Annotated in this window: 51 protein-coding genes; 29 read left to right on the top strand and 22 right to left on the bottom strand. The window is 59.3% G+C overall.

Annotated features, from left to right (window positions below):
• The first annotated feature begins 31 nt into the window (after nt 1-31).
• Nucleotides 32-763 carry a sulfite exporter TauE/SafE family protein gene (locus tag HLUCCO03_RS06885; RefSeq protein WP_027830548.1) on the top strand — a complete coding sequence of 244 codons (732 nt, stop codon included), beginning with the start codon at nt 32-34 and terminating at the stop codon, nt 761-763.
• Between the two features lie 8 nt (nt 764-771).
• Here the strand turns inward: HLUCCO03_RS06885 and HLUCCO03_RS06880 are convergent, their stop codons facing one another.
• A complete protein-coding gene (locus HLUCCO03_RS06880) occupies nt 772-1,452 on the bottom strand; it encodes a hypothetical protein (protein WP_027830547.1) in 681 nt (226 codons plus the stop codon).
• A 227-nt stretch (nt 1,453-1,679) separates the two neighbouring features.
• On the opposite strand from HLUCCO03_RS06880, the gene HLUCCO03_RS06875 reads away from it, so the two are divergent.
• A complete protein-coding gene (locus tag HLUCCO03_RS06875) occupies nt 1,680-3,017 on the top strand; it encodes an HD-GYP domain-containing protein (RefSeq protein WP_027830546.1) in 1,338 nt (445 codons plus the stop codon).
• Here HLUCCO03_RS06875 and HLUCCO03_RS06870 read toward each other — a convergent pair.
• On the bottom strand, nt 2,982-3,410 hold the full coding sequence (locus HLUCCO03_RS06870) for a hotdog fold thioesterase (protein ID WP_027830545.1): 429 nt from the start codon (nt 3,408-3,410) through the stop codon (nt 2,982-2,984). The two genes, HLUCCO03_RS06875 and HLUCCO03_RS06870, sit on opposite strands and share 36 nt — an antisense overlap.
• A gap of 221 nt (nt 3,411-3,631) precedes the next feature.
• Between HLUCCO03_RS06870 and HLUCCO03_RS06865 the strand changes: the two genes are divergently transcribed.
• The gene (locus tag HLUCCO03_RS06865; RefSeq protein WP_155939865.1) at nt 3,632-3,784 is read left to right on the top strand and encodes a hypothetical protein; all 153 of its coding nucleotides are present in this window, start codon (nt 3,632-3,634) and stop codon (nt 3,782-3,784) included.
• A gap of 45 nt (nt 3,785-3,829) precedes the next feature.
• Here the strand turns inward: HLUCCO03_RS06865 and zigA are convergent, their stop codons facing one another.
• Nucleotides 3,830-5,032, bottom strand: a complete 1,203-nt coding sequence (gene zigA, locus HLUCCO03_RS06860) for a zinc metallochaperone GTPase ZigA (protein ID WP_027830544.1) — start codon at nt 5,030-5,032, stop codon at nt 3,830-3,832.
• Nucleotides 5,033-5,170: 138 nt separating this feature from the next.
• Between zigA and HLUCCO03_RS06855 the strand changes: the two genes are divergently transcribed.
• The 5 genes from HLUCCO03_RS06855 to HLUCCO03_RS06835 are packed head-to-tail and all read left to right on the top strand — an operon-like array spanning nt 5,171 to nt 10,024.
• The gene (locus tag HLUCCO03_RS06855; protein WP_036197174.1) at nt 5,171-5,803 is read left to right on the top strand and encodes a DUF1826 domain-containing protein; all 633 of its coding nucleotides are present in this window, start codon (nt 5,171-5,173) and stop codon (nt 5,801-5,803) included.
• Nucleotides 5,804-5,853: 50 nt separating this feature from the next.
• Entirely contained in the window at nt 5,854-7,176 is a 1,323-nt protein-coding gene (locus HLUCCO03_RS06850) for a hypothetical protein (protein WP_292016645.1), read from the top strand.
• A 41-nt stretch (nt 7,177-7,217) separates the two neighbouring features.
• Nucleotides 7,218-8,333 (top strand): hypothetical protein, encoded by a 1,116-nt coding sequence (locus HLUCCO03_RS06845; RefSeq protein WP_027830541.1) that lies wholly within the window; start codon nt 7,218-7,220, stop codon nt 8,331-8,333.
• On the top strand, nt 8,323-9,252 hold the full coding sequence (locus HLUCCO03_RS06840) for a zinc ABC transporter substrate-binding protein (protein ID WP_027830540.1): 930 nt from the start codon (nt 8,323-8,325) through the stop codon (nt 9,250-9,252). Before HLUCCO03_RS06845 ends, HLUCCO03_RS06840 begins: the two co-directional genes overlap by 11 nt.
• Nucleotides 9,245-10,024: a metal ABC transporter permease gene (locus HLUCCO03_RS06835; protein ID WP_051603747.1), complete on the top strand. Its 780-nt coding sequence runs from the start codon at nt 9,245-9,247 to the stop codon at nt 10,022-10,024. Before HLUCCO03_RS06840 ends, HLUCCO03_RS06835 begins: the two co-directional genes overlap by 8 nt.
• On the opposite strand, the gene HLUCCO03_RS06830 is transcribed toward HLUCCO03_RS06835, so the two are convergent.
• The 3 genes from HLUCCO03_RS06830 to HLUCCO03_RS06820 are packed head-to-tail and all read right to left on the bottom strand — an operon-like array spanning nt 9,996 to nt 12,920.
• Nucleotides 9,996-10,796, bottom strand: coding sequence for an ABC transporter substrate-binding protein (locus HLUCCO03_RS06830; RefSeq protein ID WP_027830539.1), 801 nt, complete (start codon nt 10,794-10,796; stop codon nt 9,996-9,998). The genes HLUCCO03_RS06835 and HLUCCO03_RS06830 overlap by 29 nt on opposite strands.
• A gap of 4 nt (nt 10,797-10,800) precedes the next feature.
• Nucleotides 10,801-12,183 (bottom strand): ribonuclease J, encoded by a 1,383-nt coding sequence (locus tag HLUCCO03_RS06825; RefSeq protein ID WP_027830538.1) that lies wholly within the window; start codon nt 12,181-12,183, stop codon nt 10,801-10,803.
• The gene (locus HLUCCO03_RS06820; RefSeq protein WP_027830537.1) at nt 12,180-12,920 is read right to left on the bottom strand and encodes an ABC transporter substrate-binding protein; all 741 of its coding nucleotides are present in this window, start codon (nt 12,918-12,920) and stop codon (nt 12,180-12,182) included. Before HLUCCO03_RS06820 ends, HLUCCO03_RS06825 begins: the two co-directional genes overlap by 4 nt.
• Nucleotides 12,921-13,163: 243 nt before the next feature.
• Here HLUCCO03_RS06820 and HLUCCO03_RS06815 point away from each other — a divergent pair, with 243 nt between their 5' ends.
• The gene (locus HLUCCO03_RS06815) at nt 13,164-13,847 is read left to right on the top strand and encodes a type 1 glutamine amidotransferase domain-containing protein (RefSeq protein WP_027830536.1); all 684 of its coding nucleotides are present in this window, start codon (nt 13,164-13,166) and stop codon (nt 13,845-13,847) included.
• 13 nt (nt 13,848-13,860) lie between these two features.
• Here the strand turns inward: HLUCCO03_RS06815 and HLUCCO03_RS06810 are convergent, their stop codons facing one another.
• Both HLUCCO03_RS06810 and HLUCCO03_RS06805 read right to left on the bottom strand, forming a co-directional pair.
• Nucleotides 13,861-14,307, bottom strand: a complete 447-nt coding sequence (locus HLUCCO03_RS06810) for a thioesterase family protein (RefSeq protein WP_027830535.1) — start codon at nt 14,305-14,307, stop codon at nt 13,861-13,863.
• A gap of 47 nt (nt 14,308-14,354) precedes the next feature.
• On the bottom strand, nt 14,355-15,467 hold the full coding sequence (locus tag HLUCCO03_RS06805) for an S-(hydroxymethyl)glutathione dehydrogenase/class III alcohol dehydrogenase (protein WP_027830534.1): 1,113 nt from the start codon (nt 15,465-15,467) through the stop codon (nt 14,355-14,357).
• A gap of 92 nt (nt 15,468-15,559) precedes the next feature.
• Here HLUCCO03_RS06805 and HLUCCO03_RS06800 point away from each other — a divergent pair, with 92 nt between their 5' ends.
• The 6 genes from HLUCCO03_RS06800 (at nt 15,560) to HLUCCO03_RS06775 (ending at nt 20,363) form a co-directional block, all read left to right on the top strand.
• Complete coding sequence (locus HLUCCO03_RS06800) at nt 15,560-16,147, top strand: TetR/AcrR family transcriptional regulator (RefSeq protein ID WP_027830533.1); 588 nt, start codon at nt 15,560-15,562, stop codon at nt 16,145-16,147.
• Between the two features lie 68 nt (nt 16,148-16,215).
• Nucleotides 16,216-17,343 (top strand): alkene reductase, encoded by a 1,128-nt coding sequence (locus tag HLUCCO03_RS06795; RefSeq protein WP_027830532.1) that lies wholly within the window; start codon nt 16,216-16,218, stop codon nt 17,341-17,343.
• Nucleotides 17,344-17,375: 32 nt separating this feature from the next.
• Nucleotides 17,376-18,125: an SDR family oxidoreductase gene (locus HLUCCO03_RS06790; protein ID WP_027830531.1), complete on the top strand. Its 750-nt coding sequence runs from the start codon at nt 17,376-17,378 to the stop codon at nt 18,123-18,125.
• A 151-nt stretch (nt 18,126-18,276) separates the two neighbouring features.
• Nucleotides 18,277-19,599 carry a DASH family cryptochrome gene (locus tag HLUCCO03_RS06785; RefSeq protein ID WP_027830530.1) on the top strand — a complete coding sequence of 441 codons (1,323 nt, stop codon included), beginning with the start codon at nt 18,277-18,279 and terminating at the stop codon, nt 19,597-19,599.
• Nucleotides 19,600-19,635: 36 nt separating this feature from the next.
• Nucleotides 19,636-20,115, top strand: a complete 480-nt coding sequence (locus HLUCCO03_RS06780; protein WP_027830529.1) for a DUF6231 family protein — start codon at nt 19,636-19,638, stop codon at nt 20,113-20,115.
• Nucleotides 20,109-20,363 carry a TIGR03643 family protein gene (locus HLUCCO03_RS06775; protein ID WP_036197170.1) on the top strand — a complete coding sequence of 85 codons (255 nt, stop codon included), beginning with the start codon at nt 20,109-20,111 and terminating at the stop codon, nt 20,361-20,363. Before HLUCCO03_RS06780 ends, HLUCCO03_RS06775 begins: the two co-directional genes overlap by 7 nt.
• A 1-nt stretch (nt 20,364) precedes the next feature.
• Here HLUCCO03_RS06775 and HLUCCO03_RS06770 read toward each other — a convergent pair whose 3' ends face one another.
• Entirely contained in the window at nt 20,365-21,120 is a 756-nt protein-coding gene (locus tag HLUCCO03_RS06770) for a fructosamine kinase family protein (RefSeq protein ID WP_292016644.1), read from the bottom strand.
• A gap of 106 nt (nt 21,121-21,226) precedes the next feature.
• Here HLUCCO03_RS06770 and HLUCCO03_RS06765 point away from each other — a divergent pair, with 106 nt between their 5' ends.
• The 5 genes from HLUCCO03_RS06765 to HLUCCO03_RS06745 all read left to right on the top strand — a co-directional run bounded on the left by HLUCCO03_RS06765 (nt 21,227) and on the right by HLUCCO03_RS06745 (nt 25,985).
• Complete coding sequence (locus tag HLUCCO03_RS06765; protein ID WP_027830526.1) at nt 21,227-21,652, top strand: YkvA family protein; 426 nt, start codon at nt 21,227-21,229, stop codon at nt 21,650-21,652.
• Nucleotides 21,653-22,018: 366 nt separating this feature from the next.
• A complete protein-coding gene (locus HLUCCO03_RS06760; RefSeq protein WP_155939863.1) occupies nt 22,019-23,452 on the top strand; it encodes a circularly permuted type 2 ATP-grasp protein in 1,434 nt (477 codons plus the stop codon).
• Nucleotides 23,446-24,378, top strand: a complete 933-nt coding sequence (locus tag HLUCCO03_RS06755) for an alpha-E domain-containing protein (protein ID WP_027830524.1) — start codon at nt 23,446-23,448, stop codon at nt 24,376-24,378. Before HLUCCO03_RS06760 ends, HLUCCO03_RS06755 begins: the two co-directional genes overlap by 7 nt.
• Nucleotides 24,379-24,380: 2 nt before the next feature.
• Nucleotides 24,381-25,166 (top strand): transglutaminase family protein, encoded by a 786-nt coding sequence (locus tag HLUCCO03_RS06750; protein WP_027830523.1) that lies wholly within the window; start codon nt 24,381-24,383, stop codon nt 25,164-25,166.
• Nucleotides 25,167-25,259: 93 nt separating this feature from the next.
• Nucleotides 25,260-25,985: a proteasome-type protease gene (locus HLUCCO03_RS06745; RefSeq protein WP_027830522.1), complete on the top strand. Its 726-nt coding sequence runs from the start codon at nt 25,260-25,262 to the stop codon at nt 25,983-25,985.
• Nucleotides 25,986-25,990: 5 nt separating this feature from the next.
• On the opposite strand, the gene HLUCCO03_RS06740 is transcribed toward HLUCCO03_RS06745, so the two are convergent.
• The 5 genes from HLUCCO03_RS06740 to HLUCCO03_RS06720 are packed head-to-tail and all read right to left on the bottom strand — an operon-like array spanning nt 25,991 to nt 34,413.
• Entirely contained in the window at nt 25,991-27,088 is a 1,098-nt protein-coding gene (locus HLUCCO03_RS06740) for a lipocalin-like domain-containing protein (RefSeq protein WP_027830521.1), read from the bottom strand.
• Nucleotides 27,085-29,355, bottom strand: a complete 2,271-nt coding sequence (locus HLUCCO03_RS06735) for an ABC transporter permease (protein ID WP_027830520.1) — start codon at nt 29,353-29,355, stop codon at nt 27,085-27,087. The genes HLUCCO03_RS06740 and HLUCCO03_RS06735 overlap by 4 nt, the downstream gene beginning before the upstream one ends.
• Before the next feature lie 5 nt (nt 29,356-29,360).
• The gene (locus HLUCCO03_RS06730) at nt 29,361-30,029 is read right to left on the bottom strand and encodes an ABC transporter ATP-binding protein (protein ID WP_027830519.1); all 669 of its coding nucleotides are present in this window, start codon (nt 30,027-30,029) and stop codon (nt 29,361-29,363) included.
• Entirely contained in the window at nt 30,029-33,175 is a 3,147-nt protein-coding gene (locus tag HLUCCO03_RS06725; protein ID WP_036197167.1) for an efflux RND transporter permease subunit, read from the bottom strand. The genes HLUCCO03_RS06730 and HLUCCO03_RS06725 overlap by 1 nt, the downstream gene beginning before the upstream one ends.
• Nucleotides 33,172-34,413: an HlyD family efflux transporter periplasmic adaptor subunit gene (locus HLUCCO03_RS06720; RefSeq protein WP_027830518.1), complete on the bottom strand. Its 1,242-nt coding sequence runs from the start codon at nt 34,411-34,413 to the stop codon at nt 33,172-33,174. The genes HLUCCO03_RS06725 and HLUCCO03_RS06720 overlap by 4 nt, the downstream gene beginning before the upstream one ends.
• Before the next feature lie 265 nt (nt 34,414-34,678).
• On the opposite strand from HLUCCO03_RS06720, the gene HLUCCO03_RS06715 reads away from it, so the two are divergent.
• Entirely contained in the window at nt 34,679-35,737 is a 1,059-nt protein-coding gene (locus HLUCCO03_RS06715; protein ID WP_027830517.1) for a GGDEF domain-containing protein, read from the top strand.
• Here the strand turns inward: HLUCCO03_RS06715 and HLUCCO03_RS06710 are convergent, their stop codons facing one another.
• From HLUCCO03_RS06710 to HLUCCO03_RS06700, 3 genes are all read right to left on the bottom strand, one after another.
• A complete protein-coding gene (locus HLUCCO03_RS06710; protein ID WP_027830516.1) occupies nt 35,738-38,968 on the bottom strand; it encodes an efflux RND transporter permease subunit in 3,231 nt (1,076 codons plus the stop codon).
• Entirely contained in the window at nt 38,965-40,014 is a 1,050-nt protein-coding gene (locus tag HLUCCO03_RS06705; protein ID WP_027830515.1) for an efflux RND transporter periplasmic adaptor subunit, read from the bottom strand. The genes HLUCCO03_RS06710 and HLUCCO03_RS06705 overlap by 4 nt, the downstream gene beginning before the upstream one ends.
• A gap of 176 nt (nt 40,015-40,190) precedes the next feature.
• The gene (locus tag HLUCCO03_RS06700) at nt 40,191-42,218 is read right to left on the bottom strand and encodes a TonB-dependent receptor (protein ID WP_027830514.1); all 2,028 of its coding nucleotides are present in this window, start codon (nt 42,216-42,218) and stop codon (nt 40,191-40,193) included.
• A gap of 228 nt (nt 42,219-42,446) precedes the next feature.
• On the opposite strand from HLUCCO03_RS06700, the gene gdhA reads away from it, so the two are divergent.
• From gdhA to HLUCCO03_RS06675, 5 genes are all read left to right on the top strand, one after another.
• Entirely contained in the window at nt 42,447-43,796 is a 1,350-nt protein-coding gene (gene gdhA / locus HLUCCO03_RS06695; RefSeq protein WP_027830513.1) for an NADP-specific glutamate dehydrogenase, read from the top strand.
• 7 nt (nt 43,797-43,803) lie between these two features.
• Nucleotides 43,804-46,380 carry a PEP/pyruvate-binding domain-containing protein gene (locus tag HLUCCO03_RS06690; RefSeq protein WP_027830512.1) on the top strand — a complete coding sequence of 859 codons (2,577 nt, stop codon included), beginning with the start codon at nt 43,804-43,806 and terminating at the stop codon, nt 46,378-46,380.
• Between the two features lie 64 nt (nt 46,381-46,444).
• Nucleotides 46,445-47,716: a sensor histidine kinase KdpD gene (locus HLUCCO03_RS06685; protein ID WP_027830511.1), complete on the top strand. Its 1,272-nt coding sequence runs from the start codon at nt 46,445-46,447 to the stop codon at nt 47,714-47,716.
• Nucleotides 47,713-48,246 carry a response regulator gene (locus HLUCCO03_RS06680; RefSeq protein WP_027830510.1) on the top strand — a complete coding sequence of 178 codons (534 nt, stop codon included), beginning with the start codon at nt 47,713-47,715 and terminating at the stop codon, nt 48,244-48,246. The genes HLUCCO03_RS06685 and HLUCCO03_RS06680 overlap by 4 nt, the downstream gene beginning before the upstream one ends.
• A 255-nt stretch (nt 48,247-48,501) precedes the next feature.
• Nucleotides 48,502-50,271, top strand: coding sequence for an EAL domain-containing protein (locus HLUCCO03_RS06675; protein ID WP_292016643.1), 1,770 nt, complete (start codon nt 48,502-48,504; stop codon nt 50,269-50,271).
• On the opposite strand, the gene HLUCCO03_RS06670 is transcribed toward HLUCCO03_RS06675, so the two are convergent.
• The 4 genes from HLUCCO03_RS06670 to HLUCCO03_RS06655 form a co-directional block, all read right to left on the bottom strand.
• Complete coding sequence (locus HLUCCO03_RS06670) at nt 50,262-50,921, bottom strand: energy-coupling factor ABC transporter permease (RefSeq protein WP_027830509.1); 660 nt, start codon at nt 50,919-50,921, stop codon at nt 50,262-50,264. The two genes, HLUCCO03_RS06675 and HLUCCO03_RS06670, sit on opposite strands and share 10 nt — an antisense overlap.
• On the bottom strand, nt 50,845-52,671 hold the full coding sequence (locus tag HLUCCO03_RS06665; protein WP_292016642.1) for a SulP family inorganic anion transporter: 1,827 nt from the start codon (nt 52,669-52,671) through the stop codon (nt 50,845-50,847). Before HLUCCO03_RS06665 ends, HLUCCO03_RS06670 begins: the two co-directional genes overlap by 77 nt.
• Before the next feature lie 8 nt (nt 52,672-52,679).
• Complete coding sequence (locus tag HLUCCO03_RS06660) at nt 52,680-53,546, bottom strand: MBL fold metallo-hydrolase (protein WP_027830508.1); 867 nt, start codon at nt 53,544-53,546, stop codon at nt 52,680-52,682.
• A 76-nt stretch (nt 53,547-53,622) separates the two neighbouring features.
• Nucleotides 53,623-55,134 (bottom strand): diguanylate cyclase, encoded by a 1,512-nt coding sequence (locus HLUCCO03_RS06655; protein WP_027830507.1) that lies wholly within the window; start codon nt 55,132-55,134, stop codon nt 53,623-53,625.
• A 230-nt stretch (nt 55,135-55,364) separates the two neighbouring features.
• Here HLUCCO03_RS06655 and HLUCCO03_RS06650 point away from each other — a divergent pair, with 230 nt between their 5' ends.
• On the top strand, nt 55,365-56,672 hold the full coding sequence (locus HLUCCO03_RS06650; RefSeq protein WP_027830506.1) for an MFS transporter: 1,308 nt from the start codon (nt 55,365-55,367) through the stop codon (nt 56,670-56,672).
• Between the two features lie 64 nt (nt 56,673-56,736).
• Here the strand turns inward: HLUCCO03_RS06650 and HLUCCO03_RS06645 are convergent, their stop codons facing one another.
• Nucleotides 56,737-56,922 (bottom strand): hypothetical protein, encoded by a 186-nt coding sequence (locus tag HLUCCO03_RS06645; protein ID WP_292016641.1) that lies wholly within the window; start codon nt 56,920-56,922, stop codon nt 56,737-56,739.
• A gap of 242 nt (nt 56,923-57,164) precedes the next feature.
• On the opposite strand from HLUCCO03_RS06645, the gene HLUCCO03_RS06640 reads away from it, so the two are divergent.
• Together HLUCCO03_RS06640 and HLUCCO03_RS06635 are read left to right on the top strand one after the other, a co-directional pair.
• Nucleotides 57,165-57,476, top strand: a complete 312-nt coding sequence (locus tag HLUCCO03_RS06640) for a BrnT family toxin (RefSeq protein ID WP_027830505.1) — start codon at nt 57,165-57,167, stop codon at nt 57,474-57,476.
• Nucleotides 57,451-57,671 (top strand): BrnA antitoxin family protein (locus HLUCCO03_RS06635; RefSeq protein WP_292016640.1); only part of this gene is annotated, 221 nt, incomplete at its 3' end. The genes HLUCCO03_RS06640 and HLUCCO03_RS06635, both read left to right, overlap by 26 nt.

The following is a 57,671-nucleotide window of genomic DNA, read 5'->3' as shown; positions in this document are numbered from 1 at the left end:
ACAGTCTTCCACCTGTTAAGGTAGCTTGCTTGTGACGGACCTTTCTCTGCTACAGATCGTTCTTGCCAACCTGGCCCTATTGGCCGGTGCCTGTTTGCAGGGCATGGCTGGTTACGGCATCGGCGTTCTTGCAGCGCCTTTGCTGTTCCTGATCAGCCCGATTCTGGTGCCTGCTCCCCTGGTTCTCAATGCCGTGGTACTGACCGTTTTCATGCTACTGCGCAACCGGGGTGCATTGCAGATTCGCGAGGTACGTTTTGCCATTGGCGGTGGTGTTGCGGGCACGATCCTGGCAGGCATCACGCTGCTGCTGATTTCGCCCAAAGGATTTGAGCTTGTGTTCGGCATCCTGATCCTGACGGGCGTATTGCTGAGTGTCGCCGGTTTACGTCCGGCGCTGAATGCCCGCAACAGCATTCTGGCGGGGGCTGCCTCCACGTATATGGGCACCATCATCGCCGTGGGCGGCCCGCCGATTGCGTTGATCTACCAGAACCAGAAGGGGCCGCTGGTGCGGGCCAATATGTCGGCATTCTTTCTGGTGGCAAGTTTCTTCAGCATCGCTGCCCTGGTGGCATCGGGCTATCTTGGGCTACGGGAACTGAAGTTGTTTGCGGTGACCTTCCCGGGCGTGCTGATCGGTTTCTGGCTGTCCGGAAAACTGGTCAACCGTATGCCATTCGAAGGCCTCAGGCCGTTCATCCTTGGCATCGCTGCCATCGCCGGTGTTGCTGCACTTGTGCGCGGACTGATGTCACTGTAGTCCGCCACTTACTCTGCCCACAGACGCGCCCGGAACCCGCTCTGTCTCCACAGTATCGCCACCCAGATGGCGTGCGTGTTGATCAGCAGTGCCAGTATCCACTCGAAGGCATCATCCATCTGGCTGTAAATATCTGGTACTACAGCGGTAAGGATGACCGACAATATGCCCACAGCCAGCGCCAGCTCACACAGCCATAACAGGTGCTTGCCGCTTCTGTGCCAGCGCGGATGCCCCCTCAGTGCCGAGCTTATCAACAACTGCGCGATGTACGTGAGCGAAAAGTAGAGCACCACACCGATACGCCGGGTCAGGTTGAAGCCGTCCCCCTCGTGGCCCAGAGCCAGCGTGTACGCAGCCAGCGATGTACAGGCGACAAAGCCAAGCCAGGGAATCCAGTGGCGCCCGCGGCTGTTGGCGCCCAGTTGCAGCAGCCACCGGCTGTTAAGAAACCAGAACAGAATGCCCAGAATCGCTGCGGGCAGCATGGTGCCCTTGAAGATGAAGTAGGCGGTGCCGTAGCGGCCGGTGCGGCTGATGCTGGTGCAACTGTCCCAGTAGGGCACGCACCAGGAGATATAACCCTCCAGTATCGACACCGCGAAAGTTACATGAATGGTGACCAGCGGAGTCAATGCAGCTGCCATGGCCAGCCACCACAATGGTACGCCGATTCTCGCATTCCTCATGGCGTCATTCCCGATACGCTGGAAGTCAAAGCTCGTCCCGGACAATCCTGACTGCGTGTCAGGCTCAAAATATCAACGCGCCACTTCTGGTTACAGCATTTGACAAAATTTTTAAAAGCACGCGATACATTGAACCCGTATTCACTCATACTTTAGTCGTGGTGATCAAAGTCTGACCAGGGATGAAACCGGTCAGCTAGCACTTTCCGGTTTGAAGAGTACGCAGTATGCCAACTGCCCGTCAGGATATTATAGAAACGGAAGTCCCTGTATCCCAGCTACAAATCGGGATGCATGTGGTTCGTCTGGACCGGCCCTGGGAAGAAACCGACTTCCTCCTGCAGGGGTTTGTTCTCCAGACCGAAGACGACGTCCTCGCGGTTCAGCAACAATGTGATACCGTATTTATCGAAGGCCGGGTGCATGTTGCCCCGGAGTCCTTCGCGCGATCACCTGCCAGCAAACCCAAAGCAACCGGTAGACCGGGTTCGGCTGGCACCTTCCAGAACGCATCATCCGTTCCGAAACGCAAAGTTACCTACATCAACAAGGTGGATACCAGCCGTGAAATGGCGGCGGCGCGGATGAGCTATAGCGATGCCAAAGCTACTGCCAGGAATATCATGTCCAGCCTGCGGCTCGGTCGCACCCTGGAAATGAACCAGATACATCAGGTAGTGGATAACTGCGTTGACAGCGTACTGCGAAATGACAACGCCCTGCTTCTGCTGACCAAGATCAAGAACAAGGACGAGTACACCGCCGAACATTGCATCAATGTCTCAATCCTGTCGGCTGCCTTTGCCAAGCATCTGGGGCTACTGGAGGGAGAAATTCGCAATGTCGCCCTGTGCGGCCTGCTTCATGATGTCGGCAAGATGCGCATCGACGACGAGATCCTGAACAAACCCGGTGCCCTCACTCCCGACGAGTTCGCGGTGATGAAAAACCACACCACTTTCGGACGCGATGTGTTGGCGGCGCTTCCCAGGCTCGCCCATTCAGCGGTGGACGTGGCTTATTCACACCACGAGCGAATGGACGGCAAGGGCTACCCCCGGGGCCTGGCCGGGCATCAGATCCCGTTGTTTGCCAAGATAGTGGGACTGGTGGACACCTACGACGCCATTACCAGCTCACGGGTCTACGACAGAGGCCGGGCCTCGATGGAGGCGTTGCAGATAATCCACCGCAACAAAGGCTCCCAGTTCGATGCCGAGCTGGCGGTGGAGTTTATCCGCATGGTTGGTGTCTATCCACCCGGGTCCATCGTTGAAATGACCAACGGGGAGGTGGGTATTGTGGTGGACACCCACAGTGCCAGCAAACTCAGGCCCAGGGTGCTGATGGTGCGGGATGCCAACAAGAATCCGCTGGCCACGTTCCGCGAAATGGACCTTCTGAAAAACATTCCGGACAGCGCCGGGCAACCTTACAAGATTGCCCGGGAGGTGCCGGATGAAAGCTACGGTATTGTGATGAAGGAGTTCATCGAGCAGGGCATACTCAATCGTAAGGCCCCGGAGGTATCAGCCCCGGTCGATGACGGCCATGGTCAGCCTTGAGATACAGGTCAGCTTGCCTTCCTCGTTCTCCAGCCGTATCTCCCAGACCTGTGTTGTGCCACCGATGTGAACCGGGCGAGCCGTCCCGTACACCCAGCCTTTGGTAACAGAGCGAATGTGGTTGGCATTGATATCCAGCCCCACCGCCACCTGGCTTTCCTTACGCAGGCAATAATTGGCGGCCATGCTGCCGAGTGTTTCCGCCAGCACTACCGACGAGCCACCATGGAGAATGCCAAACGGCTGTACCGTGCGCTCGTCCACCGGAATCCTGCCGATCACGTAGTCGTCTCCAATTTCCACGTACTCGATACCCATGGTTGCGACAGCCGTGTTCTTGCTGGCTTCCGCCATTTGCTCAAGGGTGGGAATGCTTCGGGTCCAGATTGCCATCTACTGCTACCTCCTGATATTGGGGGCCGCGATCAGACGCAAGCCCGGTTTCACAGAGTTTATACAGATAGGTAGCGAACGACCATAGGAACCATCGACCACACAACAAAATTGTAATGGTAATCGTTTGCATTTGGGGCATGGCCTGCTAATCTACAAAAAACGCCGTGACTTTCCGTCTCGCGTCCGGAGCCTGCAACAGGCAAAGAGGAGAAGGTGTGATGAACAGAACAGCAACCCAATTGGCCGGCAACGCCACCAGCATCTTTCAGGCCTGGCTGGATTTAAAACGGCAGACCGGCCGTGATGGCCGAACGACTGCCGCCAGGGATGACTCAGCATCCGGCAATGGCCAGCGGCAAAGTGGTACCTGATACTGGCCGCGCTGACGCAGGCATTATTCGCTGCCAGGTGTAACTTTAGTTCCAGGCCGGAAAGGGATCATTGAGAGACTGCCAGAACGCCTTCCCGGCCAGCAGTTGCTCTTCATCCAGAAGGCAGGCATCGAGCTGACGGGTGATGGCTTGCTGGTCAAGGTCCTGACCAATGAACACAAGCTCCTGGCGCATGTCTCCAAACGGTTCCTCCCAGCTATCCATAATGGCCTTGCGATAGTCAGGGTCTGTTGGCCAGTTTTTCTCGGGAACCGCTTTCCAGAACATGCCCGCAAACCCGTGCCGGGCAATCCCTCCTGCCTGGCTCCAATGGCCCGCGAATTCCGGTCGTGACGCCAGCCAGAAGTAGCCTTTGGAGCGAATCAGTTTGCCGCCGGTTTGCGGGTTGTGCAAAAACTCGTAAAACTTCGCAGGATGAAAAGGACGACGGGCGCGGTAGACGAAACTGCTGATGCCATACTCCTCGGTCTCGGGAATGTGTTCACCCCGCATTTCTCTCAGCCATCCCGGAGCCTGTTGGGCCTTTTCGAAGTTGAACAGGCCCGTCCCAAGCACTGTCTCAAGAGGCACTTCACCGTTGCGGATCGGAAGGATTTGCGCCTCTGTGTTGAGACTTCGCAACACTCCCCTGAGACGGTCCAGATCCTCCCGGCTGGCAAGGTCTGTCTTGCTGACCAGTATCACATCACTGAACTCCACCTGATCAACAAGCAGGTCAGACACACTTCTTTCATCTTCTTCTCCAAGACTTTCCCCGGTTTCCTGCAGGGACTGGGCCTCATCATAATCCGTGAGGAAATTCATCGCGTCCACAACGGTTACCATTGTGTCCAGGCTGGCCACATCAGAGAGGCTTGTGCCGTCTTCATCTGAGAAGGTAAAGGTTTCCGCAACCGGCAACGGCTCAGAAATTCCGGTGGATTCGATAACCAGGAAATCGAACCGTCCTTCCTGGGCCAGGCGCCGAACTTCAAGGAGCAGGTCCTCTCGCAGGGTGCAGCAGATGCAGCCATTGCTCATTTCCACCAGCTTTTCTTCTGCACGGTTCAATTCAACCTCTTTCTGAACCTGGGCGGCATCGATATTCACTTCGCTCATGTCGTTGACAATCACCGCCACTCGGCGACCTTCCCGGTTGTTCAGGATATGGTTCAATACCGTCGTTTTTCCTGCCCCCAGGAAACCGGATAGCACAGTAACCGGTAAGCGTTTGTTTTCTTTGCTCATTCAAGTCTCTCCCTGAAGGTTCGTCTTCAGTTAATGGAAATTCGGGGTTCACTTTTAATATGTTATAACATAACATTAATATCGAAATCGATGAGCTGATTTTTCTCCACCCACACTCCGGCAGATCAGGAAACGGACATGACCATTCGGCCAGCCGCACTCGAAAAATCAATCTCCATTATGGGCAGCCGGGCTGAATGCCTGACTGAAATCTTTCGGGACGAGGTCAACCTGGCGGTGTGGAACCGGGTTTTACAGCCCCGGGTTTCAGAATTTGCCGCAGCGCTGACGGGCTGCGCGGGGCAACTGGACCGGTTTGTCAGCCTCTCAGAGGGAGATAGCGTTGCATTGGCGCTTCCGAACTGGGCCCTGAAAATGGACGGAGCAGACGCTTGGGTGGCGGATGCAGACGAACTTGTAGACATGTTTCGGGTTCTGTTCGAACCCGGCGCCGTTGGTCTTAGACTGCATGTTCTTCAGGGAACCATGTGCCCGCGCTTTCACGTTGACCGTGTACCGGTGCGACTGCTCTGCACCTACCAGGGGGTTGGTACCGAATGGCTGCCGGAAGAAAAGGTTATCCGCCCCAAAAGCTCTGGCCCCCTGCCGGACCAGCCGGTAGGAGCCAGTGACTCAGAGCGCCTGCCGACCGGCGCTATCGGACTGCTGAAAGGCGAGGCCTGGGTAGGTAACGAGGGGCGGGGGCTTGTGCACAGGTCACCAGAACCGGGCGAGCAGCCGAGGTTGGTTCTGGCACTGGACTGGCTCTGATTTCTGCCAGAATCGTTACGTTATAACATTAAATAAATGGAGTTTAGACAATGAAAATTAGAAACCATCCAACCACTGGTCATAAAGCGTTTCCGGCTCACCGGTCTGCTTTGGCGATAGCGCTGTCCGCCCTGGTGATCGCGGGATGTGGCGGCAGCAGTAGCCCGGATGACGACAATGCCCATGACCACACAGACATAGATAGTGCCGGTCGCCTGGCGCTTTTCGATACCGGTGCCGGCGCAATCCGGATTCTGGATCTTGAAGAAGGAGAAACGCTGGCAAGCTTCGACATGGCCGGGGAAGAACCCAGGCTGAACAGCAGCCCGGACAGTCGCTATGCCGTCGCCATCCAGCGGGGTGACGATCTGGTTTCCTTCATTGATGGTGGCCTGTATACCGAAGACCACGGCGACCACATGCACGACTATGCAGAAACGCCCACTATGCTCAGCCTGTCGCTGAACGACAACCGCCCTACTCACTACTCGCTGGGGAAAGAGCGCGGCATCGTTTTCTTCGATGGCTCGGATGCCGCCAGCTCGAAAGTGACGCTGTTCACCGACGAATCCCTCGGCGAAGGCACCACGGAAGCTTCCCTCGATCTCGACAACAACATGCATGGGGTTGCCAAGCTCGCCAATGGCAAACTGTTTGTCACCTACCGCGATGCGTCGGCCACTGATACCACTCTGCCCGACCAGATCGAGCGCTACGGTTTCGCCAACGACACCTTCGAATTCGAGGAACGCTACAACGAAACCTGCTCCCGGCTCCACGGCGCAGCCGCCAATTCCCATGTCGTGGCCTTCGGCTGCAGCGACGGGGTGCTGGCAATTGATCTGCACGGTGACAGCTACCCCGCCACCAAGCTCGGCAATCCGGAATCACTGGAGGATGACAGCCGGATCGGAACCCTGGCCGGCCACCCCGATGTTGAAGAGCTTGTGGGCATTGCCGGTGATCAACTTTTCGTGATCGATGCTGAAGCCGCTGCGGACAACTACAGCGAACTGGTACTTGATGACGGCGTAGGCCTCATCACACAGGGCTTCGATGCCCACGGCGAGGTGTTTTATGTCATGGGTGACGACGGCAAGCTCCGTCTTTTCCAGCCCGAGAACGAATGGGCACTGGTCGCAACCATTGACGTTGCCGATCCGTTTGAAGACGGAGACGACTCTCCGGCCATCGCTCCGTCAGCGGCTGAGGATCGCCTCTTCGTGATGAACCCCAATAACAAGTCCATCACTGAAATCGATACCCACGATGGTGATGTTATTCACACGATGGACCTGGATTTCACCGCGTCCGGACTTGTATGGCTGGGACTGCCCGACAGTGACCACTCCCACGACGAGCATGATCACTAAACCCCGATCCACGAGACCATTTCACGCAGTCAGAGGATTATATGAAACCGTTAAACACTTGTGCCGGCGCTCTCGCGCTGGCCACCTTTCCGTTCACCGCAATCCAGGCCAACGAACTGAACCCGGATGTCAGCGTGATTCTTGATGGCTATTACAAACAGAACCATACGGCCCTGTCGCACCGCGACGAAGGCTTCGGGCTGGGCCATACCGAGCTGTCCCTGTCCTCACCCATCGACGACCTGTTTGAGGGCCGGCTGACCGCTGTGCTGGAAGACCACGACGGCGAAACCGAGTTGGAGCTGGAGGAAGCTTTCCTGCAGACCACCGGCATGCCTTATAACCTCAGCGTTCGCGGCGGCCGCTTTCTGTCCCAGGTGGGCTATCTGAACAGCCGTCACCTGCACGAGGACGATTTTGTCGAGCGGCCCGCCGCTTACCGGGCACTGCTTGGCAGCCATTATTTCGACGATGGGCTGCGACTGAACCTGCTGGTGCCCACCCCATTCTTCTGGCAGATCGGTGCCGAAGCCTTTGACGGCGGCAGACTGTCCGAAGGGGAGGAAGATATTGGCGTGTACACCGTCAATACGCGGTTCGGGGGCGATATCGGCGGTTCCCAGAGTTGGCAGGCGGGCTTCTCGTATCTGAATAACCGCCAGATCCATGGAGACCACGGTGATGATGACCATGAGCATGACGACCACGATCACGGCGGACACGCCCATGGCGCCGAGTACACCGGGGAAAACCTCTACATCACCGATTTGGTCTGGAAATGGGCGCCCGGCGGCAATAACCGCCAGCAGCAGCTCACACTCAGTGGTGAGTACCTGTACGTCGACGACCTCAACGAACATGCAGCCTCGGATGACGTTCACGAGGGCTGGTATGCGTCAGCGGTCTACCAGTTCGCCCCCCAATGGTCAGCCGGTGCCCGCTACGGACAGGTGGAGCTCAAAGAAGCCCATGGCGACCACTTCCACGATCAGGAGCTGAAAGAAACGGATGTGATGCTGGCCTGGTCCCACTCCCACTTCTCAACGGTGCGGCTGCAGTACACCCACCAGGATGCACATGGGTTCGAGGAAGCCGACAACACGGTGATGCTGCAATACGTGATGAGTTTCGGAGCGCACGGTGCCCATGGCTTTTAAACGACTCGTTACCGGCGTGGTGCTGGGGTTAGCCATGGTGCCGGCCCAGGCTGCTCTCAACGTCTTTGCCTGTGAACCGGAATGGGCGGACCTGGTTCTGGCCCTGGTTCCGGATGCAGACGTTCATACCGCAACCTCCGCCGGGCAGGACCCCCACTACATCGAAGCCAGGCCGAGCCTGATCTCCGCCATGCGGCGTGCGGATCTGGCGGTATGCACGGGCGCGTCCCTGGAAGCGGGGTGGTTGCCGGCGCTGATCAGCCGCGCTTCCAACAGTGTCATCCGGCCCGGCAAGCCCGGTTTGTTCTTTGCCGCGGAACAGGTAACCCTGCACCAGCCCCAAGATCATGTGGACCGCAGCATGGGGGATGTGCACCCGGAGGGCGACCCCCATATTCATCTTGACCCGGACCGGGTGCCTGTCATCGTCGATGCCCTGGCTGACCGGATCATCGAACTGGCGCCGGACCAGGAGAACGCGGTCCGCCTGCGCCAGCGGCAATGGCAGGTACGCTGGAACCTGGAAAAGGCACAATGGCGGGATGCCGCAGAGAAACTGGAAGGTACACAGGTAGCGGTCCAACACGCCACCTTCGGGTACCTGCTGCGCTGGCTCGGGGTGGAGACAGCTATCGACCTGGAACCGAAGCCGGGGTTGCCGCCCAGTGCCTCCCACTTGAGCAAGGTGCTTTCCGACCCGGCCCTGGAACGTGCAGAACTGGTGCTGATCGCCAGCTATCAGGACCGGCGCCCCGCGCAATGGCTGTCTAAAAAAACCGGGCTGCCGGTTGAAGTCGTGCCGGGCACAGTCACAGGTGAGGCCGGGAGCGACAGTCTTTCAGCACTGGTCAGCCAACTCATTGACCGGCTCCTGCAATACAGGGAAGAGCACGCGCCGGAGACCGCCCATCATGACTAGCTGGCTCTGGCTTTTGACCCCATTGATGGCCAGCCTGCTGATGGCCCTGTGCCTGGTGCCGCTGGGCCATCGGGTTCTGGAACGGGGCGTGGTGTTTGCAGACCTGGCCATTGCCCAGTGGGCGGCACTGGGCTCCCTGGCCGGCCAGTCCCTGATGCCCAACCACACCATAGCCGGCATGCCGGTCAGCGGGCTTTTGTCCGCCCTGCTGGCGGTGGCTATGGTGCATTTGATTCTGAAACTGGTTCCCGACTATCGGGAAGCAATGATCGGAACGCTCTACGTGCTGGGTGCCAGCCTGGCGACACTGGTGGTCAGCCAGGACCCCCACGGCGCCCAGCAGCTTGCGAAAACCCTCAACGGGGATCTGCTCTGGGTTACCACCATCTCGCTGTTGCCACTGGCGGCCATCACTCTGGCAGTATTGCTTTGGCACAACACCGGCTCCGAACGGTTCCGTTCAAGACTGTTTCTTCCGTTGTTCGCCGTGGCAGTGACCTTGACTGTGGATTTGGCGGGGGTCTATGTGGTGTTTGCAACCCTGATCGCGGCACCGCTGATGCTGTGCTGCCTGAGAGGGTACAGCCAGCTGATGGCCTCGGCCTTATGCTTTGCGGGGCACAGTGTGGGGCTCTGGTTGTCAGCCAGCCATGACATACCCGCCGGGCCGGCAGTTGTAGTGTCGGTGCTGGGCAGTTGCCTGTTGGCATTACTGGTATTCAGAAAGCCCGCCAGGCGGGACACTAGTCCTGCCCGGTATAAACACGGGTAAATTCCTGCGTCAACTGATCGGGCCGACCGGCATCCACCAGTTTCGACAGGCTCGCGGCAATACGTTCCCGCAACTCAACGGTGTTGCATGGCGACTGTTTGGCAAAGGTGAAAAACAACCCCTCCCGGCTGATCGGCGTCTCCAGTGCCACAAAATCATCGGCAAGACCCAGCTTTTCCAGCTTCACCTGCCCCTGCAATAATTCGTAAAGAACATAATTAACGCGGTCAGCCAGTGCCATCTGGAAGGATTGTTCAATGGTTCGTACGCCTTCGATGCGCAGATTCTCCTCAGCATAACGGTCAAAATTCTGACCGAAACTGTTGTTGATCAGAGTGCTGCCGCGTTTTTCCAGCAAATCCGGCCAGTGGCGATAGACAAATTCACCACCCCTGGGTACCCAGACAACCGTTGGGAGATGAGTGATCGGAGGAAGCAGGTAATCCATGTAACGAATGCGTTCAGAGGTATAAAACGCACCTGCTACCATGTCGATTTCTCCCAGGCTGGCCACATGCTGAACCCGGGCCCAGGAGCCGAGATCTCTGACTACAACCTCCAGGCCCATGGGTTCCACGATTTCCCGTAAAAGGGCCGGTAAAGCGCCGATGAGATAGCCATCATCCGCTGATTCCCGCCACAGCAAGGGCGGGTATTCCGGGTTGCCACTCACGGTAAGCGTCTTGCAGTTGAGCTCCGGAGAGGCACTTGCGGGAGCCAGCGCGAACATGGTCACGACCAATGCACAAACGTTGTAGAAAGCTTTCAACATCGGTTTACTCGACTCTGACAAGCGCCTGTTTCTCCCACCCCAGGCGCCCGGTTTCCGTAATCTGGCGACGAATCCCCGGCACCGGACGGATCATGAACAGGTCACCATTTCGGCCCACCATGGCCCTGGGCACTCCATTTGCCTTCGCAATCCCGGCGTGAGTTTCCATATGTGTCGCCTCGCCATGGACCGGAATGGCAATGGCAGGCCTTACCCACTGATACATTAACTCCAATTCTTCCTGAGCGGGATGACCTGAAGCATGAATCGGTAAATTGGCATCCTCGGCAGTAATCACCGACACACCCATGGCTCGCAGCCTGGCGATCAGTGCCTCGATCGCCTCTTCATTGCCCGGAATGGCGCGGGCGCTGAAGATTACCCGATCCCCGGCCTCCAGTTCAAAATCCGGATGATTACCGGCGGCGAGTCTGCGCAAGGCAGTGCGTGGTTCGCCCTGGCTGCCCGTGGCCACGGCCAGCATCTCCTCGCGTGGCAGATAGCCAAAATGGGAGGCATTGATCAGCGAATCGGCGGTATCCCAGAGCCCGGACGCCTTGGCGGCATTGCTCATATTGATGAGCGAACGGCCAATCAGGCCCATATAGCGGCCGGTTGCCCGGGCGACCATGGCCAGGGTATGCAGGCGGGCGATATTGCTGCCAAAGCAGGTGACAACCACCCGGCCGGTTGCCGGTTTGATGGCTTCCAGCAGGCCATTGTAGAGCGCCGATTCCGAGGTTGAGTGGCCTTCCACGGTGGCATTGGTGGAGTCGCACACCATGGCATCCACGCCCTCTTTTGCCAGATCGGTAAAGGTGTTTCTGGAATAGCCGTGGCCGACCAGCGGGTGGTCATCCAGCTTCCAGTCCCCGCTGTGGAAGATATTCCCCGCCGAAGTGCGGATCATCAGGGCATTGGGGTCGGGAATGGAGTGGGTCAGGGCCAGCCATTCCACCTCGAAGGACCCGATCGCCCTGCGATCACCCACGTTTACAACATGAATGGGGACACGATGCAGCAGATCGAATTCCGCGAGCTTTCTGCGCAGGATTTCGGCGGTGAAACGGCTGGTATAGATCGGGCATTGCAGCAATGGCCAGAGGTAGGGCACGGCACCAATGTGATCTTCATGGGCGTGGGTGATGATCAGCCCTGCCAACTGATCGCGACGATCGGCGATAAAGGCAGGATCGGCCATCTGTACCGGCGGCTCACCCCGGTGGTGTACCGTACCGTCGGCAGCGATCCTGCCGGGCCTGGGGAAGGTAACGCCGCAATCCACCATCAGCCAGCGGCCGTCATGGCCATAAAGATTCAGGTTCATCCCGATTTCGCCGGTGCCTCCCAGCGGGAGGAACCACAGGTCATTCTCATCCGGTGTCATCGTTCAGCGTGATCCTGATAGCCCCTTACCAGCTTTTCATACGTGCCTTCCTGACGAATCTGTTCAAAAGCCTGGTTAATCTCGTCCTGGTGGGAAAACATCGGTGATGTTCTTGAAATCGCAATGTAGGAATGCTCGCCAGGAATCTGATAGGGTGAAATGGATACTTCTGAGCCCAACTGGTTCACGGTATGTTTACCCACCAGTTCCGGTGCAACCACCACGTCAACGCGATCCTTTTCCAGCATTCGCATCAGGTTTTCATATCGCGCAATCGGCTCTTTGTCGAGCTTGTCGTCAGCATCAAATTCCTCGAAGTAACTGGCACCCTCCAGAACACCAATTGTCTTGCCGTACAGGTCCTCGTATTCTTCGATCCGGTTTTCGTCACGGTAGTAGAAAAACAGTTTACGCTCTGGCGGGAACACCGGCGCCACAAACGCCATGACCCGCTCCCGCTCCTCGGTTTTCAGGGGGCCAAGCATCACGTCGACCGTGCCCTCCTCCATCATGAGCAATATCCGGCGAAACGGAGCTTCCACATAGCGAATATCCCAATTTATGCGCCGGGCTATCTCGTCAAATATGTCCACGTAGAGACCTGCAGGGCCTTCATCGGTGGTCACCCTGTATGGTGGAGCATGGTTAATACCCACAGTGACCGAGCGACGCTCCTCTGCAGAGGCAGCAAAGGCCAGAAACAGTATCGCTGAGAAACAGACAACAATAAGACGCACTGGGGGGCTAACCTTCCATGAGATGATTATCGAGGCCTGGAACCGGAACCCGGGTTCAGCCTTTGCGGCATGATCCCTGAAAGTGTAGTTCATAAACAGTAAGCAGAATCCACAAATCTGCCGTGAGTGGGTTGGCGTAGATGATTCGCATAAAGTGGTTGATTTACCGCGTGGCCGTCACAACAGATTACCTGTAGAGCAGTTGGTCACCCATTCATTTAAAAACCAGGAAGGACAGCCTCAATGAAAGTACTGATGGTTCTTACTTCACACGACCAGATGGGAGACACCGGTCACAAGACCGGGTTCTGGCTGGAAGAATTCACTGCGCCCTATTATGTTTTCCGGGATGCCGGCGCCGACATTACCATCGCCTCCCCGAAAGGCGGTCAGCCCCCGGTAGACCCGAACAGCGAAGCCGAAGACGCCCTGACAGAAACCACCCGCCGGTTCCAGCAGGACGCCCACGCCAAGGAGTCACTGGCCAGCACCAAGAAGCTGGGCGACGTGGATATGACCGAGTACGACGCCATTTTCTACCCCGGTGGTCACGGCCCGCTCTGGGATCTGGTCAACAACGAGAAAAGTATCTCGCTGATCAAGACCGCCTACGAGCAGGACAAGGTTATCGGTGCCGTCTGCCATGCACCGGCCGTATTCAAGAATGTGGAAGTGAAACCGGGGCAGAATATCGTAGGTGGCCGCAAGGTGACCGGCTTCAGCAACAGTGAAGAAGAAGCCGTAGGTCTGAGCGGCATTGTGCCCTTCCTGCTGGAAGACATGCTCAAGGAAAACACGGCTACCTACACGAAAGGGGACGATTGGGGGCCCCATATCGTGGTGGACGGCAAACTGATCACCGGCCAGAACCCGGCCTCCTCCGAAGGCACCGCCAAGGCCGTGGTACAGGCCCTTCAGGAGGACTGAACCGAACCAGCCGTTATTCCCCGGCGTGGCTGATCAGCACGCCGGGTGCTCCCACCTCCAGTTTTTCCCGAATAGTATTCGGAACAGGCGTTTTTGCCATCTTTGACGGCTGAATCAGCACATAGGTAATGTCCGCCTCGGCAACCAGGGCCTCGTCGCCATAACGATAGAACTCCAGGTGCACGGTGAACGAGGTGTTGCCAATCCGCCCTGCCTTTATTCTGGCTTCCAGCACATCATCAAAACGCGCCGGCGCGCGATAGTTCATCGTCAGGCTGACCACCTGGATGTCAAGATCCTCATCCAGCAGGTTCTGGTAGTCCCCGAACAGGGCGCGGATGTACTCATTGACGGCAATATCCACATAGTCGGCGTAGCGGGCGTTGAACACCACACTCTGGGCGTCGCATTCGCTGTAGCGGACGCGGAAGCGGAATCGGAAAGGGTTATCGGCAGTCATCAACTTCTCCCGGGCCCTGGATCACTGATACAGGGCCATGTGCCACATCAGAAATGAATAACCGTCCGGATACTCTTACCCTCATGCATCAACTCAAACGCCTCATTGATGTCTTCAAGGGGCATGTTGTGGGTAATGAACACATCCAGCGGAATGTCCCCCGTCTTGGCTTTTTCCACGTAGCCTGGCAGTTCCGTGCGGCCTTTAACGCCGCCGAAGGCAGACCCCTTCCAGACCCGGCCGGTGACCAGCTGGAATGGGCGGGTGCGAATTTCCTCGCCGGCGCCGGCAACGCCGATGATGATGGATTCGCCCCAGCCCTTGTGGCAGCACTCCAGGGCTGAACGCATCACGTCCACGTTGCCGATGCACTCGAAGGAGTAGTCCACGCCGCCGTCGGTCATTTCAATGATGACTTCCTGGATTGGCTTGTCGTAGTCCTTGGGATTCATCACGTCGGTAGCGCCCAGCTGTTTTGCGATATCGAACTTGCCGGGGTTGATGTCGATGGCAATAATGCGGCTGGCCTTGGCCATGGTGGCGCCGATGATGGCGGCCAGGCCGATTCCGCCGAGGCCGAAGATGGCCACCGTTGCGCCCTCTTCCACCTTGGCGGTGTTCAGTACCGCACCAATGCCGGTGGTAACGCCACAACCCAGCAGGCACACTTTGTCCAGCGGCGCTTCCTTGGGGATCTTGGCCAGGGACACCTCCGGCAGCACGGTGTACTCGGAGAAGGTCGAGCAGCCCATGTAGTGATAGATGGGTTCGCCCTTGTAGGAAAACCGGGAGGTGCCGTCCGGCATCACACCCTTGCCCTGGGTTTCACGAACGGAACTGCACAGGTTGGTCTTGCCGGACGTGCAGAACTTGCACTTGCCACACTCGGCTGTGTAGAGAGGGATCACGTGGTCGCCGACTTCCACGGACGTCACGCCTTCGCCGACGGCTTCAACAATGCCACCGCCCTCATGGCCCAGGATGGCCGGGAAGTTGCCTTCAGAGTCAGCACCTGAAAGGGTGTAGGCATCGGTATGGCATACGCCAGTGGCAACGATGCGCACCAGCACTTCCCCTTTCTGGGGTGGGGCAACATCTACTTCCACAATTTCCAGCGGTTTATTGGGGGCAAATGCCACCGCAGCTCGGGATTTGATCACTGGCAGACTCCTTGAAATGTTGTCGGGATTTGAAAGCATCTCGGGTTTCACGTGTTTGACGCATTGTAGACGACCGGTCTAATATAACAACCATGCCATCAAAAGACACACGCGACCATATCATTCAGACCGGCGCCGAACTCATCGGCCAGAAAGGCTTTGGTGCCACCGGCATCAACGCGGTTCTGACCGCTGCAGGCGTACCCAAGGGCTCGTTCTACCATTACTTTAGCAGCAAGAACGATTTTGGCCTTGCCGTGATTGATAGCTTCGCGAGAGAGTACGATGCCAAGCTCGAACGGATTCTCACAGATCCCACGCGCTCGTGTGTCGACCGGCTGTATGCCTATTTCGACACCGGCTTCGAAAGTATCACCAGCTGTGAATACACCAGCGGTTGCCTGATCGGCAATCTCGGTCAGGAACTGTCCGGGCAGAACGAAACCTTCAGAACGCGACTCAACAATGTGTTTTCCGGCTGGGAGAAGCGTTTCGAGCGTTGCATCGCCCAGGGCCAGGAAGCCGGTGAGATTGACCGGACGGTTGTGCCCTCTGATGTGGCCAGCTTCCTGCTGTCAGGCTGGGAAGGCGCCATTCTGCGCGCCAAGGTACTCAAGTCCACCGAACCCATGGAACGTTTTGTCCGGGTTTTCTTCTCCCAGTGCCTCGGCATCCACTGAATTTTTTTTAAACTCGTGATTAGTAGACTGGTCTAATTAAAACCTGTTAACTCCAGAGGAAATGACTGATGAACAACCCAGATGATGCACTGTTTCAACCTTACGAACTCGGCCCACTGACCTTGCCCAACCGGGTACTCATGTCGCCACTGACCCGTGCCCGCTCCGCACAGCCCGGCGATGTGCCCAATGATATGAACGTAACCTATTACCAGCAGCGTGCCGGGGCTGGCCTGATCATCAGTGAGGCCACCCAGGTATCGCCGCAGGGTAAGGGCTACGCCTTTACCCCCGGCATTCATTCCCCGGAGCAGATTGAAGGCTGGCGCAAGATCACAAGCGCGGTACACATGGCCGGTGGACGCATCCATATGCAACTCTGGCATGTTGGCCGCATCTCCCACACCGAACTTCAGCCCGATGGCCAGAAGCCCGTAGCGCCCTCTGCCATCAAACCGGAAGGAGCAAAAACCTTCATCAGCGCTGACTCTGGCATGGTGGATATTCCGGAGCCGCGGGCTCTGGAGGCCAGCGAGATGGAAGACATCGTAGAGCAGTTCCGCCGGGGCGCCCGGAATGCCAAAGAGGCCGGATTCGACGGCGTCGAAGTCCACGCTGCCAACGGTTATCTGCTGGACCAGTTCCTCAAGAGCGGCAGCAACCACCGCACCGACGACTTCGGTGGTTCCCTTGAAAACCGCATGCGCCTGCCACTGATGGTGATGGAAGCGGTGATTGATGTCTGGGGCAAGGACCGGGTTGGCGTCCGCATCAGCCCGACCGGAAGCTTCAACGCCATGGTCGACGAGAATCCGGTTGAAACCTTTGGCGAATTCGCCAGGAAACTCAACGACCTTGGCATCGCCTACGTCGAAGTGGTGGAGGATTCCTTCCAGGGCAACCACGCCGATGGCCGCCCGGAAGAGGTTATCGACGCCATTCAGGCCGGTTTCAAAGGCACCTACATTGCCAACGGCGCCTACACCGCAGAGGAAGCCCGCAAACGCATCAGCCGCGGCCGTTGTGACCTGGTGACCTTCGGTCGCCCGTTCATCGCCAATCCGGACCTGCCGGAGCGCTTCCGCCAGCATGCAGAACTGAACAAGTGGGACGACAGCACCTTTTACGGTGGCGACGAACGTGGCTACACCGATTACCCAACGCTGAAAGAGCTTGAGCCTGAAACCAGCGCCTAGTTCAAAAAATGGAACCAATCAGGAGTATGTCTATGAGCAACACAGACGACGCAATCAACCAGAAAGTGGTCATTATCACCGGCGCCAGCAGTGGTCTCGGCGAGGCCACCGCACGCCGCCTGGCAGACAGGGGCGCCCGGCTCGTACTGGCGGCCCGCCGCGAGGACCGCCTGAAAGCCCTGACGGAAGACCTGAAATCCAGGGGTGCCGAAGTGGTATGGAAGACCACGGACGTCACCGACCGCAAACAGGTAGAAGCCCTGGCAGCCCTGGCGAAAGACACCTTCGGCCGGATTGATGTGCTGATCAACAACGCCGGCCTGATGCCTCTGGCACCGCTGGATGCACTGAAAGTCGACGAATGGGACCAGATGGTGGACGTCAATATCAAAGGCGTCATGTACGGCATCGCGGCTGTGCTGCCCACCATGCGCGAACAGCACAGCGGTCACGTGATCAACCTGTCATCCGTCGCTGGCCACAAACTGTTCCCGGGCGCAGCGGTGTATTGCGCAACCAAATACGCCGTAAAAGCGCTTTCAGAGGGCTTACGTATGGAGGCCGGTGATGAGATCCGCAGCACCAACATCTCCCCGGGGGCGGTGGCTACCGAGCTCACCAACACCATCACGGACCCGGACGCCAAGCAGGCAGCGGACGAACTGTACAAGGTGGCGATTGATTCAGACGCCGTGGCTCGTGCCATTGTCTATGCCATTGAACAGCCGTCCGACGTCGACATCAACGAAATCATTCTGCGTCCGACAGCGCAGGAGCTGTAAGCTTTTCACGATGCCGTGAACCCACCGAAGCACCGCTGGTCGACACGATCAGCGGTGCTTTCGTTTAATGGCACGGATCTTCGCGAAAACTATTCTGACTAACGGTCGTATCAAGAAACTAGAGCGTTAACTTTTGACAGGAAACAAGACTGTGCAAACCCTCTACTGGTTTACCCGCGATCTCCGGCTCCACGACAATGCCGCTTTGCTGGCCGCCTCCCGGTCAGACATGCTGCTGTGCGTGTATGTGGTGAATCCAAAATGGTTTGCGCCCGGCCCCTTCCAATGCAAGACCATGGGTGAGCATCGCTGGCGTTTTCTGTGGCAAAGCCTCATGACTCTGGAACGAAGCCTCAGAGCGCTCGGGCAGAGACTGCATATTGCCTATGGTGAGCCCGAAGATGTTATCCCCGAACTGGTGCATGACCATCAGATAGGACGGGTCATTCGTTCCCGCCTGCCCGGAACCCGGGAAGCCGGCCAGTGGCAGGCGATCAAGGACAAGCTTCCGAAAACGATATGCCAGCAATTCGAGACCCTGAGCCTGTTTACTGAAGGCTCGCTGCCGATGAAACTGGCAGAACTTCCCGACACCTTTTCCCAGTTCCGCAAACTGGTTGAGAAAGCCGACGACAGCCGGTCAGAACAACTGCGCATTCGCACCCTGACGGCCCTTCCGCCAGCCCCGGGTTTTCCTGAAGACAATCGTGGTGACTGCCCGGCCATTGCGGAGCCCCGTCATCCCGTGGGATTCACCGGAGGCGAATCCGCAGGACTGGAACGACTCAACCAGTTTCTGTTCGTTGATCACAGCATCGACACCTATATTGACACCCGCAACGAGCTGGATGAACCCGAGGGTTCCTCCCGTCTCTCGCCCTGGCTGGCCAATGGGTCCCTGTCCGCCCGTGAAGTGGCCGAGACCATTGCCCGGTATGAAAGCCAGCACGTAAAAAACGAGTCCACCTACTGGCTCTGGTTCGAGTTGTTGTGGCGGGAGTACTTTTACTGGTACGCCAACAAGCATGGCTCAAAACTGTTTCGCCGGGACGGCGTGCGGCAGAAAAAACGGTCGGTTTCCTTCTACCCCCATCGTTTCAAGGCCTGGTGCGCCGGCAGCACCGAGTACCCGCTTGTGAATGCCGCCATGAATCAGTTGCGGGAGACCGGCTATATCAGCAACCGCAGCCGCCAGATTGTCGCCAGTTGCCTGGTTAATGAATTGGAACTGGACTGGCGCTACGGCGCTGCCTGGTTTGAAGAACAACTGGTGGACTACGATGTTGCCAGCAACTACGGCAACTGGCAGTACCTGGCCGGCGTCGGCGCCGACCCCAAGGGGCCGCGACACTTCAACCTGGAAAAGCAGGCGCGACAGTTCGATCCGGACGGCGAGTTCGTGCGGCGCTGGCAGGGCCACTCCAGCCAACCGGTGGGCCTGCATCTGGTTGATGCGGCCGACTGGCCGGTGTGATACTGCACTTTTAACCCCAAACGGATATGCCGAATCATGACCTCTACCCGACAGGCCCTGGCCCGGATCGTCGATACCTGCCAACCGAAAACCCTGGTGGTTTGTGGTGAAGCGGCCGGCCAGGTGGGCCGTCACTGGTGTCACCATCATGGCGAATCAGCAATGACAACGCTGGACAGCAACCGCCCGAACGAAGCCTTCCCGCTCTCCCGGACCCAGGATCTGGCGCTGGTGACTGACACACTGGAACACCTGAGCCATGAACAGGGTGAGGTGCTGCTGGGACAGCTTCGCAACTATGGCACCCATCAGATAGCGGTGGTGGTGTCAGGCAACCCCGAGTGGGCTTTCACCGACTTTATCGGGCTGGGTTTTCGACGCCAGGCGGAATTGGGGGATGGCGACAATCCTCTCACGCTTTACACCTACAATATCGATAGCTATAACCACAAGCGCGCCTGGAACAATCCCGACAACTGGGCCAACCCGGAAATGTGGGACAAAGCCAGATGGTGAGCTTCAGTGAATCCGATCTTTCCCGGATCATCGAAATGGCCTGGGAAGACCGTACGCCGTTTGAAGCCATCGAGAGCTTGTATGGGCTGCAGGAAAAGGACGTGATCACGCTTATGCGGCGGGAGCTGAAACCCGGCAGCTTCCGGCTCTGGCGCAAACGTGTCAGCGGGCGCAGGACCAAGCACAGGGCACTGCGCCCGCCTGGCGTTTCCAGAGGTTATTGCCCCACCCAGTACAAACGCCAGTAGGTTACAACTGCCTTATGGTTTCCAGATTTCGCCGGCATGCGCCGAGGTAGGAAGCCCCGAACAGGTTGAAGTGATTCAGGGTGTGGTAGAGGTTGTAGATATCACGCTTGGTGTCGTAAGCCGGCGTTCTCGGCAGAGCACGGTCATAGGCCTGGTAGAACGCCTGTGAAAACCCGCCGAACAACTCTGTCATGGCGATATCCGCTTCCCGATCACCGTAATACACCGCCGGATCAATCAGCCACGGACCCTGTTCATCGAACAGCGCATTGCCGGACCAGAGGTCGCCGTGAAGCAGGCTGGGGAACGCGCAATGCTCGTTCAGAAAGTCTGTGAGCGCCTCACCCCGGCACTCCAGTACGGCTTCAAACTCCCCGCGCACTGACCGGTCCCGGATCATGGCAACCTGAACCTCCAGGCGCTTCCGCAGGAAAAAGTCACCCCAATCATCGCTGACCCCGTTCGTTTGCCGGGACAGGCCAATCAGGTTGTCCGTTTCAAGCCCGTAGTGCTTCTGGCGCACCGCATGCATCCGGGCCAAGCCATCTCCCAGCTGCGCCATGGATTCCTCAGTGGCCCTGCCGGGGCTGATTCTGGGGATAACCAGCGCCTGCTTCGACACCGAGCGCACCTGGGGCACCCGCACTGCGGTGACGCCGGCATCCCCGAGGGTATCCGCCAGCAAAGCAAGGCCTTCAGCTTCCCGCAGGAGGGCATCAGGAAACGGCGTGGTATTGTGCTTGACGAAATCGGCCATGATTACAATATAACCATGTCCCCCAATCGCCCTGCAAACCCCTTGGCTTTGACCCGGGCTTGTTGGATCATGGCGTGTGAAAGTTATCCTGTAAAGGTGACAGCCGATGGCAATTTTCAGTGACCGCAAGGCCAACGAACAGCTAAACAACGAAGCCAGCAAAGTCCAAAGCGACGACCTGGGCAATCTGCTTGGCCGCCAGAAAGCCATTGAGGAAAAGGTGAAGAACAGCGGCAAACTGCGTCGTTTCGGCACTGACATCCGCCTGATGTTTTCCATGCTCCGGGACTACTGGCAGGGCAATTATCGCAACGTGCCCTGGAAAAGCATCGCTGCCATTGCCGGGGCGCTGATCTACGTTCTGAACCCTCTGGACCTCATCCCGGACATACTGATCGGTATCGGCTTTCTGGACGACGCCGGTGTCGTCGCTGCCTGCCTGGCAATGGTGGAATCAGACCTGTTGCGGTACGCCGCGTGGAAAGAACATTTCCAAGAACAATCAGCCAAAACGGTGCAACACCCCCAATAACGCACCGCAAAAATGCACAAACCTCGCCTGGCCGGCCTTTTCTGTCTTACTTTCAGGGGCTCGAGCTCTGTCTAATCCATAACCCTTCGTATTTTTGCATCAAAACAAAACACTCCTTGCTTGGCGTGCAGCTTTCATGAATATGCCGGCTCTGTTGTGGTGCACGCAGTTGGCGGCTGGCACTGGTTTTTATTGACACTTTCACCGCGCTGGCCTTTTCTTAAATAACCCGCCCTGAGCCCTGACGAGAAATACGACGCTTGCTGCCAGGGTGGCCTGCCTTTTGCTGTTCCTTTTGAAATGGGAACGGCTGGATATCGACTTTCCACATCCGGTGGAGGGCGTGTTCAGGAGAGGTTTATGGTTATGCTGATTCAAACCCCGCCCGAGGGTATTTACGACGAACTGTTCGACGAAAATAACCGGGTAAGACCCAGCTGCCGCATGCTGGAAGACTGGCTGATCAAGTCAGACGAAGACCTGCTTGCGGAAAAGCGCCGGGAAGCGGACGTGCTTTTCCAGCGTCTGGGCATCACCTTCAATGTGTATGGAGAGGACCAGGGAGCAGAACGCCTGATCCCTTTTGACCTGATTCCAAGGGTCATCTCTGCCTCCGACTGGCAACGGCTTCAGGCCGGCCTGCGACAGCGTGTACAGGCACTGAACCGCTTCCTGTTCGACATCTACCACGACTTTGACATCATCCGCGCGGGGGTCATCAGCGCCGAGCAGGTGTTTGCCAACCCCCAGTATCAGCCCGGCATGCAGAACCTGAAACTGCCTCGCAACCTGTATTCCCACATTGCCGGTATCGATCTGATCCGCCACAACGACGGCGACTTCTACGTGCTGGAGGACAACCTCCGCTGCCCCAGCGGCGTATCCTACATGCTGGAGAACCGCCGCATGATGATGCGCCTGTTCCCCGAGTTGTTCGCCCAGGCGCCCGTTGCCCCGGTGGAGCATTACCCGGCGCTGCTGGGAGAAACCCTCCGCGCCGCCTCCCTGAGATCCAACCCCACGGTGGTGGTACTCACCCCCGGCCGATTCAACAGTGCCTATTTCGAGCACGCCTTCCTGGCGCGCCAGATGGGCATCGAACTGGTGGAGGGGGCGGACCTGTTCATTCGCAACAACAAGGTCTACATGAAGACTACCATTGGTCCCCAGCAGGTGGATGTGATCTACCGGCGGATCGACGACGACTTCCTCGATCCACTGGCGGGCAATCCCGACTCCATGCTTGGTGTTCCGGGGCTCTATGCCGCCTACCGCACCGGCAACGTGGTGCTGGCCAATGCCATGGGCACCGGCGTTGCCGACGACAAGGCCATCTACCCCTTCGTGCCGGAGATGATCCGCTTCTACCTGGGCGAGGAGCCCATACTCAAGAACGTACCCACCTGGCAGGGCCGCAAACCCAAGGACCTGAGCTACATCCTCGACAACCTGCCGGATCTGGTGGTCAAGGAAACCCAGGGTGCCGGTGGCTACGGCATGCTGATCGGCCCCAAGGCTACCAAGAAGGAAATCAGCCATTTCCGCAAGCTGCTGAAAGCGCGCCCGGATAACTACATTGCCCAGCCCACCCTGAGCCTGTCCACCTGCCCCACCTTTGTGGAAGAAGGCGTTGCGCCCCGGCATCTGGACCTGAGGCCCTTCGTGCTCTCGGGCAAGAAGGTGCAGATGGTCCCCGGCGGCCTCACCCGGGTGGCCCTGAAAGAAGGCTCCCTGGTGGTGAATTCCTCCCAGGGCGGTGGCACCAAGGACACCTGGGTACTGGAGGACGACCAATGCTGAGCCGCGCCGCATCAAGTCTGTTCTGGATGGCCCGTTACCTGGAGCGTGCCGAAACCCAGGCCCGCCTGTTGGATGTCAGCCTGACCATGGCACTGATCGACGTGCCTGAAGACCGAGAGGAACAGCTTTCCGTACCTTTACTGGTTACCGGCACCCGGGAAGTGTTCGATGAACTGTACGGGGACATCACGCCCCAGAACCTGATCGACTTCCTGCTGCTGGATGATCGCCACCCCGCCAGCGTATTCAGCGTTATCCGCAGCGCCCGGGACAACGCCCTGCATGTGCGGGGCAACCTGTCGGCGGATGTATGGGAAAGCATCAACCTGGCGTGGATGGAGCTCAAGGAACTGCGCCACAAGGGTGTTACCGAATCCAATGCCAGCCGCGTGTTCGACTGGACCCGGGAGCGTTCTCACGTTTTCAGAGGCGCCGCCTATGGCACATTGCTGCGTAATGACGCATTCCACTTCCTGCGACTGGGCACCTTCATTGAGCGGGCCGATACCACCGCAAGGGTACTGGATATTCGCCATCGCATGGCCACCAAGTCCCTGGAAGGCCACCCCACCCAGTCCTTCTTCGAGTGGACGGCCCTGTTGCATTCCCTGGCAGCCTTCGAGGCCTACCAGCACACCTACGGTCACAATATCGAGCCGATGAACGTGGCCGAACTGTTGATTCTCAAGCCTGATGTGCCCCGTTCACTTCACGCCTGCCTGCAGGAAATCGCCGACCTGCTGGAGCAGATCGAAAGCGGGGAAGCCCGCCGTGCCCGGCGCCTGGCCACCAGCCTGTATGCCAACATCCGCTTCGGCGACCGGGAATACATTGAAGACCGCGGGCTGCATGAGTATCTGACCGACTTCCTGGCGCGCATCGAGCGCATCTCCGGCCAGATCCAGAAAGACTACATGGGGTGGTAACAATGAAACTGAATATCCGCCATGACACAACCTACACTTACGACGCGCCGATGCAAAACAGCATCCAGTACCTGCGCCTCACACCCCGCAATACGCCACAGCAGAAAATCCAGGAATGGCGAGTGAGCACGCCCGGCGAAACCAGCCAGATGACCGACGGTTTCGGCAATCTGGTGACCGTCATGACCATGGAAAAGACTGTCACAGAGATCACCCTGCGGGCGGAGGGTGTGGTCGACCTGACCGGCAAGCCACTGACAAAAGACGACTCGCCTTTTCCGCCGGAGGTGTTCCTACGCCACACCCCGCTGACTGAAGCGGATAAGGCCATCAAGGCTTTTGCCAGCCAGTTCTCGGCCAACAAGCGCAGCCTGGTACGAATGATGAACCGCATTCTGGAACATATCGAGTTCATGCCCGGGGTCACCACGGTCACCCATACGGCAGCGGAAGCCTTCAGGCAGAAAGCCGGCGTGTGCCAGGACCATACCCATATCTTCATTTCCTGCTGCCGCCACATCGGCGTTCCGGTGCGTTACGTCAGCGGCTACATCCACACCCACAGCGAACACCACCTGGCCACCCACGCCTGGGCGGAAGCCTGGTTGGGCCGCAACTGGCATACTTTCGATGTGGTCAACCTGCTCAACGTGGCCGAGAGCCACATCAAACTGGCAACGGGGCTGGATTACCGCGACGCCGCACCCGTGCGCGGCATCCGCAGTGGTGGTGGTATGGAGAGCCTGCACACCCGGGCATGGGTCACCATGGCAGGAGAAAACCAGTAACAAAAAGCTTTCAAAAATCGACACTCCAACCCATGCTTTCTTTGCAGAAAGGATTACACTGGGCGGATTCCGACGACCCGAGGGTAGCCCCCCATGACCTATTGTGTGGCGATGCGACTGGCCGATGGCCTGGTATTCGCGTCCGACTCCCGCACCAATGCGGGCTTTGACCAGATCTCCACCTTCCGCAAGATGCATGTCTTTGAGAAGCCCGGGGAGCGGGAGCTGGTGATATTGTCTGCCGGCAACCTTGCCACCAGCCAGAGTGTGATCAGCCTGCTGGAAAAGCGTGGCGGCACCGAGGAGCCCAACGTGTTTTCCACCACCTCCATGTTCGAGACCGCTGAAATCGTGGGCAAGACCATCCGCGAGGTCATTCGCCGGGACAATCCCGAGGGCAAGGTCAATCATGTGGATTTCAGCTGCTCACTGATTCTTGGCGGCCAGATTCAGGGCGAAGAAGCACGGCTGTTCAATATCTACCCGGAAGGCAATTTCATCGAAGCCACCGAGGAAACGCCCTATTTCCAGATTGGCGAATCCAAGTACGGCAAGCCGATTCTGGACCGGGTGGTGAACTATCGGTCTTCCCTGGAGCGGGCCTACCAGTGCGCGCTGATCTCCTTCGACTCCACCATGAAAAGCAACCTGTCCGTGGGCATGCCACTGGATGTGGCCATCTACCGTAACGATCAACTCAAGCCCTGCTTTATCGACCGGGTGGACGAGCATAACGACTATTTCCATCAGCTCCGTCAGCAATGGCACCAGGGCATTCAGGAACTGGTCGAGGGCCTTCAGCCACCAGTGATTCGCTGAGCCGCCTAGTCGCTGTAGCCGGTCAACTCCATATAGCCCACACCTTCGTGGGAACCGGAAACCGACACCGGGCTTTCCCAGTAGGGGTAAAGCCCGGTATTCCAGTAGTTGCCCTCTGGTGCCGCAATCGTCACATCCACCTGCCGTTCCGGGATCTGCAGCCGCCAACGGACAGGCACCCTTCCTTCTACCGTTTCCTGCCAGGTCTCCGGAGTGATTGTCAGATTATCAACACCCAGAGATATCACCTCGCCCTCAGCGCTTATCCAGCTGCCCGAGACAAAGGCACCGTCGTCCTCACGCAATCGGAATGCCATCAGTTTCTGGCCGCCTCCCAGATGCAGGGCAAACCAGTCCCAGCCCTGCTGTCCGGCTTTCAGAAACTGGCTGCTCCACTCCCGGTCGAACCAGCCCCTGCCGGATACCTCCATGGATTCGCCATCCAGCGTCACCGTGCCATCAATCTCAAGGTCCACCAGGCTGAAATACATGGACCCTTCGCCGCTGGCAGACTTGGCGCTGAAACCCTCGTCGCCGTGGGCGACCGGGCGGCCGGTATTGCCAAGGCGCAGGTCATAGCTCCAGCCATCACCGTTGACCTGCAGACGCCAGTGATCCTCGCCCTGCACGGCTTCCAGGCGCCAGTCGTCCAGCCACACCTGTAACGGTTCTGCGGTAGCGCCGGCATGGCCCACATCGCCCCGGGCCAGTTTCTCCTCAAACCAGTGGTCACCCGCAAACGACACCGCCCCATGGGCCATCCAGGCCGCGTCCAGGGGCCAGGTTTCGGCGTCAGGCGGCTGTGCATCGGCAGACCGGGGTTTCAGAGCCTGGCGAAACTGGGTCCATTGCAGGCCCAGGGGTTCGCCGTCAGCGGTTTCCAGATTCGCGGTGAGGTACCACCATTCGATGCGGTGTTGCGGATGGGGCCCCCAGTCATCCGGAAAAACCAGCTCATCACCGGGCTCCGGTTGCAGAAAGCCGGATTCATCCGCCTCGCCTGCCTGCTCGGCCAGGCCGGCAAAGCCGGCTTGGGAGTCAGGCTCGGAACAGCCGGTCGCAAGGGCCAGCAACAGCAAGGGCATAAGCCGACGGGCGATCATCGTTCCGCTCCCGTCATCCGGCTGGCAGGCGGCAGCGGTGTCGGCCCTTCCAGTTGCCGGCGCATCAGCCGGGCGATGACCAGGCCGATGCCAGCGGCCACCAGCCCCAGCTCCAGCCAGAACATGGGATAGACCGCCATGGGCAGCGACCAGCCAAACGCCAGGGGATTGATGCGGCTGACCAGCACCCAGGTCAGCCAGATACCCAGTGGCAGTGCGGCGGCTGTCACCGACAGGGTCAGCGTCACCGCCAGCCGTTGAAGCTGGCGCCGGAGCATCGTTGCCGGCAGCCCCCAGACCGCCAGGAGCTGGAAATACCACGCCCGGGTGGTGAAGAAGACCCAGCCCATGATCAGCAGTGCGACGGCCGCCAGCACCAGGGTCAGCAGGCTGATGGCGCGGGTGAGCAGGAAGGTCTGACCGAACACCCGGGACGCCAGGGCGCGAATGCTGGCATTGTCCCGGACAGTCAGATTACTGGTATCCCACACATCCGCCAGCCGGTCGCTGATCTCTGCCATGGTCCGCTCCCCTGGATTGACGGAAAAGCTTTCGAAGCCGGCGCTGAATGCTTCCGGCAACTGTGCCCGGTGGATGAGCACTTCACCGGCGGGCCGGCCGTAATCCGCGTAAACGGCCACAACCGGAACACGGATGTCGGTATCTGCAATGGTTACATCAAGCGTGTCGCCCACCTCCAGGTTTTGGCGACGGGCCAGCTGTTCGTTGATCATCACTCCACCCTGCGCCAGTTGCTGCCACGGCCGGGCGGAGCTTTCCAGAAGCGTCCAGTCCGCGACCAGTTCGCCGACAGGCCCCAGGGCGAACAGGTCCACAGGCGTAACGGCACCTTTTCCGTCGTTGTCGGCAGGGCTGATACTCGCTTCGCCCCGGGTCACCCGATGCCATGGCCCGATGCCTTCAAGCTCCCGCAACTGCGCTGCCCCCAGTTCTGCATCGGCTCCGACGGGCACTTCCACATAGAATTCCGCTTCAAGGCGCTGGGCCAGCCAGTCGTCAAAGGTATTCTCAAAGGTTGTCACCAGCGCCTGAACCGCCAGCACGGTGGCCACGGCAAACTGCAGGGCCACCACCGGTAGTGCCAGTTGCCGGAACATAACCGCCAGTTCCCGGCGCCGCCAGCCGAGCAATGGGCTAACCCCGGTATCACTGGCGCTCCCGGACAGCCTCTGGGCCATCATTGCCAGCAAGGCCGGCGTCAGCCAGCCAGCTCCGGCGAACACCAGGGCAGTTCCCGCAAACACCCATCCCAGCCCCGGGGCCAGCACCACGCCGGTCAGCCCGGCGAGCAGAACAAGGCCTGCCACCCGGAGACCGCGTCCGGAGCTGGCGGCATTCTGCCAGCGACGTGGCAGCACCCAGTCCAGCAGGCATACCGCCAGTACCAGCAGCACCATGACTCCGGCTGCCCGCCAAGGGAGTGACTCATCAGAGCCGGCGTAAAGTGCCACATCAAACAGGTTGTCCAGCGCCTGGCCAAACCCACCGCCCAGCACCCCGGCCAGTTGCGCCCCCAGCCAGAGGCCTGGCAGCACGCACAGGGCAGTCAACGCCATCAGTTCCAGCACCAGCAACTGCCGTACCCGCCGTCGTGGCACCCCGAAGCGGTGCAACAGCGCCAGGCTGTCCCGGCGCTGGGCCAGCCCGAGCCGGTGCACACTGCGCACCAGCAGACCGGTAATCAGCAATACCAGCAGGCTGAGGGCATCCAGGTTCAGCAGGAAGCTGTCCGCGAGCTCGCCGGTCGGCGGCGACAGTGAAAAGTCCTTCAGGGCGTAGGTTTCCGGCAAGCTTTCGTCGTCAGTCCCTGCCAGCAGGTAAAGCTGGCTGTCGGCTCCTTTGGCCGAAAGCATCGCGGCTTCGCTGATATCCATAAACGGTTCGCCGTCCAGGTCACCGGCTTCGCCACCGGGGGCCGACTCACCGAAGCAGCCCAGGGCCAGGGGGTCGATTCCGATCACCCGCCCCTCGGGAGGTGGCCGCTGGACTTCCAGCCAGGGCGCAACGCAGACACCGGCCATGCGCAGCCAGGCAAAGTCATCCACCGTGACCGGCTGGCCATCGGTGCGCACCACCTGAACCCGTGCGGCAACAGCTTCCTCGCTCTGGAACAGGCTGTTGCGGGCCTGGTCGGTGAGCACGGTCACGCCGGTCCAGAGCATGGTGGCCAGTGTGATCATCAGGGCCAGCGCCAGAAGCTGGAACGGGTGCCGGCGATAGTGGCTGATGAACGCGCGGACCAGCATCACGGCTATCCGGGTTGCGTCAGGTCGAGCAGGTGGTCGCAGCGGCCCGCCAGTTCGGCATCGTGGGTGGCCAGCACCAGCGCGCAGCCATTGTCCCGCTGCATGGCAAACAGGCAATCGGCCACTTCATCGGCGGTGTGGCGGTCGAGGCTGCCTGTGGGCTCGTCCGCCAGTATCAGCGCCGGTGCCATGGCGAAGACCATGGCCAGGGCGGCACGCTGGGCCTGGCCACCGGAGACCTGATCCGGATAGCGGTCGGCCTCTGCCCCCACGCCCAGACGCTCCAGCCATTGTCGCTCACCACCGGCAGGCTGGTCGGCCAGGTAAGCCCGCAGCCGCACATTCTCCAGCAATGACAGGGCGGGCATCAGGTTCGCTTCCTGGAACACCACGCCGATGGAGCGCCGCCGCAGCTCCCCCCAGCGGTCGTCGGGACCGGACTTGCCATGGTGGTCGAACGACTCACCCACGATGGTGATCCGTCCCGTATCCGGAGTCTCCAGACCGCACAACAAGTTCAGCAGCGTGCTCTTGCCCGAGCCCGACCGCCCCATTACCGCCAGGGATTCGCCTTCATTGACCGCAAGGGACAAGCCGGCCAGCACCGGCACGTTCTGACCACCGCTGATGAAGCTTTTACCCAATCCTTCAATCGCCAGCACGCAACCGGGCATTACACACTCCGCGGAATAGTGGCTTCGGGATCCTCACCCCGGCGGCGGGCCCGCCATTCCCGGAACTGCTCAAGGTACGACAGCAACGCCGGAATCACCGCCAGCACCAGCAATGTCGACAGCCCCAGGCCGAACGCGATGGACGTGGCCATGGGAATCAGGAACTGGGCCTGCAGCGAGGTCTCGAACAGCAGCGGAAGCAGGCCCCCGATGGTGGTCAGGGAGGTGAGCAGCACCGCCCGCACCCGCTGAACCGCCGCCTCGTTCAGGGCATCGGTAATCCCCAGGCCTTTCTTGCGCTGCTGGTTATAGAAAGCGACGAGGATGATGGCGTTATTGACCACGATGCCGGAGAGACCAAACAGCCCGAACAGCGAGAGAATGGTCAGTTGCAGCCCCATCAGCCAGTGGCCGATCAGCGCCCCCACCAGCGCAAAGGGAATAATGGCCATGACAATCACCGGCATGCTCCAGGACGCGAACACCCAGGCCAGCACCACATACATCAGGCCCAGGCCGATAACCAGGCCGGTTTTCATGTCGTCCATGGTTTCCCGCTGGTCCGCGGCACGCCCTTCAAAGCTGTATCGCAGGTTGTACTGGCTGGCCAGTGATGGCAGCACCTCTTCCTCGAGGCTGGCAATGATCTGGTCGGCGGTGCTGATGCGGGTATTCAGGGACGCCGTTACTTCAACCGCCAGGTCCCCCTCGGCATGCCGAAGCGCCTGGAAACCCTGGCGATGGTCCAGGTTCATGACCTGGGCCAGGGGGACAAAACGCCCGTCGGGCACCCGCACCGTCAACTGCGACAGGGTTGCCATGCTTTCCCGCTGCTCCCGGGGTAGCTGCACGCGCACTTCTACTTCGTCCCGGCCATCCTGGTAGATCTGGGCAATCCGCCCGTCAAAGGCCGCCCGTAGCTGGTTGCCAAGGTCGCTGGTGGTCAGCCCCAGGGCCTCTCCATAGGGGCTGACCTGGTAGATCAGTTGCTCCCGCCCCCAGGGCATGTCGTCTTCGGTATCCAGTACGCCCGGCAGGGTACGCAGCGACTCGTTGAGGGACTCCGCCGCCCGTTTCAGGTCAACGGCATTCTCACCGGTCAGCCGCACGTTCACATCCTTGCCCGGCGGGCCGGACTGTCGCTCGGAGATGGTCAGGTTATCCAGGCCGGCGGGACGGTCCAGGCGATCCCGCCAGGACGTGATGAATTCCGGATTGCGGATGTCGCGGCGGTCCGAGGGTACCAGTTCCACCATGATGGAGCCCAGTTCGTCCCCGGTTCGTGTGGTGCCCTCGGCACCCTGGGTGGTGCCATGGTTGGCAACGGCGTGCAGAATCAGGTCACCCCCCAGCGCCTCCTCGGTTTCGTTCAGTGTCTGCTGCATTTCGGCAACAAAGTCGTCCACGGTTTCCCGGTTGGTGCCGGCCACGAAACTGGCATTGGCATAGAGCACTGACGGCTCCGGCGTTGGGAAGAAGTTGAACCCCAGCCGGCCACCGACCAGCAGCCCAACTGTCACCAGAGCCAGCGCCACGGCCGACGCCAGGGTCATGCCGCGATGCTGCAGGGTATAACGGGAGGCCCTCCGGAAGGGGCCTTCGCGGAAGCGGTCAAAGCCGGTTTCAAATCGTTTGCGCAGGCGTTCCACGGGGCCGGGACCGGACGACTTGCGTTTGCCGGGGGTGAAGGCATGGCGCAGGTGGGCCGGCAGCACGATAAAACACTCCAGCAAAGAGGCAATCAGCACACAGATCATCACCAGGGGAATGTCCCCCAGGATGTTGCCGATCACGCCACCCACCACCAGCAGGGGCATGAACGCTGCCACCGTGGTCAGGGACGACGCCAGAACCGGCCACACCATCCGTTTGGCGGCGCCCTCCGAGGCATAGATGGACTCCTCCCCCATGCGGGCATGGGCATCGGCGTCCTCCCCCACCACAATGGCATCGTCGACAATCACCCCCAGCGCCATGATCAGCGCGAACAGGGAAATCATGTTGATGGAACCGCCGATGCCCCAGAGCACGGCCAGCGCCGCAAGAAAAGCAGTCGGTATGCCAATGGCCACCCACAGGGCAACCCGGCCCGGCAGGAACAGGTAAAGCAGGATAATCACCAGGACCAGGCCGCCCATGCCGTTCTTGATCAACAGGGAAATGCGGTCGTCCAGCAGTTGCCAGGTTTCGTCATAGACTTCCAGTTCAACCGACGGGGGCAGTACCGGCCGGGTATCCGCCAGCCAGTCTTCGAGAATGCCGGCCGCTTCCAGGGAGTTGCCATCCTCCGCCCGTTGCAGCTGAAGCTCCACGGCGGGGTGGCCATCCCGGGTCAGGTTAACCTGACTTTCCCGTGCTTCCTGGCGGATGATGGCGATATCACCCAGGTCCAGGCGGGTTCGCCCGTCACTGAGCACCGGAATGGTCTCGAAGGCCTGGGGGCTGCGGCGCTGTTCCACGGATCTCAATTCCCGGGTGGCATCCTGTTGCCCCATCATCCCGGCCGGCAGGTCGCGGGATATCGCCCCGACCCGGTCGGCAATCTGGTCCAGCGACAGACCGAGCGCTTCCAGGCGTTCCACCGGCACATCAATGCTGATCTGCTGCTCCGGCAACCCGCGAATGGAAACCCGGTCAATGCCCCCTGCCAGCAGCTCATCCTCAAACCGGTAGGCCAGCTGGCGCAGTTCCGTGCGATCCATGTCGCCGTAGACCAGCAACCGGCCAACGGGTTCGTAGCGCTCGAACCGGGTGACCTCGGGTTCCTCCGCTTCTGCTGGCAGGTTGGTAAACTCATCCACCTGCTGGCGCACGTCATCCAGGGCCTGGATGGGATTGGTGTTCTCGGTGAACTCCAGGGTGATGGACGAGACCCCCTGGGCAGAGGTTGATGTCATCTTCTTCAACCCCTGGACACTGCGCAGGCGCTGCTCCAGCGGGTTGGTAATGCCCTGCTCGATATCCTCCGCGGAAGCACCGCTCCAGACCACCCGAACGCTGACGATGTCCAGGGCAAAGTTGGGAAAGAACTGGATGTTCATCCGGGTCAGCGCCAGGGTTCCCCCGAGCAGCATGACCAGCATCACCAGGTTGGCGGCCACCCGGTGGTGAACAAAGAAACCAATGACACCACGGCGACGCCTCATTCGTCCGACTCCGGCCCGGCATCCGCCAGCTCCACTTTCAGCCCGGTCATGGCGTTGGGCAGATGTGTGGTGATCACCCGGTCTCCGGCTTCCAGCTCCTCGGCCGACACCAGTACCCGGCGTTCACCATTCGAATCCCGGGCCTCCCCGAGGCGTTCCACCGTGACCCGCTGCATACGGGAATCATCGGTCATACGGTAGATACTGTCGCTTCCGTAGAGCGCGCTGTAGGGAATGGAAATGGCATTATTCCTGGCAGGCCGTTCCAGCGTTACCGGCAATAATCCACCCGGGCGCAGGCCCCCGGCATTACCATTCAGTGTCAGTATCGCCTCGGTACCCGACGGATCACTGGTACCGGAGAACCCGGAAAGCGTGAAACGGTGCCTGCCATCGGCGGTTTCCGCCTGCAGTTCCTCGCCGGAATCCAGGGCGTCCAGCAACTCCTGACGGAAAACCTCCGGCACCCGGGCCCTGAGTTCCAGCCCCCGGTCCGGATAGACCGAAAGCATCCGGGCATTCTGTGATATGCGATCGCCCTCAGCCACCTGGATGTCGGTCACGACGCCATCAAAGGGGGCCGTTACCGTGGCTCGTTCCGCATCCCGGCGCGCCGAAGCCTGCGCTGCCCGGGCCCGGGCAAGCTTCGCCTCCAGGCTTTGCACACGGGATGGATGCTCATCCACGGCCCTTTGCCGCGCGGTGACTGTGAGGCGGGCGCGGGCCAGGGCATCCGAGGCGGCATCCAGCGCTTCCCGTGAAGACAGGTCGCGGTTAACCAGCGACTGCGTTCGCTCGTACTGTCGCAAGGCGTTGTCCAGGATGTCTTTCTCGCCCTCCAGTGCCTCCTGGTCATTGGCATACCGTACCTGTTCAGAAGCCAGTTGGGCCTTCAGGTCCTGGACATCTGCCTCTGCCTGATCAAGCAGGGGTGCAACGTCAGCGTTGTCCAGCGCCACCAGCAGATCCCCCGCCTTGACCCGCTGCCCTTCACGCACCGGCCGGCTTCCAATTCGCCCGGCCAGGGGGGCAGTGATGGTGGTCTGTTCCGGCGCTACCAGCTCGCCATACAGGGGCAAAACCGGCGTGTGGGTTGCCGGGGCCGCTGCCATCACCTCGATCAGCCAGCTGCGCTCCCTGGCGCTGACCGTTTCCGGCTCCGGCCGGGTAACCTTGAGCAGGATGAAACCGGCAACACCGATGGCAAGTATCAACAGGGGAATGAATCGTTTAGACATGGTTCTCTGGCCAATCGGGGTGTGTCGAAAGGGATGAAACAGGGCTTCATACTATACAGCCTGAATCGGGTTTTGGATCCGGTTCCAGCATGGTGCGTCAATATAGCGCATGCCCGACCACTGCCATATAGCTACGACTTTGGTCTTAATCCGCGCACTTTTTGTCGGAAATCTGATCTAATTCACATTTTTAAGATTATGCTTATCTTGTCTACACATTTATGGGTTCGGGGCAGCCCGTTCCCCGCCGCTAAAGATCTCGCGCATGGATAGCTACAAAGAGCCCCTGAAAGAACTGGCACGCCCTTACCGCAAGGCAGTACTCAAGGCTCTGCTGGTTCTGACGATCATTGGCGCCATACTCTTCTCATCCATGAATCTCCTGAAAGGCAGCTTCCCGCTTGCCATTGTTGAAATCGCAATGGGTGTCTATGCCATCATCGTTTACCGGGCGATCCGTCACACGAGACACCTGGAACGCTGGATCATCGCCTACCTGTTCCCATTTTTCACCGCCATGATGTTTGCCATGGCCACGCCACGGGCCACATCGGCAGTGCATGCGTGGGTGCTGCTGATACCGATTATTTCCCACCTGTTGATGGGGCGGCGGCTCGGGCTGGCCGTTTCACTATTCTATATGGGGATTGCCGCAGTCATCTTCCTGTTCAGGCATCAGGATCAACCGGAGATGATGCAGGCTCTGCCGATCACCAATATCGCGGTGATCTCCCTGTGTATTCTGGTTTTCTCACATGTTTATGAAGTGACCCGTGAGACATCCGAGCGCCAGCTTATGAAGATTGCCCAGACCGATCCGCTTACCGGGCTGGCCAACCGGGCTCGACTCACTGATATTTTCGAGCGTGAAAAGCACCGGGCAAGGCGATACAACTCGCCCATATCCGTGCTGGTTCTCGATCTCGACCACTTCAAGGACGTCAACGACGACCATGGCCATGAAACCGGCGACCGGGCCCTTCAGTACATTGCCCGCACTTTCAGGGAATGCCTGCGGGCGACCGATCTGGCTGCAAGGCTGGGAGGTGAGGAATTCGGTATTCTCCTCAGCAATACCAACAGCGAACAGGCCCTGGAAGTGGCCGAAAAGATCCGTATCGCCGTCGCATCCACCCCCCTGACCATCAACGGCAACGTGATCCGCCTGACACTCAGTGGCGGGGTTGCCGAACTTGGAACCGACGGTGACACGCTGCGTGAACTGGTGCGTGCGGCAGACGCCCGCCTGTATGCCGCCAAGGATGCCGGCCGTAACCAGATTGTCCCTGCCCTGTCTCCATCAATGGTAACGGCCCGAACCTGATCAGACCCAGCGGCAGCGCGCCAGGGTGTAATACAGCAATGGCACCACAACTACAGTCAGCAGGGTGGACATGGCCAGACCAAAGACCAGCGAGATTGCCAAGCCGTTAAAAATCGGATCGTCGAGAATAAAGTAAGCACCCACCATCGCGGAGATGGCCGTCAATGCAATAGGCTTGATCCGCACCGCGCCCGCCAGAACCACGGCCTCCTCCAGCTTTACCCCTTCATCGATCAGTTGCCGGATAAACACCACCAGCAAAATGGAGTTACGCACGATAATGCCCGCCAGGGCAATCATGCCGATCATGCTGGTGGCGGTGAACTCACGCCCCAGCAGGGCATGGCCCGGCATGATACCGATCAACGTCAGCGGTATGGGCGCCATGATCACCAGCGGCAGAATATAGGAGCGGAACTGGGCCACCAGCAGAACAAAAATCATGAACACGCCCACGCTGTAGGCGGCGCCCATGTCCCGGAAGGTTTCATAGGTAATCTGCCACTCGCCGTCCCATTTGAGAGTGCCTTTTTCAGGCAACGGAGGCTGGCCGATGAAATACTGCTCCGGAGCCCCTTCCTGCTGGTTCAGGCGCTCGACCATATCGAACATGCCATACAGGGGTGAGTCGATGTCACCGGCCATATCCGCGGTCACATAGGTCACCGGTAACAGGTCCTTGTGGTAGATCGCCCCCATCCAGTCCGCCTCTCGAACCTCGGCAATACTGGCCAACGGCACCAGATGACCGTCGCGGCTGCGCACATTCAGGGACAGCAACACCGAAGGCTGTGCCTTATCTCCTTCGCCCAGAATTACCCGGATGGGTACCGGGTACTTGGCGTGATCGTCGTGCAGGAAGCTGACGCTGCTTCCGCCAAGGACCGTTCCCAGGGCATCCACCACCTGGGCCTGGGACACACCCAGCCGCGCGGCACGGTCCCTGTCCACCACCACTTCCCATTGCCGGGTTGGCGCTTCGAGGGTTGTGTCGATATCCACCAACCCGTCGACTTCGGCCATGTCCTCCGCCAATTTGCGGGCCAGTTCTGCGCGCCGGGTTTCGTCCACCGCGTAGATCTCGGCCACCAGGGGAGACTGTACCGGTGGCCCCGGGGGTACCTCCACGATCTTCACGCTGGCGCCGTATTGTTCACCAATGTCGGTCAGCGGTGCCCGTAACGACTGCGCTATATCGTGGGATTGCCGCTCTCGGTTTTCCTCGTCGCTCAGGTTGACCTGAATGTCACCGTGGTAAGGATCACCGCGCAGGTAATACTGGCGCACCAGGCCGTTAAAGTTTATGGGGGCGGCCGTGCCCGCGTAGGTTTGCCAGTTAGCCACTTCCTCCACGGTTTCCAGGTAGGCCCCCATTTCCATCAGCACCCGCTGGGTCTGTTCCATGGGGGTGCGTTCGGGCATGTCCAACACCACCTGCAGTTCGGATTTATTGTCGAACGGCAGCATTTTCAGGATAACGGCCAGGAAGACCGGCAACGAGGCAGCAGCCAGCGTCAGGCCCACAACGCCCAGCCCCAGCAATCGACGCCGCCAGGGGTGATCGCCCAGGAAAGGCCCCAGCACACTGCGGAAAATGCGCAGGGACAGGGGGCTGACCCCATCCGCGGAATTCGAGGCTTCGTCCGCTTCGGCGGCCATTTCCCCTTTCTTGTGTTTCAGCAACCGCAGGGCGAGCCAGGGCGCCACCACGAAGGCAACGATCTGGGACAGCACCATGCCGGCCGAGGCGTTGATCGGGATCGGACTCATGTAGGGCCCCATCAGGCCGCTGACAAACGCCATGGGGATCAGCGCCGCCATGATCGTCAGGCTGGCCATGATGGTGGGCGTCCCCACTTCATCGACGGCAACGGGAATGATGTCTTTCACCGCATGCCGGGAATTCCGGATCCGGCGGTTGATGTTCTCGGTGATCACGATGCCGTCATCCACCAGTATGCCGATGGAGAAAATCAGCGCGAACAGGGAGACCCGGTTAAGGGTGAAGCCCCAGGCCCAGGAAAACACCAGGGTCAAAAGCAGGGTAATCAGCACCGCAATACCGACGATAAGCGCCTGTCGCCAGCCCATGGCCGCCAGCACCAGCAACACTACGCACAGGGTGGCGGAGATCAGGTCGGTGATGAGTTTGCGGGCTTTCTGGGACGCGGTCACGCCGTAATCCCGGGTGACCAGCACCTCCACATCCGCTGGCAGGGCGCGATTGCGAAGCTGGTCAAGCCGCTCCTCAATGGCGGTGGTGATGTCGATGGCGTTTTCACCGGGTTTCTTGGCGATGGCCAGGGTCACTGCCGGGTACACTTCCCCTGCCTGCCCCCCTTTACCCGCCTCATGGGCCGGCCCGAACCCCGTCATCACGCTCTGGTCCGCCACGGTACCGCCCCGGCTGATGTCAGCGACGTCTTCCAGGTACACCGCGGAACCGTTATGCATCCCGACCACCAGGCGACGGACGTCATCCACCGATTCCAGCAGGGTTCCGGCCTGCACCGGAATGGATACGTTATCCCGCGTGACCCGGGCTTCCTGGCTGCTGGCATTGGCTGCAGCCAGCGCGTTGCGAATATCGTCGACGGTGAGATTGAAACCAGCCAGCAAGGCTGGATCAAAGCGGATATCGACCCGATCGGCGATGCCGCCGGTGGTATAGACATCCCGGGTGCCGGGAACGCGCTTGAGCGCCACTTCCAGCATGTGCGCCAGGCGGGTAAGCTCCTCACCAGTGTGGCCGTTGACCGGATCGTACAGGGTCAGGGTCATTACCGGCACGTCATCGATGCCCTTGGGTTTGATCACCGGCTGGCTGGCACCGAGATTGGCCGGCAGCCAGTCCTGGTTCGAGTAGACCTGGTTATACAACCGCACCAGCGCTTCCTGCCGGGGCACCCCCACTTCGAACTGAACGGTGATGACGGCCTGGCCCTGCCGTGACACCGAGTAGACATGCTCCACGCCCTCGATCTCGCTCATCACCTGCTCTGCGGGGGTGGCGATGGCGCTTTCCACCTCGCGGGTACTGGCGCCGGGAAAGGCCACCATGATGTCCGCCATGGTGACGTCAATCTGGGGCTCTTCCTCCTTCGGGGTAACCACCACTGCCAGAACACCCAGGATAATGGCCAGGATGGCGAGTAACGGTGTCAGATGGTTGTTCTGGAAAACCCTGGCAATGGCCCCGGACGGGCCTACTGGCGGAAGATCCCGGCTCACGGATTCGCCTCCGCTTCCGAATCGGTGCTCAGATTCAGCCGATCACTGCCTACCAGCCCGGAGGGGTTGGTGACCACCCGCTCACCTTCGCTCAGCCCGGAGAGAATCTCGAGCCGGCCATCCTCCTGCACACCGATACGAACCTGACGGAGGCGGGGCCGGTCCTGGTCATCCAGCACAAAAACCGCCCTCAGCTCACTGCGCTGAATCAGGCTGCTGGCCGGAACCCACAGGGCTTCGCGACGGGCAACCGGCACACCAACTTTGACCAGCATACCGGGGAAAAGGGCACCGTTGGGTTCGTTCAGCCGCATTCGCAGCCGGAAGGTGTGGGTTTCGGGATTGGCGTAGGGGTAAAAGGTCATCTCACCGGTTTCCAGTACCCGGCCATCCGCAAGTGTTACCCGGGCCTGGCGCTCGGTGCGGGCCAGCTCCGCGTACTTTTGTGGCAGATCCACCACTACCCGGAGCTGTTCCAGGGACAACCCGCTGAGCAGGGGCTGGCCGGGGCTGACCGATTCACCCACTTCAACATGGCGGTCGGTAAGAATGCCGCCGTAGGGCGCTACCACACGGGTGTAGGACAGCTGCTCCTCGGCCTCGGCAACCGCTCCGTTGGCCCGTTCCACCCTTGCTTGCGCTGCCGCCAGATTGTTCCGTGCCTGATCAAACTCCTGGCGCGATACCAGGCCGCGTTCGTAAACCGATTCAACCCGCCCGAATTGTTGCTGCGCATCGGCAAGTGAGGCTTCAGCCTCTTCCAGTCCTGCCCGGGCCTGGCGCAGCCGGGAGCGTTGCTCGCTGTCTTCCAGTTGCACAATCAGGTCACCAGCGGCAACCGAGTCGTCCACATCGAAGGGGAGATCCCGGACAGTGCCGCTGGTCTGGGCAGACACCGTGCTTTGCTGAACCGCTTCAATGACGCCATCCAGATGGATGGTCTCATGGAACGACCGGCGCTCCACCGTCTCGAAGGCAGGTTGCGCCGCTGCCAGTGCAGGAAACACAAGCGACAGGATGATCACAAGGAAACCGGGAGAACCCATGCCGACCTCACAGGAAGTTATATGGTTATTCTTTTGAATTACCGGAGTTTAGCAGGCAGGCAAACGTCTGACATTGAGCCGGGACAAAAAAAAGCCCCGGGTGGCGGAGTTGGTTCCACACGGGGCGCAATGTTACCCGCCGGCTATGAGGGGCGGGCAACCGCCATAATCGGTCGTTACCACCGGGCCGTGAGTGCCGCGCGCACGGTACGGCCGGGTTCGTTCACCCTGAATACGCCACTGTCAGAGAGGTTGTCCTTGCTTACGTGGTACGCCCAGGTATTGTCGAACAGATTGTCCACTGCCCAGGTCAGGCTCAGATTGGCCATCAGCGGATGGGTACCAGACAGATTGAATACCCCATAGCCCGGCGAAGTACTTGGATCCAGCCCGGACTCCAGGTCAACATGATCCTGTCGGCGTGCCAGCTGCCACTGGGCTTTCAGGGTGTGGCCCCGTTGGTGCCAGCTCAGGGTCTGGATAAACTGGATGGGTGGAATCCGTGGCAGGGCCTTGTCGGCATCCCGGTTTTCACCCCGAACCGATGCCAGTTTGCTACTGCTACTCCAGGTACCGTTACTCCATCCCAGTTCACCCTCAACGCCCAGGAGACGGGCGTCGATGTTGGTGTAGCGGGTGTCCGTGGTGTTATCCGGGTTGCGGGTCTCAAAGCGATAGACGTAGTCATCCACCTGATCGACCCATACAGCAGGGCGCCACGTCCAGTCACCCTGCCGGCCGGGCAGGCTGACTTCCAGTTTGTGGTGTTTTTCTGTGTCCAGATCCGGATTGCCCACCCACGTGCCTTTCATGGTCTTCTGGGCGACATAGCGTTCATTCACGCTGGGTGAACGCACGCTATGGCTGGCGGTCGCTTCAAGCGACTGGGACGGAGAAAAACGCCATTCTCCCGTCATGAAGCCGCTGACGTTGTTGTCATTGGCCTCAGTGTCTGTAACGCCATAGGCAGAGGCGTAGAGACCAGACGGGGAAAAGGCCATCATGCCACCGGGCATAGGACGGAAGGTCTGATCCGCCCGGGTTGCATCCATCTCGACCCGGTCATAGCGAATGCCGGCACCCAGGCGGGTATTCACCCGGATCTGGTGAAACGCTTCCACAAACACACCCACCCGATCCCGCTCCACACCAGGCCACATCAGGGAAGCCTCGTTGGCAAGATTCGTTCCGTTGTACATGGTGGCGTCCCACTCGTTGCTTTCCACATCCACACCGATCGCAATATCCCTGGTGTGGTTGATGGTCTGATCCAGCACCAGCCGGGCACCCCGGGTAAGGGTCTCGGAGTCGGTCTGCATTTTCATCGTCGACTCACGCAGACTGAAGTTATCCATGACATGGTCCACATCCGCCTGCCAGGCCATCAGGTTCCAGCCACCGTTGGCTACCGGCGCACCCAGCTCGAGGCGGTAAAGATCGGTGTCGGTTTCTGGCGCATCCATACCCCGACCCGGGAACTTCACATCCCGCTCTTCCTGTCGGCTGACCAGACCCTTGATGTAGAAACCGTTGTCGGCGGTCCAGGCAGCATCCACACGGCCTTCAGCGTTTTCGTAGGAACTGCGGACTTCGTTGCCATCACCGTCCTCGTAGTCGTCCGCTTCGTCGTAACCGCCGGCCAGGCGTATAAACGTGTCCCTGCTGCCAACCGCCACACTGCCGTTCACGAGCTTGCCTTCGCCGTTGTCGGAGCCACCCAGAGTGAGGTGGCCTGCGGTACGGTTGTCGCCGGCAAATTCCGGTTTCGCCGTGGTGGCCCCAATCTGGCCACCGGCAATCGGACCCCAGCGCAGGGTCTTGTTGCTTGTGCGCACCTCCAGTACCGGCGCGAGCGCTGTACTCAGGCGACTGGTGGGTGGATCCATGCGGCTGGGACAGGCACCTTCCACCCGCATGCCGTCAATCAGCACGTCAACTCGTTCTTCATTCTGGCCATGAATCACCGGATCCAGGCCCCGGCCACCCATCCGGGAAAGCGAAACCGCGGGGCTGGCCGACAGCCTCTGTACCGGCTCAGTCTGAATGGCAGCTTCCGAAAGCCGCGCCGCCTCGGCGGACTGACCCTCGGTAATCCGGATCAGCAACGGGCTTTCCTGTTCAGGTTGGGCGTTTGCGAGGGGGGCGGCCACAGTGCCGACCATCACAAGGCTGATACAGCGAGCCAGATGGTTTTTTCTCAACATCGTCGGGTGGTCCTTGGAGCGGTTCCGTTAGTGACGCAACTATAACGGGCGGCTTTCAACCTGGCTTGAGACACAATGCCGCACCCCCTTCGGGGTATTCCAAAAATTCAAATAGATTGATTCTTTCCACGCTTGCCAATAAGCGCCCCGCTATGGTGCAATCTATGGCCTTTTTGGTCGGCTGTTATGCAACCAGCCTTCAATACGCGAATTCCGTGAGACTTCCCCATGACTGCAAAACTTGATGAAAAACTGGAACCTATCTTCCAGGATGTACTGCACCGAAACCCCGGCGAGAGTGAATTCCACCAGGCCGTCCATGAGGTTCTGGAAACCCTGGGACCGGTGCTGGTGAAGTATCCGGAATTTGCCGACAAGAAGATTATCCAGCGTATCTGTGAACCCGAGCGCCAGATCATTTTCCGGGTACCCTGGCAGGACGACCGCGGCGAGATTCACATCAACCGCGCCTTCCGTGTCGAGTTCAACAGTGCCCTGGGCCCCTACAAGGGCGGCATGCGTTTTCACCCGTCCGTTTACCTGGGCATCATCAAGTTCCTGGGCTTCGAACAGATCTTCAAGAACGCCCTGACCGGCCTGCCGATCGGTGGCGGCAAAGGCGGCAGCGACTTTGACCCGAAAGGCAAATCCGACGATGAGGTGATGCGTTTCTGTCAAAGCCTGATGACCGAGCTGTATCGCCACCTGGGTGAATACACCGACGTTCCCGCCGGGGATATCGGCGTGGGTGGTCGCGAGATCGGCTATCTGTTCGGGCAATACAAGCGCATCACCAACCGCTACGAGTCCGGTGTATTTACCGGCAAGGGCCTGGAGTGGGGCGGCAGCCGCGCCCGTACCGAAGCAACCGGCTACGGCACTGTATTCTTCACCCACGAAATGCTGAAGGCCCGCGGCGATTCCCTGGACGGCAAAACCGTGGTGGTGTCAGGCTCCGGCAACGTGGCCATCTATGCCATCGAAAAAGCCCATGAACTGGGCGCCAAGGTTATTGCCTGTTCCGATTCCCAGGGCATGGTTGTGCACGAGAAGGGCATTGACCTTCAGACCCTCAGGCGCATCAAGGAAGTGGAGCGCCGCCGCATCAGCGCCTACACTGAGTTCCACAAAGACGCGAAATACGTCGAAGGTGGCAATATCTGGAGCATACCCTGCGACGTCGCTCTGCCCTGCGCCACCCAGAATGAGCTCAATGGCAAGGATGCGAAAACTCTGGTGGAAAACGGCTGCATCGCCGTGGCCGAAGGCGCCAACATGCCCACCACGCCGGAAGGCATCGACATTTTCCAGAACGCCAGGCTGGCCTATGGTCCCGGCAAGGCTGCCAACGCAGGCGGTGTCGCCACCTCCGCACTGGAAATGCAGCAGAACGCCAGTCGCGACTCCTGGACCTTCGACTACACCCAGAAGCGGCTTGAGGAAATCATGATCGATATCCACAAGAACTGTTATGAAACCGCCGCCGAATTCGGTGTGGAAGGCAACTACGTGGTGGGCGCCAACATCACCGGTTTCCTGCGGGTTGCCAGGGCAATGAACGCCATGGGCGTGATCTGATCCTGCCATGACCCGCAATGACCCTCGCCAGCCCGATGACCGGGTTTCCACCGGCCTGACCGGGCTGGACGAGGTTCTGGATGGTCTGCGAATCGGTGATAACGTGGTCTGGCGGGTGTCGGACCTGAACGATTATAGCCGGTTCGTGCATCCCTTTATTGATGCCGCCTCCGATTCCGGCCGCCAGATTATCTATCTGCGCTTTGGTGAACACCCCCCGATCATTGATCAACACCCCTCGGTGCGCACCATCGAGATCGACGCCCTCGGCGGCTTCGAGAGCTTCACCAGCCGGGTCTGGCACCTGATCGAACAGCATGGCCGTGGCGCGTTTTACGTGTGCGACAGCCTCAGCGAACTGCTCAATGCCTGGGCCACCGACGCCATGGTGGGCAACTTCTTCCGGGTGGTGTGCCCCCTCCTGTTCGAGCTGGACACTGTGGCCTGGTTTGCCCTGCATCCTGAAAGACATTCCCGCATGACACTGGATCGCATCCGCGAAACCACACAGGTCATGATCGATGTCCACCGCCACGGCGACAATGTACAGATTCACCCGATCAAGGCCTGGCGCCGGCAATCCCCCACCATGTTCCTTCCCCACCGGGAACAGGCGGGCAGCTTCCAGCCCATCACCGACAGCAGCGACGCTACCCGCTTGCAGGCCAGCCTGGAGCTGGAACACCGGCACCGCCAGCCACTGCTGGATTACTGGGACAGGCTGTTCCAGGAGGCCAGCCGGGCACTGTCCGAAAACGATGAAAGCTGCATCAATGACCTGAAAGAACAGGTGCTGCAGGTACTGATCAGCCGGGAACCCCGGATTCTGGAGCTGGCAAGGCGCTATCTGTCGCTGGAAGATCTGCTTGGCATTCGCAGCCGACTGGTGGGCAGCGGCTATATCGGTGGTAAAGCCACAGGCATGCTGATTGCCCGGAACATTCTGCTGACAGAAGACCCGGAACTCTGGCAACAGCAACTGGAACCCCACGACTCCAGCTATCTGGGCACTGACGCTTACTACGCCTTCCTGGTGCATAACCGCCTGTGGCCATCAATCATGCGCCAACGATCAGAAGCCGGGTACCTGACTGAAGCCCCGGCACTGAGAGCAGGCATTACCGCCGGCCGCTTCCCGGACGAAATCCGGAGCGAGCTGGAGAGGCTGCTGGATCATTACGGCCAGTATCCCATTCTGGTGCGTTCATCGAGCCTGCAGGAAGACGGTTTCGGCAATGCCTTCGCCGGAAAGTACGACAGTGTGTTCCTGGTGAACCAGGGCTCGCCAGAGCAACGGCTGGCTGCACTGGAGGATGCCATTCGCCAGGTCTACGCCTCATCCATGAGCGAAGATGCCCTGCGCTACCGCCAACAGCGGGGGCTGGACCAGTGGGAGGAACCCATGGCCCTGCTGATCCAGCGGGTCAATGGCCGCTTCCACGGCCGCTACTACCTGCCCGATGCCGCAGGGGTTGGCGTCTCCCGCAACACGTTTGCCTGGGACAGCTCCATGAACCCCGACGCCGGCATGGTCAGGCTGGTGATGGGGCTGGGCACCCGCGCGGTGGATCGTATAGAAGGGGATCACGCCTGCGTCATGGCACTGGATCAGCCCATGCGCCGGCCGTTCCGGAACCAGGACGAATCCTACCGCTTCTCCCAGCATCTGGTGGATGTGCTGGACCTCCAGGAAGGAAGCCTGAACACCCGCCCCCTCAGCCAGCTACTGGAAAACACCACCGCCCTGCCCATGGCCCAACTGGCGGAAGTGGATCGGGCGGCAACCTCCCGGGCCGAACAGATCGGCCTTGAAGGCCCGGTCTGGCGCCTGACATTCCGTCCGCTGGTGCAACAGGGGGCTTTTATCTCAAGGCTTTCACGCATGCTGCAGACGCTGGAGGCGGGCTACCAACACCCGGTGGATGTGGAATTCACCCTGCACCTGGACCAGCGGGGCGAGCCTTCCTTCAATCTGGTGCAGTGCCGGCCCCTGGCCACGGTTGGCGATGCCGGGCCGGTGAACATCCCGGACACACTGCCAGAAGACAAACTGCTGTTCCGTACCGAAGGCCATTTCATGGGCGGCAATATCAACCTGGCCATACAGCGCGTGATACGAGTCGATGCCGCCGTATATGCAGACCTCAACATCAATCAGCGCTTTGAAGTCGCCCGGCTGGTGGGGGAGCAGGTCCGGTCCGCCAACGTCTCCACCCTGCTGATCGGCCCCGGCCGTTGGGGAACCAGCAGCCCGGAACTGGGCGTGCCGGTCCGTTTTTCAGACATTGCCGGCATAGCCGCACTGGTTGAAGTGTCGGAAACAGCGGGCCAGATGGTGCCGGATCTCTCCTATGGCTCGCACTTTTTCCAGGACCTGGTGGAAACCGGCATTGCCTATGCCGCCCTTTTCCCTGAAAACGGTCATTGCCAGTACTTCCCGGAGCATCTGGGTGAAACCTCCGCTTCAGCCGGCCCCGGTCCCTCGCCAGAAGCCGCCGTCCGTTTGCATGACCTGACCCGAAGGCCGCTGCAGTTGCGCGGAGATATTGTCCGCCAGCAACTCGTCTGTTACTTCGCCGATTGACCCCGGGCAATCCGCCACGCAATTTCCCCACCGATACCCGGTGTCTGCTGCTAGAATCCCGTCCATGGAATGGCTAACCCACTCACAGACCGGTTTTCAACAGGCTGCCCGATATCTGCTGGGCATGCGGCTGACGCTTGTCGCCATTCAGCTGACAACCATTGCCGTGGCCGAAACCATGGTGGCGCTTGCGCATCGTGCGGAGGCCCTGATTGTTTGCCTGATCTATGCCGCGGCCGCCGTTCTGTCGTGGCTCTGGTTCACCCGTCGGCCACCCCGGTCCACCACGACAGTCAGCCTGGTTCTGACCGTCGATCTGCTGCTTATTGGCCTCTGGCTGTACCTGACCGGCGGTTACACCAACCCCCTGGTTTCTCTGCTATTGCTGCCTATTGCCGTGGCCATCATTCTGGTGCCCCTGGGTCAGAGTATCGCCGTTACCCTCGCGGGTATCGCAATCTATACCTCGCTGGTCCTCTGGCATACCCCGGTCACCCATGAACATCACAGCGCCAACCTGGCCCAGCTGCATCTGGTCGGTATGTGGGTGACCTTTGCGGCAACCGCCGTAATACTTCTTCTCGTTGTCGGTGCACTGGCCCGTCGCCTGCGCCAGCAGCAGTCCCAGCTGGCCCGGATTCGGGAAACCCGCCTGCGGGATGAGCAGATCATCGCCCTGGGGCTGTCCGCAGCTGCCGTCGCCCACCGCCTGGGCACACCGCTGAACACCATGACTCTGCTGGTGGAAGAGATGAAGTCCGCCCTGCCCGAAAACACACCGCTTTCCGATGACCTTGCCTTGATGGAACAGCAACTCGGGCTCTGCAGCACACATCTGCAACAGCTGTCAGCAGCAGCCATGCAGGCGAAAACCGCCCAGTTTGAAACCCTGCCGGCGGAGGACTGGCTGCTGCGCCTGCGGGAGTCTGCCACTCTGCTCTGGCCCGGTGCTGCGATAAAATGGCAGCAACCGTTTCCCCAGTGTCTGGTAACGGTAGATGCCACGCTGGATCAGGCCGTTCTCAACCTGCTTGCCAATGCCGTTACCGCCAGTCCTTCCTGGGTCGCGATCAGCGCCAGGGAGAACAGCGAAGGGAGGCTGGAATTGATTATCGAGGACCATGGCGATGGCTTTGGATCCGCGATGGAGGGTTCCCTTGGCGAGCAGGTGGTGAGTTCTGAAAACGGCCTCGGGGTTGGCCTTTTCCTGTCCAATGCCACCATCCAGCGGCTCGGGGGGACTCTGAAAGCGCGTGCTGGCTCCGAAGGCACAACCATGATTATTGATCTGCCGACGACAACCGATGACAAGCTTACCCGGGAGGACAAAGCGTGAGTGAAAGCCCGGTCTGGTTGCTTATTGATGACGACGACGCCTTCCTTCAGGTGCTCCAGCGCTCGCTCAGTCGCCAGGGCATCGAGTCCCGGCTTGCACGAAGCCATCAGGAAGCCAGAGAAGCACTGGCAGCGGAGGATGCCCATCGCTGCGTTCTGGACCTGAACCTCGCTGGCGAAAGCGGCCTGCAGCTGTTGCCGGAACTCCTGAGCCTGAATCCGCAACTGGAGGTTCTGGTGCTGACGGGTTACGGCAGCATCGCCACAGCGGTTGAGGCCATGCGCCGGGGTGCGGTGAACTACCTCTGCAAACCGGTCACGGTCAATCAGCTGCTTGCGGGTTTCGAACCACTGGATGCGCCGCCCGATCTGCGCAATGAGCCGCCGTCAGTGGAAGAAATGGAGTGGGAACATATACAGCGGATACTGAACGACAACGATGGTAACGTCTCGGCCACTGCACGAGCTCTGAACATGCATCGCCGGACCCTGCAGCGAAAATTGCAGAAGCATTCCCGGTGGCGCCAGTGAAACCCAGCCACAAACTGGCAAAAAAATGACATCCGTCAATCTGTACCGACCAATTGCCCATGGCTATATGGCGCCATTCCGGTAGCATGCCTTCTTCATCGAAAACGATATGTGGTGAGGAAAACCCTGAGCAACACGCCGGGCGTCGCGACAACTACGGACGCCGAAAACCTGCTCAGCTGCTACCCTTGCGCCAAGTCTCACAGGGAGGAGAGTTCGTTCACTGACCAGACTGAATAGCAGACACCAACTCTCATGCCCAGACACCCGACACCCGAACAGCCACCTTCCGAGATCGACCCTGACCGTCTGGCCCTGGTGGCTGCCACCCTGTTTCATCGCAGCCATGAAGCCATTCTGATTACCGATCAGGCCAACCGGATTCTGGACGTGAACCCTGCGTTTTCGAGAATTACCGGTTACAGCAGGGAAGAAGTCCTCGGTCTGAATCCGGCGATTCTCAGTTCCGGGCGTCATTCCGGCGATTATTACCGTTCCATGTGGACCTCGATCGAGAAGACCGATCACTGGCGCGGTGAAATCTGGAATCGCCGCAAGAACGGTGAAGAGTACATTGAACTGCTCTCCATCAGCCGCGTGCATCTGGAGGAACCCGGCCAGTATTACCACGTGGCGGCCTTTTCCGATATCACCGCGCTCAAGAACCACGCCAAAGAGCTGGACCGAGCCGCCAACTACGATGATCTGACCGGGCTTCCGAACCGGCAACTTCTGGAAGATCGCCTGCGCAGCGCCCGCATTCATGCCGACCGGCAACGCCGGACCCTGTCTGTCTGCTACCTGGACCTGGATGGCTTCAAGTCCATCAATGACCGCTACGGGCATCCTGTGGGTGACCAGGCCCTGCGCACGCTTTCGGAACGTCTGACCCGGGCCCTGCGCAGTGGTGATACGGTAGCCCGGATTGGTGGTGACGAATTTGCCCTTCTGCTTCAGGGCGACGACAACCATGAAGCGGTCTATCAGCGCATTCTAGCAACGGTCGGCGAGCCGGTGGAGCTGGGAGACGAGAGTGTCACACTGACTGCCAGCCTGGGCATTACCCGCTATCCGGACGACAGTGCAGATGCCGAAGGCCTGATCCGACATGCTGACCAGGCCATGTATTCCGCAAAAGAAAAGGGCCGTAACCAGTACCACTTTTTCGACCCCGGCCTCGATGAACATCGCCGCCGCCGTCGCAATCAGCTGATGGACATTGCCCGCGCGCTGGAAAATGAAGAGTTCGAGCTGTTCTTCCAGCCCCAGATCCGCCTCACCGACTGCCAGTTGCTGGGCTTCGAGACGCTGATTCGCTGGAATCATCCCGAACACGGCCTGGTTTCTCCGGGTCAGTTCCTGCCTCTGGTCGAGAACAGCCATCTGGAAGTTCCACTTGGCCAGTGGGTGCTCAAGGAAGCCATTCACCAGATGAATGTCTGGAAGGCAGCGGGCGAAGACCTGGCAGTCAGCATCAACATCAGCGCAGCGCATCTGATGGACCGCAGTTTTGCCGATTACCTGGAAAGCTACCTCCATAGTCATCCTGAGGTCCACCCGGGGCAAATCACCCTTGAGGTCCTGGAGTCGACTGCCCTGGAAGATACCAAGCGTGCCAGCAATGTGCTGGCCCGTTGCCGGACCCTTGGCCTGCAGGTGGCGCTTGATGATTTCGGCACCGGTTTCTCATCGCTTACCTACCTGCGATCATTGCCGGTAGACAGCATCAAGATCGACCAGAGTTTTGTCCGCAACATGCTGGATGACGCCAGTGACCGGGCGATTGTCGAGAGTGTGATTTTCCTTGCCCAGCGCTTCTCGTATCCGGTTCTGGCGGAGGGCGTGGAAACCATGGAGCAGGCGCAGTCTCTGCGGCACATGGGCTGCGATTGCGCGCAGGGCTACGGAATTGCGCGCCCCATGCCAGCGAAAGAGGTTCTGGAGTGGGCCAGCCAATGGCGGAACCGCGTCCAGGCAGGAAGCAGCGGAAAACTGGACCAGCTGATCTCGGCTGCTCAGCGGTAACGACGCTGGTCCAGGGTCGACAACCGGTCCGGATGAAACACCATCAGGCCGGTAACAAATGCGCCGTTTACAAAGCCTTCGGGGATCATGAAGAGCGGAAGATACCGCAGATACTCATGGACCAGCTCACCGAAGCTATACACCCCGGCGGACCACAGCATCAGGCACATCACCACGCCTGCCACCGCCACGGAAATGCCAGCACCAAAAAACCCGCAAAAGAAGATATAGGCAAAGAAATTCCGGAAATTCCGTTTTCGCTCCCATAGCATTATGCCGTGGCTGACCAGCGCCGGCACCATCACCGTAACCAGGCCGTTGGCGGCAAAAGCAATCAGTGGTTCCCGCCCGGTAATGACGGTAATGACCAATGCCAGCAACCCCGACAGCACCGCCAATCGCCAGCCCATCATCAGGGTAATCAGGGTCATGCCGAAGACGTGGATGGACAGGCCGGGAGAGATCCCGGCTCGCAGTTGCCAGACAAAACCGAGAACCACCGCAGCCCCGAAAAACGTATGTTGCAGGGCCTGGTCACGGCGAAATTCCGACCAGTTGATCCCCCGGGCAGCGTTAACCAGTATCGCCAGGAATATCAGGCCGGTGATAATTAACTGGCTGGCAGAGAGCAGGTTCTCTGTCATTCCCATGGTGTGAATGCTCCGAATCCGGACGTTGAGTCACCTTGGTACAGGGCCGGGTCAGTACCTGCCAGGCCTCGTAGGCACTCAGAAAAACCTGACCTCCAAGGTCCGCCAGCAACTCCGTGTCCCTGAGGCGGTCCATTACAGGTCCTTTTACGTCCGAAAGATGCAGCCGGACGCCTGCATCCGTCAACCGCTCATTGATCGCTTCCAGGCTTTCGAGGGCTGACGCGTCCACCAGATTGACCGCCGGGCACACCAGAACCAGGTCCTGCAGTTCCGGTTGCCGGGTGACCAGGTCCATCACGGTTTCTTCCAGGAAGCGGGCGTTGGCAAAATACAGGCTTTCATCCACCCGCAGGAAGGTCACCCTGGGGCAGAGTTCAACCTGATGCCGCAGCACATTACGGAAATGCTCGGTACCCGGCACACGGCCGATCACTGCGCTGTGGGGGCGGCTTGTCCGGTACAGGAACAGGCCGATGGACAGGGCCACACCCGCGATAATGCCGGCTTCAACGCTGTGCACCAGTGTCAGTACGATGGTCGCGAGCATGGCGCCGAAATCCGTCCGGGAATAACGCCATGTACGGCCGAGGGCCGGAAAGTCGATCAGGGTGGAGACTGCCACGATGATGGTAGCCGCCAGGGTGGCCTGGGGCAGGTAGGCGATGGCCGGTGTCAGGAACAGGGTGGCAAGGGCAATGCCCATCGCGGCGTAGGCCCCGGCTGCCGGGGTCTCGGCGCCGGCATCGAAATTGACCACAGAGCGGGAAAAACCACCGGTTACCGGCATGCCACCGGAAAAACCGGCTCCGAGGTTGGCGGTACCAAGGCCTATCAGTTCCTGGTCCGGATCAATCCTCTGGCGCCGCTTGGCAGCCAGAGTCTGGCCCACAGACACCGACTCCACGAAACCCACCACGCTGATCAGCAAGGCACTGACCGCCAGTTGCTGCCACAATCCCATGTCCAGGCTGGGCATTGTGAAATCGGGCAATCCACGGGGAACATCACCCACCAGGCGCACACCCTGGGAGTCGAGCTGGAACAGCCAGGCTACCAGGGTGGTAACCAGCACCGCCAGAATGGGTGCGGTTTTGGTGAGAATATCGGCCGTTCTCGGTACCAGGCCCATGGCCATGAGCGCAGGTTTCAGACGTTTTCGGGCAAGTACCAGAAACAGTAACGCTCCGCCACCGACGGCCAGAGTCGCCAGGTTGATGTCTGCTGCCGACATTATCAGGGACTGGCCAATCGACAACAGATTATGGCCGGATGCCTGAATACCGAAAATATGCTTGAGCTGGCTGGCTGCAATGACAATACCGGAAGCCGTGATAAAACCTGAAATAACCGGATGGCTGAGAAAATTGGCCAGGAAGCCGAGCCTGAGAACGCCCATCAGTGTCAGCATCAGGCCCGACATCACCGCCAGCAGAACCGCACCGGCAATGTATTCCGGAGTACCGGATTCCGCCAGGGGCGCCAGCGCGGCCGCGGTCATCAGGGAAGTAACCGCCACCGGGCCCACAGACAGGGTCCGGCTGGTGCCGAACACGGCGTAGATCGCCAGCGGCAGGATACTGGCGTACAGACCCACGTGGGCGGGCAGGCCTGCCAGCAGTGCATAGGCCAGTGACTGGGGGATGAGCATGACCGTCACGATAACCGCGGCCACCAGGTCACTGGTGGCCTGGTCACGGCCATACTCTGGCGCCCATTGCAGGATGGGCAGATAGCGTTTCAGATTCATCGGGAATCTCAGAACAGGTTAACCGGGACTTTCAGGTAAACCTGCCCGTTATCCTCGGCAGGGGGCATATGCCCGGCCCGCATATTAACCTGCACCGACGGCAGGATCAGCCGGGGCATATCCAGTGTCGCATCGCGCTCGGTCCGCATTTTCACAAATTCATCCTCGGAAACACCCTCATGCACATGGATATTGTGGCGGCGCTGTTCCGCTACCGTGGTCATGTGCTGGTATTCATCCCTGTCCGGCGCCTTGTAGTCGTGGCAAAGGAAAATGCGGGTCTCGGGAGGCAATGCCAGGACCTTCTGAATCGACTGGTACAGTGTCCGCGCATCACCGCCGGGGAAGTCGCAACGGGCTGTGCCGTAATCCGGCATGAACAGGGTATCCCCCACGAACGCCGCATCCCCGATAACATAGGTCAGGCATGCGGGGGTGTGACCGGGCGTGTGCAACACACGGCCTTCCAGGTTACCGATCCGGAACGTGTCACCCTCATTGAACAAAGCATCAAACTGGCTGCCATCCCGGGCAAACTCGGTACCGGCGTTGAAAGCTTTGCCGAAAATCTCCTGAACCTCGACGATATGGGCCCCGATGCCTGTTTTACCGCCAAGCTCCGTGTGCAGGTAAGGCGCTGCGGAGAGGTGATCGGCGTGAACATGGGTCTCGATGATCCACTCTACCTTGAGGTTCCTGTTCCGGATGTAGTCAATGATCTCATTGGCGGACCGCACATCCGTCTTGCCCGCGGCATAGTCGAAATCGAGCACGGAATCGATGATGGCACAGGCGTTGCTGTCAGGATCACTGATTACATAACTGAAGGTATTGGTGGGTTCGTCGAAAAAGTGCTGGACGAGTGGATTAGTCATGGTACTCATCTCCCGGTGATTCACATTTAGTTCTAAGCATATACTAAAATGAAATATGAAGGGAAATGAAGTTTTGTTATAGCCGCGATGGCCCTGATGCATTAGCGAAACAATCACGGCCGGCGCTTTTGGCGATGTAGAGCCTGTGATCCGCCGCACCTAGCAGCGATTCCGGGGCAGGATTCGTGGAACCATCATCGCCAACGGCTGCAACCCCCGCGCTGACGGTCAGTGGGATACACTGCTCTTCAAAAACAAAATCGTAACTTCTGACTTTCGCAATGATCCGGTTCACCAGCGCCCCTGCAGCCTCACCGTCCGTTGCCGAAAAAGCCACCACAAACTCCTCGCCACCGAAACGGGCCACCACATCCGTGGCCCGGGTATGTTCAAGCAATATACCGGTGAACTCCCTCAGCACGTAGTCACCGGCCAGATGGCCAAGGGTGTCGTTAACCAACTTGAAATGATCGATGTCAAACAGAGCCAGTGCGAAAGGTTGCCGCTCACGGCTCCACAGGGCGATCATTTCATCCAGGCGGGGGTAGAGATAGCGACGGTTATGAAGCCCGGTCAGCGGGTCTCTTATGGACTGGTTCAGGAGTTCTTCTTCAAGCCGGTGCCGTTCCAGGGCACCGGATAGCAACCCGGATACTATGATCAACAGGTCAGCCTGGTCGGTGCGCCATTCCCGGGGGCTCAGGGAATCCACTCCGAAGAAACCGGACACCATGCCCCTGGTTCGCACCGGCACACAGAACATGGAACAAACCCCCTGCTCCGTCAGTAAGGCTTTCTCCGGACCAGCCTCTTCCGGGAGCGCAGCCACATCCTCGATAAAAACCGGGCGATTCGCCAGAATCATCTGGTCAATCTGCTGGTGCCACCAGGCGAAGGTATCAATTGGTACCTGCTGCTGGGAGTCAATGAGTGACTCCACACCCTCACGGCACCATTCGTGGGTATTGGTCATTTCCGCACGCTGTTCGGGAACACTGTACAGATAGGCCCGGTCCACTCCGAAAAACCGGCCAATCGCTTCCAGTACCTGATTAATGCTCTGATCGATGTCGCCAAAACCACGGGTGATAAAATCCGAAGACAGGCGCGCGATCAGCTTCTGGAAACCCGCCTGGAAGGAAAACTCCGCCTCGCTCTCCCGCAGGGAAAACTCCAGGTCCTTGAACGCCTGGATATCGTTGAACTGGCCATACCAGAGCACGCTGCCATCGGCCTGTAGTTCCGGTATCGAATCAGACTCGAACCAGTGATAGTCACCACTGACAAGACGCATTCTTGCCTGGTGCTGCCAGGGTGTGAGTTTACTGGCGGATTCCTCAATACTGGCGGCAACGCCGGCGACATCCTCCGGATGTACCACCGAGAATACCACCTGGCCATCACGGTTCAGATCCCCGGGCTCGAGCCCGAACAGGGTCCGGACCCTGTCACTGACAAAAGGGTAGCGATGGTGCAGGCCATCCGCACTGCGCTGGTAAATAAACAATATCCCCGGCACGCCCGAAGCCAGCTTCGGGAACAGATCGGGGAAGCCGCTTTGCTGCCCGTCATCGTCAATTTGCGACATAGATGCTCTGTTACCCAGGAAATGAAGGGCCATGTCCACCCTCAGTTACTGAGAGTGTAGAGCAAGCAAACATCTGCAGCGAGGCGCTCATTCCCAATCCGGCAGGTTTTCCTGCACCAACAGGCCGCCAACCTGAAGGGGGTTTAACCCGCGGGGCTGGGCAAATGCGGACATAACGGCGACAATCACGGCACGGACCGGCCTCGCAAGGAACAGGAGTTCAGCTTCACATGCCACTACAAACGCCCCTCCCCCGACCCCAGGGTGCGCCTGAAAACAAACGGGCGCTATGGTCCTGGGCATTTTATGACTGGGCCAACAGCGCGTTCTTTACCATCATCCTGACGTTTGTCTTTGCCCAGTATTTCAGTGCATCGGTTATGCAGAATGAGGTGGCCGGCACCGAGGCCTGGGGTACCATTGTAGGCGTTTCCGGCGTCATTATTGCCATTCTGGCTCCCATCCTGGGGGCCATTGCGGACCAGTCGGGCCGCCGCAAACCCTGGTTTATCAGCTTCACCCTTTTGTGCGTAGCATCCTGCGCCATGCTCTGGACCATAACACCGGACCAGGATCAGTTCTGGAAAGCGGCCCTGTGGGTGGGCCTTGGCACGCTCGGTGCCGAATTTGCCTTCATTTTCTACAATTCCATGTTACCGGACCTGGCCAGCCAGGAGCGCACCGGCCGATGGTCTGGCTGGGCCTGGGGCCTCGGTTATGTCGGCGGTGTTCTGAGCCTGGTGGTAGCGCTGTACGGCTTTATCGAGACTGACTTCAATCCTTTCAACCTGAACCGGGACGAGGCCGAGCACGTGCGTGCCACCTTTGTTCTGGTCGCTGTCTGGTACCTGGTGTTTGCCCTGCCAGCGTTCTTCTTTATTCCGGATCGGCCGTCCACCGGCCTTAACCTGGCTGCTGCTACCCGGGCCGGATTCACTCAGCTGAAGGAGTCCATTGTCCATGTACGCCAGTACAGGGAAATCGTGCGTTTTCTGATCGCCCGCATGCTCTATACCGATGGCCTCGCCACTATCTTCACGTTCGGTGGTGTATACGCCGCCGGCACCTTCGATATGAACACCACGGAAGTACTGCAGTTCGCCATTGCCCTGAATGTAACAGCGGGACTGGGCGCGGTTGCTTTCGCCTGGATTGACGATGCCCTGGGCGGGCGTAACACCATTCTGCTGTCACTGGTGGGACTGGGAAGCAGCGCGCTGGCCATCCTGGTGGTGGACGGAGCCACGGCATTCTGGGTGTGGGGCATGATCCTGGGTATATTCGTGGGACCGCTGCAGTCCGCCAGCCGCTCCCACCTGGCCCGTGTTGCCCCACCACACCTGCAAACGCAGATGTTTGGCCTGTTCGCCTTCTCCGGCAAGGCGACAGCCTTCGCCGGCCCATTGCTGGTGGGCTGGGTCACGGCAATAACCGACAGTCAGCGCTGGGGGATGAGCACGATCCTCGCTTTCCTGCTGGTGGGATTCCTGCTGATGCTGACAATACCAGCCACGGAAACCCGAAAACCAGACTTGTAACCAACTGGGCTGGATTACGTTTTAGCAGGTTACGCAGCCAGTCCGTGTCCAGGTGGTCGCTGCTTCAGGCCGCAACAAGCTTCTTCACGTTAAGCTCTTTGCGATCCTGTTCAGCCTGCCAGAGCTCATATTGGAACTGCTGATTCAGCCAGCTTTCTGCCGAGGTATCAAAAGAAATAGAGAGCCGGATAGCCATTTCGGGATTGATACCGGCCTTGCCGGGCTGAAGCTGTTCCTGGTAGTTGATCACGACCATGGCATTCTGATCGTAGTTTTAGTTGTAGTCCTTGAAGCGGGGCATGCCAACGACTCCTTGTCCGTTTGCCTGATCCTATCAAACCGGAGCGGGGATTTCGGGGTTTTTCTACAGGCTCAACGCCTGCAGCATGCGCGCCCTTGAAATGGAGCCGAAGGCGCAATGTAAAGGGCGTCGCCGTGCCTGCATTAGTTAGCACTTGTTGACGCCAGTGTATATGCTGATAATATACTTTTATGATCAACTGGGTACAAGTTACTGGCTTTGACTGGGACGAAGGCAACTCCCGCAAGAACGCGGAGAAACATGGCGTAAACCAGTCCGAAGCGGAAGAAATTTTCTTTAACGAACCACTTCTGGTGCTGGATGACTCCAAGCACAGCCAGACTGAGGCCCGTTTTCACGCCCTTGGTGTAACGGATGATGAGAGACTGCTCCACATTACGTTCACACTAAGGCAGAACGGTACGCTGATCAGAGTGATTTTTGCTCGCGACATGCACCGTAAAGAGAGGGCTGTTTATGAGCAAGCTAAAAAAGATGCCTGAATTTAAAACTGAAGCAGAAGAGCGAGAGTTCTGGGAAACCCACGATTCCACAGATTACCTGGATTGGAGTCAGGCCAAGCCGGCATCGTTCCCGAAGCTGAAACCCTCAACCAAGACGATCTCACTCCGGTTGCCGGAAACCTTGCTTGATCGGATCAAAATCGAAGCCAACAAGCGGGACATGCCCTATCAATC

It is taken from the genome of Marinobacter sp. HL-58 (assembly GCF_001314605.1).
Lineage (GTDB): Bacteria > Pseudomonadota > Gammaproteobacteria > Pseudomonadales > Oleiphilaceae > Marinobacter.
The sequence above is the reverse complement of the archived record's forward strand: the minus strand, read 5'-3'. Positions and strand labels throughout refer to the sequence as shown.

Bases quoted from the DNA above. Each gene is read 5' to 3' on its own strand.
- HLUCCO03_RS06880 (WP_027830547.1), bottom strand. From the start codon at position 1,452: ATGAGGAATGCGAGAATCGGCGTACCATTGTGGTGGCTGGCCATGGCA.
- HLUCCO03_RS06875 (WP_027830546.1), top strand. From the start codon at position 1,680: ATGCCAACTGCCCGTCAGGATATTATAGAAACGGAAGTCCCTGTATCC.
- HLUCCO03_RS06870 (WP_027830545.1), bottom strand. From the start codon at position 3,410: ATGGCAATCTGGACCCGAAGCATTCCCACCCTTGAGCAAATGGCGGAA.
- HLUCCO03_RS06865 (WP_155939865.1), top strand. From the start codon at position 3,632: ATGAACAGAACAGCAACCCAATTGGCCGGCAACGCCACCAGCATCTTT.
- zigA (WP_027830544.1), bottom strand. From the start codon at position 5,032: ATGAGCAAAGAAAACAAACGCTTACCGGTTACTGTGCTATCCGGTTTC.
- HLUCCO03_RS06855 (WP_036197174.1), top strand. From the start codon at position 5,171: ATGACCATTCGGCCAGCCGCACTCGAAAAATCAATCTCCATTATGGGC.
- HLUCCO03_RS06850 (WP_292016645.1), top strand. From the start codon at position 5,854: ATGAAAATTAGAAACCATCCAACCACTGGTCATAAAGCGTTTCCGGCT.
- HLUCCO03_RS06845 (WP_027830541.1), top strand. From the start codon at position 7,218: ATGAAACCGTTAAACACTTGTGCCGGCGCTCTCGCGCTGGCCACCTTT.
- HLUCCO03_RS06840 (WP_027830540.1), top strand. From the start codon at position 8,323: ATGGCTTTTAAACGACTCGTTACCGGCGTGGTGCTGGGGTTAGCCATG.
- HLUCCO03_RS06835 (WP_051603747.1), top strand. From the start codon at position 9,245: ATGACTAGCTGGCTCTGGCTTTTGACCCCATTGATGGCCAGCCTGCTG.
- HLUCCO03_RS06830 (WP_027830539.1), bottom strand. From the start codon at position 10,796: ATGTTGAAAGCTTTCTACAACGTTTGTGCATTGGTCGTGACCATGTTC.
- HLUCCO03_RS06825 (WP_027830538.1), bottom strand. From the start codon at position 12,183: ATGACACCGGATGAGAATGACCTGTGGTTCCTCCCGCTGGGAGGCACC.
- HLUCCO03_RS06815 (WP_027830536.1), top strand. From the start codon at position 13,164: ATGAAAGTACTGATGGTTCTTACTTCACACGACCAGATGGGAGACACC.
- HLUCCO03_RS06810 (WP_027830535.1), bottom strand. From the start codon at position 14,307: ATGACTGCCGATAACCCTTTCCGATTCCGCTTCCGCGTCCGCTACAGC.
- HLUCCO03_RS06800 (WP_027830533.1), top strand. From the start codon at position 15,560: ATGCCATCAAAAGACACACGCGACCATATCATTCAGACCGGCGCCGAA.
- HLUCCO03_RS06795 (WP_027830532.1), top strand. From the start codon at position 16,216: ATGAACAACCCAGATGATGCACTGTTTCAACCTTACGAACTCGGCCCA.
- HLUCCO03_RS06790 (WP_027830531.1), top strand. From the start codon at position 17,376: ATGAGCAACACAGACGACGCAATCAACCAGAAAGTGGTCATTATCACC.
- HLUCCO03_RS06780 (WP_027830529.1), top strand. From the start codon at position 19,636: ATGACCTCTACCCGACAGGCCCTGGCCCGGATCGTCGATACCTGCCAA.
- HLUCCO03_RS06775 (WP_036197170.1), top strand. From the start codon at position 20,109: ATGGTGAGCTTCAGTGAATCCGATCTTTCCCGGATCATCGAAATGGCC.
- HLUCCO03_RS06770 (WP_292016644.1), bottom strand. From the start codon at position 21,120: ATGGCCGATTTCGTCAAGCACAATACCACGCCGTTTCCTGATGCCCTC.
- HLUCCO03_RS06765 (WP_027830526.1), top strand. From the start codon at position 21,227: ATGGCAATTTTCAGTGACCGCAAGGCCAACGAACAGCTAAACAACGAA.
- HLUCCO03_RS06760 (WP_155939863.1), top strand. From the start codon at position 22,019: ATGCTGATTCAAACCCCGCCCGAGGGTATTTACGACGAACTGTTCGAC.
- HLUCCO03_RS06755 (WP_027830524.1), top strand. From the start codon at position 23,446: ATGCTGAGCCGCGCCGCATCAAGTCTGTTCTGGATGGCCCGTTACCTG.
- HLUCCO03_RS06750 (WP_027830523.1), top strand. From the start codon at position 24,381: ATGAAACTGAATATCCGCCATGACACAACCTACACTTACGACGCGCCG.
- HLUCCO03_RS06745 (WP_027830522.1), top strand. From the start codon at position 25,260: ATGACCTATTGTGTGGCGATGCGACTGGCCGATGGCCTGGTATTCGCG.
- HLUCCO03_RS06740 (WP_027830521.1), bottom strand. From the start codon at position 27,088: ATGATCGCCCGTCGGCTTATGCCCTTGCTGTTGCTGGCCCTTGCGACC.
- HLUCCO03_RS06735 (WP_027830520.1), bottom strand. From the start codon at position 29,355: ATGCTGGTCCGCGCGTTCATCAGCCACTATCGCCGGCACCCGTTCCAG.
- HLUCCO03_RS06730 (WP_027830519.1), bottom strand. From the start codon at position 30,029: ATGCCCGGTTGCGTGCTGGCGATTGAAGGATTGGGTAAAAGCTTCATC.
- HLUCCO03_RS06725 (WP_036197167.1), bottom strand. From the start codon at position 33,175: ATGAGGCGTCGCCGTGGTGTCATTGGTTTCTTTGTTCACCACCGGGTG.
- HLUCCO03_RS06720 (WP_027830518.1), bottom strand. From the start codon at position 34,413: ATGTCTAAACGATTCATTCCCCTGTTGATACTTGCCATCGGTGTTGCC.
- HLUCCO03_RS06715 (WP_027830517.1), top strand. From the start codon at position 34,679: ATGGATAGCTACAAAGAGCCCCTGAAAGAACTGGCACGCCCTTACCGC.
- HLUCCO03_RS06705 (WP_027830515.1), bottom strand. From the start codon at position 40,014: ATGGGTTCTCCCGGTTTCCTTGTGATCATCCTGTCGCTTGTGTTTCCT.
- HLUCCO03_RS06700 (WP_027830514.1), bottom strand. From the start codon at position 42,218: ATGTTGAGAAAAAACCATCTGGCTCGCTGTATCAGCCTTGTGATGGTC.
- gdhA (WP_027830513.1), top strand. From the start codon at position 42,447: ATGACTGCAAAACTTGATGAAAAACTGGAACCTATCTTCCAGGATGTA.
- HLUCCO03_RS06690 (WP_027830512.1), top strand. From the start codon at position 43,804: ATGACCCGCAATGACCCTCGCCAGCCCGATGACCGGGTTTCCACCGGC.
- HLUCCO03_RS06685 (WP_027830511.1), top strand. From the start codon at position 46,445: ATGGAATGGCTAACCCACTCACAGACCGGTTTTCAACAGGCTGCCCGA.
- HLUCCO03_RS06675 (WP_292016643.1), top strand. From the start codon at position 48,502: ATGCCCAGACACCCGACACCCGAACAGCCACCTTCCGAGATCGACCCT.
- HLUCCO03_RS06670 (WP_027830509.1), bottom strand. From the start codon at position 50,921: ATGGGAATGACAGAGAACCTGCTCTCTGCCAGCCAGTTAATTATCACC.
- HLUCCO03_RS06665 (WP_292016642.1), bottom strand. From the start codon at position 52,671: ATGAATCTGAAACGCTATCTGCCCATCCTGCAATGGGCGCCAGAGTAT.
- HLUCCO03_RS06660 (WP_027830508.1), bottom strand. From the start codon at position 53,546: ATGACTAATCCACTCGTCCAGCACTTTTTCGACGAACCCACCAATACC.
- HLUCCO03_RS06655 (WP_027830507.1), bottom strand. From the start codon at position 55,134: ATGTCGCAAATTGACGATGACGGGCAGCAAAGCGGCTTCCCCGATCTG.
- HLUCCO03_RS06650 (WP_027830506.1), top strand. From the start codon at position 55,365: ATGCCACTACAAACGCCCCTCCCCCGACCCCAGGGTGCGCCTGAAAAC.
- HLUCCO03_RS06640 (WP_027830505.1), top strand. From the start codon at position 57,165: ATGATCAACTGGGTACAAGTTACTGGCTTTGACTGGGACGAAGGCAAC.